General features: G+C 60.0%; 44 protein-coding genes. 23 read left to right on the forward strand and 21 right to left on the reverse strand.

What is annotated here, in order from left to right; genetic code table 11:
• Positions 1 to 214 precede the first annotated feature (214 nt).
• Entirely contained in the window at positions 215 to 424 is a 210-nt protein-coding gene (locus FBY04_RS29210) for a PA3496 family putative envelope integrity protein (protein WP_017341588.1), read from the forward strand.
• On the opposite strand, the gene FBY04_RS29215 is transcribed toward FBY04_RS29210, so the two are convergent.
• Entirely contained in the window at positions 366 to 1,328 is a 963-nt protein-coding gene (locus tag FBY04_RS29215) for a LysR family transcriptional regulator (protein ID WP_084317686.1), read from the reverse strand. The two genes, FBY04_RS29210 and FBY04_RS29215, sit on opposite strands and share 59 nt — an antisense overlap.
• 190 nt (positions 1,329 to 1,518) lie before the next feature.
• Between FBY04_RS29215 and FBY04_RS29220 the strand changes: the two genes are divergently transcribed.
• Together FBY04_RS29220 and oadA are read left to right on the forward strand one after the other, a co-directional pair.
• The gene (locus tag FBY04_RS29220; protein WP_084317687.1) at positions 1,519 to 2,934 is read left to right on the forward strand and encodes an acetyl-CoA carboxylase biotin carboxylase subunit; all 1,416 of its coding nucleotides are present in this window, start codon (positions 1,519 to 1,521) and stop codon (positions 2,932 to 2,934) included.
• Between the two features lie 11 nt (positions 2,935 to 2,945).
• Positions 2,946 to 4,754 (forward strand): sodium-extruding oxaloacetate decarboxylase subunit alpha, encoded by a 1,809-nt coding sequence (gene oadA, locus FBY04_RS29225; protein ID WP_084317688.1) that lies wholly within the window; start codon positions 2,946 to 2,948, stop codon positions 4,752 to 4,754.
• Positions 4,755 to 4,869: 115 nt separating this feature from the next.
• Here oadA and FBY04_RS29230 read toward each other — a convergent pair whose 3' ends face one another.
• From FBY04_RS29230 to FBY04_RS29240, 3 genes are all read right to left on the reverse strand, one after another.
• Positions 4,870 to 7,044 carry an autotransporter domain-containing protein gene (locus FBY04_RS29230; RefSeq protein ID WP_145318807.1) on the reverse strand — a complete coding sequence of 725 codons (2,175 nt, stop codon included), beginning with the start codon at positions 7,042 to 7,044 and terminating at the stop codon, positions 4,870 to 4,872.
• A 369-nt stretch (positions 7,045 to 7,413) separates the two neighbouring features.
• Positions 7,414 to 8,250: an amino acid ABC transporter permease gene (locus FBY04_RS29235; RefSeq protein WP_145318810.1), complete on the reverse strand. Its 837-nt coding sequence runs from the start codon at positions 8,248 to 8,250 to the stop codon at positions 7,414 to 7,416.
• Positions 8,247 to 9,068 carry an ABC transporter substrate-binding protein gene (locus tag FBY04_RS29240; RefSeq protein WP_145318814.1) on the reverse strand — a complete coding sequence of 274 codons (822 nt, stop codon included), beginning with the start codon at positions 9,066 to 9,068 and terminating at the stop codon, positions 8,247 to 8,249. Before FBY04_RS29240 ends, FBY04_RS29235 begins: the two co-directional genes overlap by 4 nt.
• Before the next feature lie 113 nt (positions 9,069 to 9,181).
• Between FBY04_RS29240 and FBY04_RS29245 the strand changes: the two genes are divergently transcribed.
• Positions 9,182 to 10,081, forward strand: coding sequence for a homocysteine S-methyltransferase family protein (locus tag FBY04_RS29245; protein WP_084317692.1), 900 nt, complete (start codon positions 9,182 to 9,184; stop codon positions 10,079 to 10,081).
• Between the two features lie 119 nt (positions 10,082 to 10,200).
• On the opposite strand, the gene FBY04_RS29250 is transcribed toward FBY04_RS29245, so the two are convergent.
• The 3 genes from FBY04_RS29250 to FBY04_RS29260 are packed head-to-tail and all read right to left on the reverse strand — an operon-like array spanning position 10,201 to position 11,970.
• Positions 10,201 to 10,872 carry a GNAT family N-acetyltransferase gene (locus FBY04_RS29250; protein ID WP_084317693.1) on the reverse strand — a complete coding sequence of 224 codons (672 nt, stop codon included), beginning with the start codon at positions 10,870 to 10,872 and terminating at the stop codon, positions 10,201 to 10,203.
• Between the two features lie 17 nt (positions 10,873 to 10,889).
• Positions 10,890 to 11,336, reverse strand: coding sequence for a GNAT family N-acetyltransferase (locus tag FBY04_RS29255; RefSeq protein WP_084317694.1), 447 nt, complete (start codon positions 11,334 to 11,336; stop codon positions 10,890 to 10,892).
• Between the two features lie 10 nt (positions 11,337 to 11,346).
• Positions 11,347 to 11,970 (reverse strand): FMN-binding negative transcriptional regulator, encoded by a 624-nt coding sequence (locus FBY04_RS29260; RefSeq protein ID WP_145318817.1) that lies wholly within the window; start codon positions 11,968 to 11,970, stop codon positions 11,347 to 11,349.
• A gap of 90 nt (positions 11,971 to 12,060) precedes the next feature.
• Here FBY04_RS29260 and FBY04_RS29265 point away from each other — a divergent pair, with 90 nt between their 5' ends.
• Complete coding sequence (locus tag FBY04_RS29265) at positions 12,061 to 13,608, forward strand: PLP-dependent aminotransferase family protein (RefSeq protein WP_145318820.1); 1,548 nt, start codon at positions 12,061 to 12,063, stop codon at positions 13,606 to 13,608.
• Positions 13,609 to 13,639: 31 nt separating this feature from the next.
• Here the strand turns inward: FBY04_RS29265 and FBY04_RS29270 are convergent, their stop codons facing one another.
• From FBY04_RS29270 to aspA, 7 genes are all read right to left on the reverse strand, one after another.
• Positions 13,640 to 18,220 (reverse strand): DUF6543 domain-containing protein, encoded by a 4,581-nt coding sequence (locus tag FBY04_RS29270; RefSeq protein ID WP_145318823.1) that lies wholly within the window; start codon positions 18,218 to 18,220, stop codon positions 13,640 to 13,642.
• Between the two features lie 147 nt (positions 18,221 to 18,367).
• Positions 18,368 to 19,468, reverse strand: a complete 1,101-nt coding sequence (locus FBY04_RS29275; protein ID WP_084317698.1) for a polyamine ABC transporter substrate-binding protein — start codon at positions 19,466 to 19,468, stop codon at positions 18,368 to 18,370.
• Between the two features lie 13 nt (positions 19,469 to 19,481).
• Positions 19,482 to 20,513, reverse strand: a complete 1,032-nt coding sequence (locus FBY04_RS29280; RefSeq protein ID WP_084317699.1) for a histone deacetylase family protein — start codon at positions 20,511 to 20,513, stop codon at positions 19,482 to 19,484.
• 243 nt (positions 20,514 to 20,756) lie between these two features.
• On the reverse strand, positions 20,757 to 21,749 hold the full coding sequence (locus tag FBY04_RS29290) for an AraC family transcriptional regulator (protein WP_145318829.1): 993 nt from the start codon (positions 21,747 to 21,749) through the stop codon (positions 20,757 to 20,759).
• 145 nt (positions 21,750 to 21,894) lie between these two features.
• Positions 21,895 to 22,899, reverse strand: a complete 1,005-nt coding sequence (locus FBY04_RS29295) for an asparaginase (RefSeq protein WP_145318832.1) — start codon at positions 22,897 to 22,899, stop codon at positions 21,895 to 21,897.
• A gap of 138 nt (positions 22,900 to 23,037) precedes the next feature.
• Positions 23,038 to 24,486, reverse strand: a complete 1,449-nt coding sequence (locus FBY04_RS29300) for a sodium:alanine symporter family protein (protein WP_084317702.1) — start codon at positions 24,484 to 24,486, stop codon at positions 23,038 to 23,040.
• 530 nt (positions 24,487 to 25,016) lie between these two features.
• Positions 25,017 to 26,441 carry an aspartate ammonia-lyase gene (gene aspA / locus FBY04_RS29310; RefSeq protein ID WP_017341569.1) on the reverse strand — a complete coding sequence of 475 codons (1,425 nt, stop codon included), beginning with the start codon at positions 26,439 to 26,441 and terminating at the stop codon, positions 25,017 to 25,019.
• A gap of 180 nt (positions 26,442 to 26,621) precedes the next feature.
• Between aspA and FBY04_RS29315 the strand changes: the two genes are divergently transcribed.
• From FBY04_RS29315 to FBY04_RS29335, 5 genes are all read left to right on the forward strand, one after another.
• Entirely contained in the window at positions 26,622 to 27,539 is a 918-nt protein-coding gene (locus tag FBY04_RS29315; RefSeq protein WP_084317704.1) for a LysR substrate-binding domain-containing protein, read from the forward strand.
• A gap of 296 nt (positions 27,540 to 27,835) precedes the next feature.
• Positions 27,836 to 28,327 (forward strand): 5-(carboxyamino)imidazole ribonucleotide mutase, encoded by a 492-nt coding sequence (gene purE / locus FBY04_RS29320; protein ID WP_084317705.1) that lies wholly within the window; start codon positions 27,836 to 27,838, stop codon positions 28,325 to 28,327.
• An 11-nt stretch (positions 28,328 to 28,338) separates the two neighbouring features.
• Positions 28,339 to 29,421 carry a 5-(carboxyamino)imidazole ribonucleotide synthase gene (locus tag FBY04_RS29325; RefSeq protein ID WP_084317706.1) on the forward strand — a complete coding sequence of 361 codons (1,083 nt, stop codon included), beginning with the start codon at positions 28,339 to 28,341 and terminating at the stop codon, positions 29,419 to 29,421.
• Positions 29,422 to 29,691: 270 nt separating this feature from the next.
• On the forward strand, positions 29,692 to 29,937 hold the full coding sequence (locus FBY04_RS29330) for a GlsB/YeaQ/YmgE family stress response membrane protein (protein WP_084317707.1): 246 nt from the start codon (positions 29,692 to 29,694) through the stop codon (positions 29,935 to 29,937).
• 88 nt (positions 29,938 to 30,025) lie between these two features.
• Positions 30,026 to 30,562, forward strand: a complete 537-nt coding sequence (locus FBY04_RS29335; protein ID WP_084317811.1) for a DUF3299 domain-containing protein — start codon at positions 30,026 to 30,028, stop codon at positions 30,560 to 30,562.
• A 76-nt stretch (positions 30,563 to 30,638) separates the two neighbouring features.
• Here the strand turns inward: FBY04_RS29335 and FBY04_RS29340 are convergent, their stop codons facing one another.
• Positions 30,639 to 31,538 carry a D-hexose-6-phosphate mutarotase gene (locus FBY04_RS29340; protein WP_145318864.1) on the reverse strand — a complete coding sequence of 300 codons (900 nt, stop codon included), beginning with the start codon at positions 31,536 to 31,538 and terminating at the stop codon, positions 30,639 to 30,641.
• 56 nt (positions 31,539 to 31,594) lie between these two features.
• Positions 31,595 to 31,999, reverse strand: a complete 405-nt coding sequence (locus tag FBY04_RS29345) for an acyl-CoA thioesterase (RefSeq protein ID WP_007896491.1) — start codon at positions 31,997 to 31,999, stop codon at positions 31,595 to 31,597.
• Between the two features lie 361 nt (positions 32,000 to 32,360).
• Here FBY04_RS29345 and FBY04_RS29350 point away from each other — a divergent pair, with 361 nt between their 5' ends.
• From FBY04_RS29350 to FBY04_RS29385, 8 genes are all read left to right on the forward strand, one after another.
• Positions 32,361 to 33,659 carry an MFS transporter gene (locus FBY04_RS29350; RefSeq protein WP_084317709.1) on the forward strand — a complete coding sequence of 433 codons (1,299 nt, stop codon included), beginning with the start codon at positions 32,361 to 32,363 and terminating at the stop codon, positions 33,657 to 33,659.
• Between the two features lie 239 nt (positions 33,660 to 33,898).
• Positions 33,899 to 34,900 carry a phosphate ABC transporter substrate-binding protein PstS gene (locus tag FBY04_RS29355; RefSeq protein WP_084317710.1) on the forward strand — a complete coding sequence of 334 codons (1,002 nt, stop codon included), beginning with the start codon at positions 33,899 to 33,901 and terminating at the stop codon, positions 34,898 to 34,900.
• A gap of 464 nt (positions 34,901 to 35,364) precedes the next feature.
• On the forward strand, positions 35,365 to 37,398 hold the full coding sequence (locus tag FBY04_RS29360) for an ABC transporter permease subunit (RefSeq protein WP_174602644.1): 2,034 nt from the start codon (positions 35,365 to 35,367) through the stop codon (positions 37,396 to 37,398).
• 15 nt (positions 37,399 to 37,413) lie between these two features.
• Positions 37,414 to 39,084 carry a phosphate ABC transporter permease PstA gene (pstA, locus tag FBY04_RS29365; protein WP_145318867.1) on the forward strand — a complete coding sequence of 557 codons (1,671 nt, stop codon included), beginning with the start codon at positions 37,414 to 37,416 and terminating at the stop codon, positions 39,082 to 39,084.
• Positions 39,085 to 39,266: 182 nt separating this feature from the next.
• Complete coding sequence (gene pstB, locus FBY04_RS29370; protein ID WP_084317713.1) at positions 39,267 to 40,100, forward strand: phosphate ABC transporter ATP-binding protein PstB; 834 nt, start codon at positions 39,267 to 39,269, stop codon at positions 40,098 to 40,100.
• Between the two features lie 71 nt (positions 40,101 to 40,171).
• Positions 40,172 to 40,933, forward strand: coding sequence for a phosphate signaling complex protein PhoU (phoU, locus tag FBY04_RS29375; RefSeq protein ID WP_084317714.1), 762 nt, complete (start codon positions 40,172 to 40,174; stop codon positions 40,931 to 40,933).
• A 168-nt stretch (positions 40,934 to 41,101) separates the two neighbouring features.
• Positions 41,102 to 42,064: a response regulator gene (locus FBY04_RS29380; protein ID WP_084317715.1), complete on the forward strand. Its 963-nt coding sequence runs from the start codon at positions 41,102 to 41,104 to the stop codon at positions 42,062 to 42,064.
• 206 nt (positions 42,065 to 42,270) lie between these two features.
• The gene (locus FBY04_RS29385; protein WP_145318871.1) at positions 42,271 to 43,167 is read left to right on the forward strand and encodes a peptidoglycan DD-metalloendopeptidase family protein; all 897 of its coding nucleotides are present in this window, start codon (positions 42,271 to 42,273) and stop codon (positions 43,165 to 43,167) included.
• A gap of 123 nt (positions 43,168 to 43,290) precedes the next feature.
• On the opposite strand, the gene FBY04_RS29390 is transcribed toward FBY04_RS29385, so the two are convergent.
• The 3 genes from FBY04_RS29390 to phoB all read right to left on the reverse strand — a co-directional run bounded on the left by FBY04_RS29390 (position 43,291) and on the right by phoB (position 46,813).
• Positions 43,291 to 44,631 (reverse strand): hemolysin family protein, encoded by a 1,341-nt coding sequence (locus FBY04_RS29390; protein WP_084317717.1) that lies wholly within the window; start codon positions 44,629 to 44,631, stop codon positions 43,291 to 43,293.
• A gap of 124 nt (positions 44,632 to 44,755) precedes the next feature.
• On the reverse strand, positions 44,756 to 46,042 hold the full coding sequence (gene phoR / locus FBY04_RS29395; protein WP_235864489.1) for a phosphate regulon sensor histidine kinase PhoR: 1,287 nt from the start codon (positions 46,040 to 46,042) through the stop codon (positions 44,756 to 44,758).
• Positions 46,043 to 46,123: 81 nt separating this feature from the next.
• Entirely contained in the window at positions 46,124 to 46,813 is a 690-nt protein-coding gene (phoB, locus tag FBY04_RS29400; protein WP_007896474.1) for a phosphate regulon transcriptional regulator PhoB, read from the reverse strand.
• A 153-nt stretch (positions 46,814 to 46,966) separates the two neighbouring features.
• Here phoB and FBY04_RS29405 point away from each other — a divergent pair, with 153 nt between their 5' ends.
• Entirely contained in the window at positions 46,967 to 47,353 is a 387-nt protein-coding gene (locus FBY04_RS29405; RefSeq protein WP_084317719.1) for a hypothetical protein, read from the forward strand.
• Positions 47,354 to 47,512: 159 nt separating this feature from the next.
• Here FBY04_RS29405 and ubiA read toward each other — a convergent pair whose 3' ends face one another.
• Together ubiA and FBY04_RS29415 are read right to left on the reverse strand one after the other, a co-directional pair.
• Entirely contained in the window at positions 47,513 to 48,403 is an 891-nt protein-coding gene (ubiA, locus tag FBY04_RS29410; RefSeq protein WP_145318874.1) for a 4-hydroxybenzoate octaprenyltransferase, read from the reverse strand.
• Positions 48,403 to 48,954: a chorismate lyase gene (locus tag FBY04_RS29415; protein ID WP_084317721.1), complete on the reverse strand. Its 552-nt coding sequence runs from the start codon at positions 48,952 to 48,954 to the stop codon at positions 48,403 to 48,405. The genes ubiA and FBY04_RS29415 overlap by 1 nt, the downstream gene beginning before the upstream one ends.
• 201 nt (positions 48,955 to 49,155) lie before the next feature.
• On the opposite strand from FBY04_RS29415, the gene FBY04_RS29420 reads away from it, so the two are divergent.
• The 4 genes from FBY04_RS29420 (at position 49,156) to FBY04_RS29435 (ending at position 51,562) form a co-directional block, all read left to right on the forward strand.
• Positions 49,156 to 49,323 carry a rubredoxin gene (locus FBY04_RS29420; RefSeq protein ID WP_007954349.1) on the forward strand — a complete coding sequence of 56 codons (168 nt, stop codon included), beginning with the start codon at positions 49,156 to 49,158 and terminating at the stop codon, positions 49,321 to 49,323.
• 21 nt (positions 49,324 to 49,344) lie between these two features.
• A complete protein-coding gene (locus FBY04_RS29425) occupies positions 49,345 to 50,493 on the forward strand; it encodes an NAD(P)/FAD-dependent oxidoreductase (protein ID WP_145318876.1) in 1,149 nt (382 codons plus the stop codon).
• Between the two features lie 193 nt (positions 50,494 to 50,686).
• Positions 50,687 to 50,965 carry an HU family DNA-binding protein gene (locus tag FBY04_RS29430; protein ID WP_145318879.1) on the forward strand — a complete coding sequence of 93 codons (279 nt, stop codon included), beginning with the start codon at positions 50,687 to 50,689 and terminating at the stop codon, positions 50,963 to 50,965.
• A gap of 207 nt (positions 50,966 to 51,172) precedes the next feature.
• Entirely contained in the window at positions 51,173 to 51,562 is a 390-nt protein-coding gene (locus tag FBY04_RS29435; protein WP_145318882.1) for a hypothetical protein, read from the forward strand.
• The last annotated feature ends 90 nt before the right edge of the window (positions 51,563 to 51,652 follow it).

A 51,652-nucleotide genomic window follows, 5' to 3' on the forward strand; every position in this document is an offset into this window, starting at 1 on the left:
TGCTTCAAGCACCGCGGACTCACAGCTTGCCATCCACCCCTCTCACCCCAGAGCTTATTCCTAGATCTAGACACAAGCGGGCTTGCTCGCGAAGGCGTCCTCAAAAGCGCCACATCTACTCTGCAATATTCACATCGCTGTAACGCGCAAGCCGCCAAACCGTCATCCCCCGCGCCCATCCTGTAACTCCCGTAATCGCCTTGGGAGACTCGAAATGGCCCAGCCCTACGAAGAACGCAACAGCGCCGTCAAAACCCGTCGTCAGCAAGAAGACCAGCGCCGCATGGAATTTCGCCGCGCCATCGAAGATCGCTGCGAGCGCCGCCAGTTGCTGGCAGAGATCGGCGACTTTCCTGATCTGGAACTCAACTACTGGCAGGCTGCGCCCGCAACTTCCCGTCGAAACGCTCAACCAGGGCGCTGATCTGCACCCGTTCGCTGCGGATAAACGCAAGGAATGCGTGGGCCACCGGCGACAGCCGTTTGGCCTTGGCCTGCACCAGGCACCAACTGCGAAACAGCGGCAACTCTTCGACCGGTAATTCGATCAATCCACCGGTCGCCAACTCCAGGTTCAGGGCGTGGCGTGTCAACAGCGCGACGCCCAGACCCGCCAACACACATTCACGTTGGGCTTCGGCCGATGCCACCTCCTGGGTCTGGTTGAAGTGCACGCGTTTTTCCTTGAAATACTCTTCGCACGCCAGTCGCGTTCCCGAGCCGGGCTCGCGCAGCAGCAGCGTGTAGGGTTCGAGGTCCTGCAGGCGCAGCGGCCCCATGTGGCACAGCGGATGATCCGGTGGCGCCACGGCGACGATCGGGTTGTTGAGGAACGGCAGAAACTCCAGCCCCATGTCCTGCGGCACCATGGACATGATCACCAGGTCATCGCGGTTGTCGGAAAGACGCCGGATCACTTGCCCACGGTTGACCACGGTCAGTTGCAGGTTCACTTCCGGATGCTGGCGTTTGAACGCGGCAAACAGGTGCGGCACGAAATACTTGGCGCTGGATTCCACCGCCAGTTTCAACTGGCCCTGCAATGATCCCTGCATGTCCGACAACTGCATGTCGAGGTTTTCCAGGCGCCCGAAAATGTCCCGGCTGGCACGTTGAAGGGCTTCGGCGGCCTCCGTCATGTAAAGCTTTTTGCCGACGTAATCGAACAGCGGCTGACCGATCAGCTCCTCGAGTTGACGAATCTGCAGGCTCACGGCAGGTTGTGTGAGTGACATTTCGTCCGCTGCGCGGCTGTAGGATCGCAAATCACAGACTTCATTGAAGATCTGCAATTGACGCAATGTCATACGCATCAATGACTTACGCATTTTCTACACGCTCTCGAACCAGGCTGACGGTTCAACTATAAGTCTTTACTTATGCCTAACCCAATAATTAATCATTTTTGTTAATCCCTTGCGGGGGCTAGTGTGGGGCTGCGACTAAATCGAAACATTTAGTCACGCGTCGACCTCCTCTAGCAGGTCGTGGGTACCACCGGCTCAAGGGAAATTCCAAGTGATAACAAAGATCCTGATCGCCAACCGTGGTGAGATTGCCGTACGAATCGTGCGTGCCTGCGCCGAAATGGGCATTCGCTCGGTCGCGATCTATTCCGATGCCGACCGTCATGCCTTGCATGTGAAACGCGCGGATGAAGCCCACAGCATCGGTGCCGAGCCACTGGCCGGTTACCTGAATGCGCGCAAGCTGGTGAATCTGGCGGTAGAGACCGGTTGTGATGCGTTGCATCCCGGCTACGGTTTCCTCTCGGAAAACGCTGAGCTGGCAGATATCTGCGCAGAGCGCGGTATCAAGTTCATCGGTCCATCGGCTGAAGTGATTCGCCGCATGGGCGACAAGACTGAAGCCCGTCGCAGCATGATCAAGGCGGGTGTACCCGTCACCCCGGGGACCGAAGGCAACGTCGCGGGCATCGAGGAAGCTCTGGTCGAAGGCGATCGTATCGGTTATCCGGTGATGCTCAAGGCGACTTCCGGTGGTGGTGGCCGTGGTATCCGTCGCTGCGACAGCCGTGAAGAACTCGAACAGGCATTCCCCCGCGTGATCTCCGAAGCCACCAAGGCGTTCGGTTCCGCGGAAGTGTTCCTGGAAAAATGCATCGTCAATCCGAAACACATCGAAGCGCAGATTCTCGGCGACAGCTTTGGCAACGTGGTGCACCTGTTCGAGCGTGACTGCTCGATCCAGCGCCGCAACCAGAAGCTCATCGAAATCGCCCCGAGCCCGCAGCTGACCCCTGAGCAGCGCGCCTACATCGGCGACCTGTCGGTGCGCGCAGCCAAGGCCGTGGGTTACGAGAACGCCGGTACCGTGGAGTTCCTGCTCGCCGAAGGCGAGGTGTACTTCATGGAAATGAACACCCGGGTGCAGGTGGAACACACCATCACCGAAGAAATCACCGGCATCGATATCGTGCGCGAGCAGATCCGCATCGCGTCCGGCCTGCCGCTTTCGGTGAAACAGGAAGACATCCAGCACCGCGGTTTTGCGCTGCAGTTCCGGATCAACGCCGAAGACCCGAAGAACAACTTCCTGCCGAGCTTCGGCAAGATCACCCGTTACTACGCGCCCGGCGGCCCCGGCGTGCGCACCGACACAGCGATCTACACCGGCTACACCATTCCGCCTTTCTACGACTCCATGTGCCTGAAGCTGGTGGTGTGGGCGTTGACCTGGGAAGAGGCGATGGACCGTGGCTTGCGCGCCCTCGACGACATGCGTCTGCAGGGGGTCAAGACCACCGCCGCGTACTACCAGGAAATCCTGCGCAACCCGGAATTCCGTAGCGGCCAGTTCAATACCAGCTTCGTTGAAAGCCACCCTGAACTGACCAACTACTCGATCAAGCGCAAACCCGAAGAGCTGGCCCTGGCCATCGCCGCCGCCATCGCCGCCCACGCAGGCCTGTGAGGAATATTCCAATGACCAAGAAAATCCACGTTACCGACACAATCCTGCGCGACGCCCACCAATCGCTGCTCGCCACCCGCATGCGCACCGAAGACATGCTGCCGATCTGCGACAAGCTCGACAAAGTCGGCTACTGGTCGCTGGAGTGCTGGGGCGGCGCGACCTTCGACGCTTGCGTACGTTTCCTGAAAGAAGACCCGTGGGAGCGTCTGCGTCAGCTGCGCGCTGCGCTGCCTAACACGCGCCTGCAAATGCTCTTGCGTGGCCAGAACCTGCTGGGCTACCGCCATTACAGCGACGACGTGGTCAAGGCTTTCGTCGCCAAGGCGGCGGTCAACGGCATCGACGTGTTCCGTATCTTCGATGCGATGAACGACGTGCGTAACCTGCGCGTCGCCATCGAAGCCGTAAAAGCGGCCGGTAAACACGCCCAGGGCACCATCGCGTACACCACCAGCCCGGTGCACACCATCGACGCGTTCGTTGCGCAAGCCAAGCAAATGGAAGCCATGGGTTGCGACTCGGTGGCAATCAAGGACATGGCTGGCCTGCTGACGCCATACGCCACCGGCGAATTGGTCAAGGCGTTGAAATCCGAGCAGTCGCTGCCGGTCTTCATCCACTCCCACGACACCGCTGGCCTGGCCACGATGTGCCAACTCAAGGCCATCGAAAACGGTGCCGATCACATCGACACTGCGATCTCCAGTTTCGCCTCGGGCACCAGTCACCCAGGCACCGAGTCGATGGTTGCCGCCCTGAAAGGCAGCGAGTACGACACCGGCCTGAACCTGGAACTGCTGCAAGAGATCGGCCTGTACTTCTACGCCGTGCGCAAGAAATACCACCAGTTCGAAAGCGAATTCACCGCCGTCGACACCCGCGTGCAAGTCAACCAGGTACCGGGCGGGATGATCTCCAACCTGGCCAACCAGTTGAAAGAGCAGGGCGCCCTGAACCGCATGGCGGAAGTGCTGGCCGAAATCCCGCGGGTTCGTGAAGACCTCGGCTTCCCTCCGCTGGTGACCCCGACCTCGCAAATCGTCGGTACCCAGGCGTTTTTCAACGTGCTGGCCGGCGAGCGCTACAAGACCATCACCAACGAAGTGAAGCTTTACCTGCAAGGCGGCTACGGCAAAGCGCCGGGCACCGTGAACGAAAAACTGCGTCGCCAGGCGATCGGCAGCGAAGACGTGATCGACGTCCGTCCTGCCGACTTGCTCAAGCCGGAAATGACCAAGCTGCGTGCCGAAATCGGCGCCGTGGCCAAGTCTGAAGAAGACGTGCTGACCTACGCCATGTTCCCGGACATCGGCCGCAAATTCCTCGAAGAACGCGCTGCCGGCACGCTGACTCCAGAAGTGCTGCTGCCAATTCCTGAGCCAGGTGGCGTGGCTTCGGCCGGTGGCGAAGGCGTGCCGACCGAGTTCGTTATCGACGTCCACGGTGAAACCTACCGCGTCGACATCACCGGTGTCGGCGTCAAGGCTGAAGGCAAGCGTCACTTCTACCTGTCCATCGACGGCATGCCGGAAGAAGTAGTGTTCGAACCGCTCAACGAATTCGTCAGCGGCGGCAGCAGCAAGCGCAAGCAAGCCACTGCACCGGGCCACGTCAGCACCACCATGCCGGGCAATATCGTCGACGTGCTGGTCAAGGAAGGCGACACCGTCAAAGCCGGCCAGGCCGTGCTGATCACCGAAGCGATGAAGATGGAAACCGAAGTCCAGGCGGCCATCGCCGGCAAGGTCACCGCCATCCACGTAGCCAAGGGTGACCGAGTGAATCCGGGCGAAATCCTGATCGAGATCGAAGGCTGAGTTAACAGCCTCGATATAACGCTTTAAACCTCGGGGGGGCATGTGCTCCCCTTTTTTTTCGCCCGGAGTTCGTGGCGCCACTCACCAATACTGTGGGAGCGGTGTCATTTGCTGATTAGAACGTCATTCGCCACTGACCTGTGACACCGTGACTGCGGCTGTCGCTGCCCATTTCACCCGTGAGGCCCAAACCGAGGGTATTGCGTGTGGAAAGCTTGAGGTCCACGCCCGCATCGACCATCAACGAGTTCCGATCCAATGGCGCACTGTAGACGCTGTAGTCATTCCCTCCGGTGACAAGACGTTGCCTGGTTTCGGTGTAGATCTTGCCGTATGAGTGTTTCCAGCCAGCGCTCACGCGCGGTGACAGTTGCACACCGTTATCCAGCGTATTGAGCTTCGCCAGACGGAGGCCGAATGTGCTGCTGAAGTTTTCCTCGGACTGCCCGTGGACGTTCAGCGCTGCATCGCCACCTTTTTCCGTGAAACTGTCGCGCTGATAACGTTGGTATCCAACGCTCGCAAACGGCTCGATGCTGAAGTTGGCGCGGCCCAGGTTGTAACCGACTTCCGCGAAGGCTTGTTGGGTAGACGCATCGTAGCGGCCTTTGGGGCGATCCTTGAAACCGGAGAATTCGACCCGGCGAGCGCTGTTTCCGTCGTGGCTATTGTGAGTCGCACCCATGCGCAAGGACATCGGTCCGTCCTGAAGCAGGGCGTAAGCCCCCACGTGCCAACTGTCCAAATCACCCACGAGCTCCGTGCTTTTCTGACGGGTACGGGATTGGCCTGCCATCACCCCCAGTCGCCAGTGTTCATCAACTTGCCTATCGGCTCCCAATACCAAACCTTGGCTGGAGTGCTGCAAGGGATGATATTCGCGATCGAGTTTCCCGCTGTGTCCCAGCGCCTGAAGCCAGACCCTGCCACTCCCTTCGCTTCCGGCCGCCAGACGAGGCGTACGGTTCTGATTGTAAGAGACACCGGTGTTGTTTAGCTGGCGCATGGCCGAGAGAAGGGTGGCGGTGACAGGGCCGTCGCTGTTCAGCGTCGCCTTGGCGAGATTGGCGTTGCTGTCGCCGGCCAGAATTTCGAGGGCATAGGGGGCGGTCGCTCTATCGGAGGCGAGAAGGGCGGTAACGGCGGCGTTCGTTGAGGTGGACGTTTGTTGAGCTGCGGCGGCAGTGCTTGTGGCAGCAGATGGTTGCGCAGTTGTGGCGGAGTCTTCAGTTGTCTTTTCGACGATGCTGCTGGGCATGCTCTCAGAGGATGTTTGAGTTTTGGCAATGTTTTGCGGCTCGATGATGCTTTGGCCGAACGCCTGCCCGCTTTCGGAAGTAGCGAAACTCGCGATGGGCACATCGTTACGGGCGTAGGTCAGACCGACCGTCTTTTTGTTGTATTGCAGAGAGGGTTCCATATAGGCCAGGTCGTGGAGGACTTTGCCGAATTCGCCTTCTACCTTTTTAGCCTCAATGATGGTGTGCTGGCTGCTTTGCGGATACTCGCCCGGCATTGCGACGATTTTCAGTGTGGCGCCGCCCAGGCTGGCAGTGCCTCCGACCTTTATCGTTCCTGCGCTGCCATCAGGGTTGACCTCGTACGCCAATACGGCTTTCTCGGATAGGCTCAAGTCACCTCTGACCTTGGGCGCGCCGTGCAATCTGTTGATATCGACAAGACCATGCACGCCTAGGCTGCCGACGGTGCCAGACCCCGCGAAAGTACCACCCTCTACGACGTCGACGTGACCCTTTATTTCGCCGTTATTGAAGAGCTGCCCGACTGTAACCGCGTCCCCCAGGATTTTCCCATTATTGGTCAGGATTCCGTCATTCAGGACCACCACGCCTTCTATGAAGTCGCCTTTACTGGACAGTGTCCATGAGCCCTCTGAAAGGTAAAGCCCGTGGAAGTTGCGTGTGTCGCCCAGCGTGCCACCGTCTGAGGCATCAAGATGGATGACGTTGGTTCCGCCGCCACCTTCAGCGCGTCCTTTGAAGCTGCCCCCGTTCTTGACGATGATGAGGTCGTGGTCGTCTCCTCCTTTTACAACGCTTTGTGGCGAGTCGATCACTGTGGTCTGGGTGTCGCTCGCCCCGATAAAAGCTGAAAGTCTGGCAAGCGGATCGGTCTTCAGCCCTACATCTGACTGTTCGGTGACCTCGACGAGGGCTGAGGGGGCGGTAGCCGTTGTCGGATCTTGGGCGTGGGAAAATCCAGTGCAACCCAGTGCAAGTGCAATCGCCAGGGCGAGATTGTGGGGACGGTACGTGTGTTGAATGGGCATCGAATTTGGCCTCTGTTGACAGGAGGCCAAACTCTAAAAGGCGGCTGATTTTGCGGATGTCAGCCGGTTCCGGCGCGTAGCGCGGGTAGTGTCGGATCGTTTTGTGGAAAAAAGGCTGGCTACAGGGAAATTAAGGTTTCTGCTGATGCCGCGGCGCTGGTTTTCCCTACATCCTCTCCGTACGAGAGTACATTTCACACAATCAAAAACTCATTTACCTCTGCCTATCTACCCCTGATTGCTGATGCCGCTGCCGCCGTCTAGTTGTTGTAGGAGCCGGCTTGCTGGCGATGGCGATCTCGCGGACGCCATCACTGGCAAGCCGGGCTCCTACAAGGGTTGCGTGTGTTTGAAAGCTGCAATCCTTCCCTAGCTTCGACTCAAATACGCCTTCCCATAATGCCGCTCCATCCTCGCCTGAATCAGCTCCAACCCGATCGACATCACCCAGTAAATCACCGCCGCCGTCGTCAGCATTTCGATATAGCGATAGCTCGATCGCCCATACGACTGCGCCAGGAACATCACTTCCCACACCCCCATCACCGAGATCAGTGACGAGTCTTTGAGCATCGAGATGAATTGATTGGTGGTTGGCGGGATGATGGTGCGCATGGCTTGCGGCAGGGTGACGCGCCAGAAGATCACGGTTTCGCGCATGCCCAGTGCCAGCGAGGCTTCGCGTTGGCCGTGGGGGACGCCGAGGATGCCGGCGCGGAAGATTTCGCTCAGGTAGGCGCCGTAGTTCAGCGACAGGGCGATGATGCCGGCGGCGATGGCGCCGGGCACGATGCCGAGTTGCGGCAGGCCAAGGTAGATCAGCAGGATCTGGATCAGCAGCGGTGTGCCGCGAAAGAACGAGGCGTAGAAACTCGCAATCCCGAAGGCCACGGCGCTTTTCGACAGCCGCGCGAGAGCGGTGATGAAGCCCAGCAGCGACGACGCGACGATGGAGCACAGGCACAAAAACAGCGTCAGTGCCGCGCCTTGCAAAAAGCCGTTTGGCGCCAGGTGCAGGCCGATCAGGTTGGGCAGTTTGTCGAGGATGATCGAGAACTTCAGGTCGAAGCTCAGGAAGAAACTGGTGAACAAACCGAGCATCGCTGCCCAGGTCAGGTACAGCCGCGTGCGAAAACCGAAGATCCGTTGCAGCCGGGACTCAGTCACCGGTTGTGGCGGCTGAGGAGGGGTTGGGAAAGAGGTCATTGGCTGATATCGGCACCGATCCATTTTTGCGAGAGCCTGGTCAGGGTGCCGTCCTGTTTCAATTGCGCGAAGACGTCACGCACCTTGGCGTCCCATTGGGCATCGCCTTTTTCAATGGCCACCGAGTTCGGTTCCGAATAAAGCGGTGCGCCGGCGAGCTTGAAGCGTTTGTCTTCGGTCAGGCGCGGCTGCGCGGTGACGAGGTTGGTGAGGACCGCATCCAGTCGCACGCCCGCGCCCAGTCCCAGGTCCTGAAACGCTACGTTGTCGGTGTCGTACGGGGCGATCTGCACGTTTTCGAACGGGTACTGCAACTGCGTGTCTTCGGCGCCTTCGATCACCAGGTTTTTGTTCAAGTAGCTTTCGTAGCTGGAAGCACTGGTAAGGCCGACTTTCTTGCCGCTCAGGTCTTTGGCGCCGTGGATGCTGTCGTCCTTGACGTTGACCACGATCACCGCTGGCGAGGCGTAGTACTCGACCGGGAAGTCGAAGACCTCGGCGCGGGCCTTGCTCGGGGTCATCGAGCAAATGCAAATGTCGTAGCGCCCGCTCCAGTGGCCGGCCGCGATCACGTCCCAGGACGGGGTTTCGAGGCGCAGTTTGACGCCGAGTTTGTCCGCCACGGCTTTGGCCACATCAACATCGAAACCGTCGAGCTGGTTCTGGTCATTGAGGAACGAGAAGGGTGGATAGCTTTCCATCAACACGCCGACCAGTTCTTTCTTTTGCTCGATGCGGTCCAGCGTGGCGCCAGCAAAAGCCTGGGTGGAGGCAGCCAGAATTGTCAGGCCCAAGGCCAATAGCGGTTGAAATTTCACAGTTCGGTCCCTGATAAAAAAATGGTTGTTATTAACCGGATGGTGCGTATTAAATAGTTATAAGAACGACTCCGGTAGTGAGTTATTTTCATAAGCTTATGAGTGAAAAGCATATGGGCGCAGCAAGCACAGTGATTCTGGATGGCGGCATGGGTCGTGAGTTACAGCGCCGGGGCGCGCCGTTCAGACAGCCCGAATGGTCGGCGCTGGCCTTGAGTGAAGCGCCTCAGGCTGTGGAAGCGGTGCACGCGGCTTATATCCAGAGCGGCGCGAACGTGATCACCAGCAACAGTTACGCGGTGGTGCCTTTTCACATTGGCGAGGAGCGCTTTGCTGCCGAAGGCCAGGCCCTCGCGGCGTTGGCCGGGGAGTTGGCCCGGCGCGCAGTTGAGGCTGCGGGCAAACCGGTTCGTGTGGCGGGGTCACTGCCGCCGTTGTTCGGCTCCTATCGTCCGGATTTGTTCGACGCGACCCGGGTGACCGAACTGCTTTCGCCGCTGGTCGAGGGGCTGGCGCCGTATGTCGACCTGTGGCTGGCGGAAACCCAAAGTTCGATCGTTGAGGCGCGAGCGATTCACGCCGGTCTGCCGAAGGACGGCAAGCCGTTCTGGCTGTCGTTTACCCTCAAGGATGAGGACACGGACGAAGTGCCGCGTTTACGCTCCGGTGAACCGGTGGCTGAAGCCGCTGCGGTAGCGGCCGAGCTGGGCGTCGAGACGTTGCTGTTCAACTGCAGTCAGCCGGAAGTGATCGGGGCTGCGATTGATGCGGCGCGGGAAACGTTCGAGCGTTTGCGGGTGAAGATTCACATCGGCGCCTACGCCAATGCCTTCCCGCCGCAACCGAAAGAGGCGACGGCCAATGACGGTCTGGACCCGTTGCGCGAAGATCTGGACCCGCCGGGATACTTGCATTGGGCGGCGGACTGGAAAGAGCGCGGTGCCAGCCATTTGGGTGGTTGCTGCGGGATCGGGCCGGAGCATATTGCGGTACTGGCCCAGAAGTTGGCGTGATGCCCATCGCTAGCAAGCCAGCTCCTACAGGATTTCGGTGGATCACGATGTTGTGATCAACGCATAACCCTTGTAGGAGCTGGCTTGCTAGCGATGGCGTCCGAAAGGGCGCTGCTAAATTACCCGCGGCACTCCGCCAACGTTTTCACCTGCCCCGATCCCGCCTGATTCTCATCGCTTAACCAGCGCTCAAACCCCGCACCAATCGCCGGCCATTCCGAATCCAGAATCGAATACCAGGCCGTATCCCGGTTCTGACCCTTGACCACCATGTGCTGGCGGAACACCCCTTCAAAACTGAACCCCAGCCGCTCCGCCGCGTACTTGGAGCGTGCATTGCCGTTATTGCACTTCCACTCCAGGCGTCGATAACCCAGTGCAAAGGATTCCTTGGCCAGCAGATAAACCGCTTCAGTACTTTTCGGCGAACGCTGCATCGGCGCGCCGAAGGTCACATGGCCGATCTCGATGCGGCCCTGAGACGGCACGATAGACATCAGACTGAGGATGCCTTGCACGTCGCCGCTGGCCCGGTCGATCACGCTGAAGAAATACGGGTCGCTGTTGGCCGCGTGGTTGTTCAGCCAGTCGTTGAATGCGCTGCGCTCCGGGAATGGACCGTAAGGCAAGTAATCCCAAAGTTTCGGGTCGGAGCCGGGGCCTTGCAGGGCTTTCCACAAGCCGTCGGCGTGACGCGCCGGGTCGAGTTTTTCCAGACGGATGAAACGACCTTCGATGGTTTCAACGGACGGTGCCGGGACACCTTTCCAGTCCGCGAGTGAAGTCGACATGCTGTTCTCCTTGAACCTTAAATGGCTTTGCGAAACTGGATGAAACCAGGACGTTCGGCGATGCGCTCGTAGAGCTGGATCGCGGTGGCGTTGGTTTCGTGGGTCAACCAATGGACCTTGCAGCAACCGTCCGCTTTGGCGGTGGCGTAGACGAATTCGATCAGCTTGCGGCCAACACCAGTGCCGCGGGTTTCGGGTGTCACCAGCAAGTCTTGCAGGTAGCAGGAGTTTTCGATGCTCCAGTTCGAGCGATGGTAGATGAAGTTCACCATACCCACCGCTTTGCCATTGACCCTCGCCAAGGCCGAATGGGTCAGTTCGGTCGGGTCAAGCATGCGTTGCCAGGTACTGTCAGTCACGGCCTCGGGCAGTTCGGTGTTGTAGAAACGCAGGTAGGCTTGCCACAACGGCAGCCATTCAGCGTGATCGCCGGCGGTGACCTGGCGGATGTCGATCTGACTCATGTGGGGTTCCTTAACGCATCAAGTGGGCGAGGGTCTGATCATGCGCATCGGAGCTGGCGGCGAGCCCCTCGCGCACACCGGCGATATCTGCAGCGCTGCGGTTCTGGCTGAGTTTGCGTTTGCCTTCCAGGCGCTGGATCGGCAGGGCAAACCCGACGATGGCCTTGAGCATTCCGTCGATGTAATCGGCGGGTGCGTCGGCAACTGTCCACGGTTGGGCGCGACCGGCCTCGTGGCGATCGGTCAGTGCGCTGACCAGGTTGAGCAGGCGCTCGGCGTCTGTGAACACTTCAGCCGTGCCGTAAGCGTGCACAGCGACGTAGTTCCAGGTCGGCACGACTTTGCCGTGCTCGGCTTTGCTCGGATAAAAACCGGGGCTGACATAAGCGTCGGCGCCAGCAAAGATCACCAGCGCTTCGGCACCACTGTGCAGTTCTTTCCACTGTGGATTGGCTCGGGCGAAGTGACCGTAGAGGGTGCCGTTCGGACCTTGGTCAGGGCGGAACAGCAGCGGCAGATGGCTGGCTTGCAGGCCTTGCTCGCCGTGGGTAACGACCATCGCGAGGCGGGTGCCGAGTATCTGTTGCTGCAGTTCGTCCAGATCGTTGATGGCAAAGCCGCTGGGGGTGTACATGGAAAAACTCCTTGGCGAATGCCTGCATCCTAGGCAGGCTATTGGTCTGTTGTAAGAGCCATTAATGACGAATTTCATAGGTCCATTGTCATGACGGATGCGCCGATTTCCTTGTCGTTCAACCCTGCGGGTATCGAACTTGATCGCCGTCAAGGCCTGAGTCGTCAGCTTTACCAGGCCTTGCGCTTGCGTGTGCTCGACGGTCGATTGGCCAGTGGCACGCGATTGCCGGCCAGCCGCGATCTGGCGGCAGCACTGGCGATTTCCCGCAACAGCGTGGTGCGGGCTTACGATCAGCTCTATGCCGAAGGGTTTATCGAAGGGCGTGTCGGTGACGGAACCTATGTCGCGCAATTACCGCAAACGGCGCTCCCGGCAAAAAAACTATCCACAAAAGTATCCACAGGGTTTTCAACAGGGTTACCCACAGCCTTATCCACAAATTGGCTGGATTTACCTGTGGTTCCATCCAGTAAAGTTATCCACAGTGGGGCGCTGGGGCGCGTTGAACACAACCATTTGGCCCTCCCCCCGAGTGGTCCGCCGCGCGCATTTCGGGTAGGCGTTCCGGCATTCGATCTGTTTCCCTTCGAGGTCTGGGCCAAGCTGAATGCGGCTTTCTGGCGAAAACCGGATTTGCAGCAGCTGTGCTACGGCGATCCGGCGGGCGATGCGCGATTGCGCGGAATGATTGCTGCTTATTTGCGCAGCTCCCGGGGCATGCAGTGCACGGCTGAGCAAATAGTGATCACCAGTGGCGCACAGCAGGGGATTAGCCTTTGTGCACAGCTGCTGGTGGAACCGGGCGATGGGGTGGCGGTTGAAAATCCAGGGTATCGGGCGGCGGGTCATGCGTTCGCGGTGGCCGGTGCGAAATTGCATGGCGTGGCGGTGGACAGCGAGGGCATAGATTGCACCGAACTGACCCGGCTCGGCGATTGTCGGCTGGCTTACGTCACGCCTTCGCATCAATACCCGACCGGGGTGGTGATGAGTCTGGCGCGGCGTCTTGAGTTGTTGGCGTGGGCCGAGCGCACCCAAGGCTGGATCGTCGAGGACGACTACGATGGCGAATACCGCTACAGCGGCGCGCCCCTGGCACCGTTGGCGGCGCTCGATCGCCAGGGCCGGGTTTTGTACGTCGGGACCTTTGGCAAAGTCGCCTTCCCGGCACTAAGACTGGGTTATCTGGTACTGCCGCCCGGTTTGGTCCAGGCCTTCTCGCAACGCCGTGCGGTTGATGTTCGACATTCCGAAGTGAGCACCCAGGCGGTCATGGCCGAGTTCATGGCCGCCGGGCACTTTCAGCGGCATATCCGTCGCATGCGCAGGGCCGCCTTGAGTCGACGCAATACGTTGTTGGCAGGCTGGCCACAAAACATCCCCGGCGTCGGCAGTCCGCCGAGTGTCGCGGCAGGGCTGCACATGACCGTGGCCATCGACTCCCAGGCTCGCGAGCTCGAGCTTGTCGAAAAAGCCGCCAGTGTCGATGTCGAGATCAACGCCCTGAGCAGCTACTGGTTGCCGGATTCGCAAACCCCGCCGGACCAGCGCGCCGGGCTGGTCCTGGGATTCGCAGCGGTGCCCGAAGCGGCCATCAGCGCAGCACTCGGGCGTCTGGAAAAGGTCTGGCGCTAACCGGGTGTTCGCTTTTTAACTGGCGTGAGGCTCACGCCTTTGAGGCAGTGGAACTGGCCTTGGGCAAGAACAGCGCTTTGGCCAGTTGGGGGCTGATTTCGCTGCGTTCGATCGCGATCAATTCGTTGTTGGTGCGCGCTGTTCGCCAATCAAACGCTCCGCCCAGTGTTCGTTGTGCGACGGTTTTCAGATGGGCAGCGGTATATCCACCGACCGCGGTGTCGGGTTTTGGATAATGAAAGTGGGCGTACCAAAGTACATTCCCGGTGGAAGAGTCACGAATTTCATACTCATCGAAATAGTCCTTTCTGCGTTTTGTCTGTTTTCGGGCGGCGTTCTTGACGATATTCACCAAGCCTCTTTCGTGCAGCCACTCCACGCGAGCCGCAATGGGGAGTTGTCGCTTGATCATGTCGATCCGGGTCTCGCGGCCCTTTTCGTAAAGGCGGGTCGCTTCTTCATTGAGCCTCTTGGCAAGGCTGGCGCCAGAACCCGGCCCGCTGTCGGTGAGGTTTTTATCGATCAGGGCCTTTTCGATGGCGTCGGCGGCGGCTTCCATCTGACGGGCCTGTTGATGAAACACCTCCTCGATTTCCACCGGGATGCGCCCGGCCCGTAGTGCATCTGCCTCGGTGCGGTGGGTCAATGCCCCTGATCGATCCAACAGTGACTGGCCCGCCTGGACGCTGGCTGTCAAATCCGGTCGCGGGGTGGTCGGCACTTTTGCCGTGAGCGGCACATGTTCGAGCCACACACCGGGGGTTTTCTCATGAAAGGTCGCGATGACTTTGTTGGTGAGCGGTGAAGTCACGTCGATCAGGTCGGTGTTATCAACGGCTGTGCGCTCGCGGAGCTTGCCGACCACCGTACCCTTGAAGCGAGTCTTGATCAGGCGTTTGGTCGACGGAGCCGGGCGGGAAGGCCCCGGTGCAGGCTCCAGCAGTCTGCGCTCGTGCAACAAGCCCACCAGTTGACTCATACACTGTTCCTTGAACGCTTCGATCCGCTGACGCATGAGGTCCAGCGGCGTCTGCAGCAGCTGTTGCGGGAATTCTTCGGGCAGATCGAGAATCCGCAGGTCCAGGGTTGCAAACTGCTCCACCAGATCATTGAAACCGTCGATCCGCTCAAGCAGCGGCAGGGTGGTGTGGTCGGCGGCAAGGTCCATCGAGGACTGAATGGTGAGCCCGGCATCTTCGACCATTTGTTGCATGGCCTGGCGAGCCAGCGGGGTGGTGACTGTAACGGTGTCGTTGAGGCATAGCTCCTGGGCAAGGCTGATCTGGAAAAGTTTCAGGTCGTGCAGGCTGAACGTCGGCAGCTGTGCCTGGTACTCACGGGCGGTTTCTGCCCCTTCTTTGCCCAGACGCAGCAGCTCCTCGATGCGCGCGTGGGCGAACTCGATCTTGTCGATAAAACCCTGGGTCATGTCACTGGTGAGTTGATGCGCCTGGCGCGCTGATCGAGCGTCCGACGGGGGCACGTCGTCCAGTAGTTCGAGCGATTCGCGCATACGCTCACCGAACACGCGATTTTGCCGCTCGAACCATTTCTGGGTCAGTGACAGTTGATAATCCAGACAACTGACCATTACCGGGCGGTAGTTGGGGATGGACTCGAGGGTGTTGTAGGTCTTGAGCTGCTCGATATAGGCGCCATATTCCGTCAGCTGTGAGTCCAATACATCGATCAAGGGCTGGCGATGGGTGTCGGCGGTCTTTTCCGCGGCTTCGAGCTCGTTTTGCAAACCCCGTTTGCGGGCATCGAACGTTGTCAGTTGCCGTCTCAGGTTCTCCTTATGCTGTTGGTTTTTACGCTCGATTTCCTTTCGGCCCTTACCCCCGCCACGCAACCTCAGGCGCGTGTCGATGAACCATTCGCCCTTCGCGGAATGAAACAGCAGCGGGCCCGTTGTTGCAGGCGTTTGCCGTGAGTCGATGATCTGCACATCATCATTGTCGTCAAGCATGACTTCAAACCAGCGCTGACCGACCCTGGCATACCATTTCTGGTTGAGGGGGCTCAGGAACCGGTGACGGCCGGGTAGGGTCAACGGCTCTTTCAGTTCAGCAGGTTTCGCAATTGCCAACCCGTTCAGCAGGGTGGCCAAAGGACCCGGCATCAACACGCCTTGGTGGTGCACGGACGTTTCATGGTTGGCAGGTAAATAATCTGCGGCGAGATCGGGCAGTTGCGTCAGGGTGATTTTTGCCGCCGGCAGCGGCTTTATGGCGAGGGGCAAGCTCTTCTCTACAGCGCGTGGCGCGGGTTTGCTGCGCGTGGCCGCGTGATGGGCGAGCACCATGCCCAGTGATAGAAACAGATCGGTCAGTGCGGCCCATGCCTGATCGCTGTCGCCAGCTTCGCTGGCTTCATTGGCTTCGTGCAGGTCGTCCATGATTTGCCAGATCCAGGCCGCCGCTGCGCCCGTGCGGCCGAAAAAGGGCAGTGCAACATTGAACAGCATCCACGCGGCCTGTTTGAGCGTGGCCCAGCGACGTTCCGCATTGGAGACCGATTGCCGGTCGGCCAGGGTGACCAGCGCGTTGGCATTGGCGGTGAACAGTGCCTGCACAGAAGGCTCGACGGCGGGCGTCTCGCTTAAGGTCAGCGTTCCCATCATGCCCAGTGTCGACGTCGGGTCGGTCAGCCATTGCGACAGCGTCCAGACAGAGGGCAACTGACCGGGGAACACATACTGCGAATAGTTGAACTGCACGTCCTCCGGCAGCCAGGCCAGGACTGACTGACGAAGCGCTTTGTTGTGCTTGATCGCATACAAGAGGTTGGCTTCGCCGCAATACTGGATCAGCGGATGATCGAGCAAGGGTCGTAACAGGAGGCAGGGGCCTTTGTCGGCCAGTCGGGGTCCGATCACGAACATGTTGGCGACGACGTCGGCCTCGCTGTCCGTGCGTCCTCCCGGAATGAACGCCAGCGGGCGAATGACGATTTCCAGCCCGTCGACATAACGATCGTCTGGCTTTTCCTGCATGGCCGCGACAACGAAGCGATAACCCTGTTCGTCGATGCCGGCTTCGCCGCGAATCTTGAGTTGCAGCGCCTGTAGCGGCAGTTGTATGCGCAGGTGGCTGGTGTAGAGGTTCTGTCGACGCAGACTTTCCGCGGGACCGGTGAGCAGTTTGCTTTTGATCAGGGCGGGGTAGGTTTCCCCGATGTTAACGCGGGTGACGAGTTCCTCCAGGTAAGCCGGTGTCATCCACACAGGCGCCGCTTCGCCGTTTTTGTATTGCACGGTCTTGTTGCCCGCAGGTGCGGCGATCAGGTTTTGCAGTGCCAGTTCCATCAGCGTGAGGGTCTGGGTCTGGGTCTTGCCCGGTACGATGACCGCGCCGAGAACGACGAGGCTGGTGATGCAGACTTCGATGTCGTCCAGTTTCAGCGCCGTTGCAGCCGATTGGTCCCGAATCTTTTTGTCCTTGATCATCTGATCGATCAGCGCTTGCAAGGTGAAATCGGGCAGAGAGGGAATGCCTTCATCGAAGGATTTACCGGCGTTCTGTTCCCGCAGCAGTGCCAGGTCCATCAGGTGTCGGCTGTAGCGTGTGAGGTCGGAGGGTGGGGCGCTGGTCATCCAGTCGGGCAACAGACGCTGGATCTGGCTGAAACGTGAAGCGGGCTGTTCGTGATAGTCCGTGAAATGTTTTGCCGCGGCGCTGATCTGCGGGGCATGGGTGGGGGCCAACGGTGCAGGCGTGTCACCGAGTGAGCCGATGGCATCGATTTCCAGCGCGATCAGGGCGCAGGCCTGGTGATCGAAGAAATGGCCGGTGGGTTCATACAGGCGCCATTGAAGCGCACGATCGGTCGCGGATGCAGCAATGCGCGCGGACAGCGTTTCACCCAATGCCGCCAGTGAGTCGTAATGCTTGAAGCCTTCTGCAATCGAATGGGTAACGATCAGCGTGCGCTCACCCAGGGTGCCGACCGCTACTGCAATGTCCAGCAGTCTCAAGTGCCGGGCGGGCTGTTTGCCGAGGTCGTCGATATCGATCAGGCAGGCCTTGGTTGCGTATTGGTCGTTTGATAGTCGCTCGGCCCGCTGCGGGTGATCATGGAGGGTGCGGACCATGGCCCGCTGGTCTTCGTCCCAGCCAGCCTTTTCGTCGACGTTCCAAAGGTCGCGCAGTGCCGCAGAGAGTTGATGCCAGCGAGTCTTCGACCCGGCGATGTGCTGGTTCCAGTAATCGAGCTGTCGTTCCTGATAGGCCACGAACAGCTGTCGGGCCAGTTTGTTGAGCAGGCACCCGAGGGCATCGATCTTTACCGGCAGATGAACGGCCGGGTCGACGATGGGGGGCCGGGTCAGAAAATGTTCCCCGTCGATGTAGGTCACTGTCGTGCCCGCTAAACCGAGTCGCACCAACACGTCGGTCAGGGATTCAAACCGGTTGTTGCCCGGCGTGACCTCTTTGCCGGCGATGGTCCAGACGGGCGTTACCACCATGGTCAGGTTCGGGTCGATGTGCAGCTGTGGATACGCGGTACCGAGGGCGGTTCGCAGTGAATTCGAAGCAACTTCCCTGATCGAAGGGCCAGTCACCAGTTGGGTCAATATATCTTCAGAGATTTCGGAGGGCGTGTCGGGCATGGCCGTTTTTCCTGTTGCCGATGTAGCGCTGACGGGGCAGCGCGATGTCCGGGCAAGGTAGAGGGCCGTGAAGGATTGAAGGTGGTAGATAGTTATCGCAGGCAAAAAAAGACCCGCTATTGCGCGGGTCTTTGATCTTGCGTGAGATCAGGTCCCGGACTTGATCTTGGTCCAGGCCCGCGTGCGCGCACGTTCGGCATCACGCGGCAGCGGTTGCAGTGTGTAAAGCGTGCCCATGGCCGCTTCGGTCGGATACAGGTTCGGGTTGTTGCGGATCGCCGGGTCGACCATTTCCGTGGCGTCCTTGTTCGGGTTCGGGTAACCGACGAAGTCGCTGACCGGGGCGATCACCTGCGGTTGCAGCAAGTAGTTGATGAAGGTGTAGGCGTCTTCCGTATTCTTCGCGCCCTTCGGAATGGCGAGCATGTCGAACCAGATTGGCGCGCCTTCCTTGGGCAGGCGCATGTCGACGATCACGCCGTTCTTGGCTTCCTTGGCGCGGTTGGCGGCCTGGGAGAAACTGCCGGAATAACCGACCGCGACGCAGATGTCGCCGTTGGCGATATCGGCCATGTACTTGGAGGAGTGGAAGTACGTGACGTACGGCCGGATTTTCATCAACAGCGCTTCAGCCTTTGCGTAGTCCGCCGGCTTTTTGCTGTTAGGGTCCAGACCCAGGTGTTGCAGGGCCAGCGGCAGGATCTCCGACGGCGAGTCGAGCAGGGCGACGCCGCACTGCTTGAGCTTGCTGATGTTCTCTTCCTTGAAGATCAGGTCCCAGCTGTCCACCGGCGCATTGGCGCCCAGCGCGGCTTTGACCTTGTCCGGGTTGAAGCCGATCAGGATGGTGCCGTACATGTACGGCACGGCGAATTTGTTGCCCGGGTCGTTGGCTTCGATCAGCTTCATCAACTTGGGATCGAGGTGGTTCCAGTTCGGCAGTTTGCTGCGGTCCAGCGGCTGGAAAACACCGGCCTCGATCTGCTTGGCGAGGAACACGTTGGACGGCACCACCACGTCGTAACCGGAGTTGCCGGTCAGCAGTTTGGCTTCCAGCGCTTCGTTGGTGTCGAAGATGTCGTAGACCAGTTTGGTCTGGGTGTTCTGCGCCTTGAAGTCTTCCAGCGCTTTGGGGGTGATGTAGTCGAACCAGTTGTAGACGCGCAACGTTCGCTCTTCGGCGTGAGCGGCCCCGCTGAGCACCGTGGCGCACAGGGCGGGGACGATAAGACGCTTGAGTCTGTTCATTATTGTTGATTCCTCATTGAGCGCTTTCAAAACCTTCAAGAACGTTCACGGCGTTGATGCCGATTTCTTCGACCGCGTAACCGCCTTCCATCACGAACAGCGTCGGCACGCCGAGCTTCGCAATGCGCTCGCCCATCGCCAGGTAATCCGGGCTGTCGAGTTTGAATTGGGAGATGGGATCGTCCTTGAACGTATCGACGCCCAGGGACACGACAACGATGTCGGCGCCGTATTTTTCGATCTCTTTGCAGGCGTTTTCCAGTGCTGCGCTCCAGATGTCCCAACCGCTGCCGGCGGGCAAAGGGTAGTTGAAATTGAAGCCTTCGCCCGCGCCTTCGCCCAGCTCGTCCTCATAACCGAGGAAGAACGGGAATTCGGCTTCCGGATGGCCGTGGATCGAGGTGAACAGCACGTCGCTGCGCTCGTAGAAAATCGATTGCGTGCCGTTGCCGTGGTGGTAATCGACGTCGAGGATCGCCACTTTCCTGTGGCCCTGATCAAGGAACGCTTGAGCGGCGATGGCGGCGTTGTTGAGGTAGCAATAACCGCCCATCAAGTCGCTGGCGGCGTGATGTCCCGGTGGGCGGCACAACGCGAAGGCGCTGCGTGCGCCACGCTGGATTTCTGCCTGGGCGGTGAGCGCCACTTGGGCTGCGCTGTACGCCGCTTGCCAGGTGCCGGCGGTAATCGGCGCGCCACCGTCGAAGCTGTAATAACCGAGCTGGCCGTGCAGGCTGGTGGGCTTGATGGCGCGCAAGGTGCGGGCCGGCCATGTGTAGGGCAGCAAGTCGCCGTCGGTGTTGAATTCGGTCCAGCGGGACCAGGCGCCTTTGAAGAAGTCGAGGTAGTCGCGGCTGTGGATGCGCGCGATCGGGTCGAGGCCGAAGTCCTTCGGCGCTTCGACGGGCCCCAGGTTCTGGTTTTGCACCCGCGCCAGCACGTGGTCAGCACGCGAAGGCATTTCAAAGCAGGGCTTGAGTTGCCCGTCTATCAATTCACAACGGCCGTGGTGCAGGTGGTGATCGTGCGAGTAGATCGTCAGCATTTCTTGTTCTCCGCAGGCTGATTCGGTTGGCTACAGTCTTGCGGCGGATGGCGATTCGGAGAACGGCAGGAAAGGCCAAAAGGGGATTGATATGGCCAAAATAGTTGACCGAAATTCGCCCCTTGTTGGCGCAACGGTGTTCGCTCTTGTAGGAGCCGGCTTGCTGGCGATCCGCTGAACGCGGTGTATCAGGAAAACCGCGTTATCGTTCTTCGCCAGCAAGCCGGCTCCTACAGGCCTGTGTTACGGGCGGAACTGGCTCGGCGCCACCCCACTCCAGCGCACAAACGCATGGCGGAAACTCGCGGTCTCGCTGAAGCCCAGCGCTTCAGCGATCCGGTAAATGGGCATCTGGTCTTCGCAGAGCATGTGTTTGGCCTGCTCGAACCGCAGCTCATCCAGCAATTCCTGATAGCTGCACCCCAGATCCTTGAGGTGTCGGCGCAGGGTTCGCGCCGAGCAATTCATCTGCTCGGCCAACCCTTCGAGCCCTGGCGCCGCATTCAGTTGAGCGCTGAGCAGTTGGCGAATCCGCCCCAGCCACGCCTGGCGCCCGGTGAACTCGATGTTCTGCTTGCGGCAGCGTTCGGCCATGGCCTGATGGGTGATGACATCCGCGAGCGGCAGGGGCTGGTCGAGCCAGCGCCTGTCGAAGGCGAAGGCGTTGTCCCGCGCGTCGAAGTGCAGCGGGCAGTTGAAGTGTTCGGCGTAGGTCGCTTGATAGTCCGGCGCAGCATGTTCGAAACGTGCTGCGATCAACGGCAGCGGGTGACCGAGCAGGTCGTCACAGATGACTTTCAACGACACCAGGCAGAATTCGGCATTGAACACCGCCATCGCCGGGCTCTCCCGGTAGTCGGCGGCGACGAACCAGACGCGTTCGCCGTCCTCCTCCAGGCTCAGCTCGAAAAGTGTTCCCAACAGCGCCGGATACCGCATTGCCAGGCGCAAAGCGTCACCGAAGGTGGCACTGGTGAGCAGTGCATAACCGAGCATCCCGTAGCAGGAAACGTGCATGCGCCGACCCAGTTCCAGGCCGATGTCACGCTTGAGCGCGACCGCGTTGGCGCAGACCTGCATCTCCTGATTGGTGGTGATGCGCGTGTCGGCCCGGTTCAGATCTGCCGCACTGATGCCACTTCCGGCGAGTAGCGCTTCGCTCGACAGACCTTCGGCCTTGAAGGTGTTGAGCACCAGAGAGACGGCGTTGAGGGTGGTGATGTGGGAGTGGAGCATGGGATGTTCCAGCCTTGGGATGGCTGGAAAGCAGCAAGTTACATGCCGAGCACTTGTAGGCGCCGGCTTGCTGGCGAAGAACGATAACGCGGTGTATCTGATGCACCGCGTTGGCCGGATCGCCAGCAAGCCGGCTCCTACAAGGTCAGCTGAGTTCGCCGCAGAGATCGAGTTCTACCAGTCGCCGAACCTCGGCGGTGTCGAGGCCGGCACCCAGCAACGCATGCAACTTGCCGAACGCCGCTTCTCGGGTCATGCCGCCACCGGAAAGTACGCCGACGCCGCGCAGCCGACTGCCAGCCTCATACACATCCAGCTCGACACCGCCTTCATGGCACTGCGTCACCGCAACCACCACCACGCCGTTGTCCCGCGCGCGCGCGAGGCTGGAAAGAAACTCGGGGTTGTCGCTCGGCCCGGTGCCGCTGCCGTAGCACTCCAGCACCAGCCCCTGAATGCCGCTGTCGAGCAGGGCATCAAGGATTTCGGCGCCGATACCAGGAAACAACGGCAACACCGCGACCTTCGCCAACTGCTTTGGCTGGTTGTAGTTCAGTTGCGCAGGTATCGAGGGCGCTTTCACGCCGCCACCCTGACGCTCCAGGCGTTTGAACGGATGCCGACCGAAACTGCGCACCTTCGCGCAACGGGTCGGGTCCAGCAGTTCGCCATGGAAGTACAGATGAACGCCCGGCGCCAGACCTTGGCCGAGGGCGACCAGCGCGCCGCCGAGGTTTTCCCAGGCATCGCTGTCAGTCACACCGGCCGGCAGCATCGAACCGGTAAAGCACACGCGGGCGTGGAGACCGAGCAATTGAAAGCTCATCGCCGCAGCACTGTAAGCCAGCGTGTCGGTGCCGTGCAGGATCAGCACACTGTCGCAGCCCTGTACGTCGACGGCATCGACCACCGCTTCACGCAGTTGCTGCCAGTACGCCGCAGACATGTTGGCGCTGTCGATCAGCGGCGACATCTCGCGAAAGCGCCATTGCGGTACTACCAGCTCTGGCTGGCTGTGCAGATAGTCGCGCATCCGCGCTTCAAAACCGGATGCCGGTGCCAGACCATGTTCGCTGGCTTGCATGCCGATGGTGCCACCGGTGTAGAGCACCATGACGTGCTGGGCGGCAGGGTAGGTCGAGGAATTCATGGCGTTCTCCGAAACAATGACTCCCTATGTGGGAGCGGGCTTGCTCGCGAATGCGGTTGAACATTCAACATTGAAGTCGACTGACACACCGCTTTCGCGAGCAAGCCCGCTCCCACAGGAATTTCGCACTTTAACCGATCAGCGTTGCGCTGCGGGTACGCCTTGAGGCTCGGCTTGAGCCTTGGTGGCGGCCGGCGGGTTGGCTGGCCAGGCGTTCAGGTCCAGATCCAGATCCGGGAATTTGCTCGAATCGAACACCGGGGTCTTGATGCCGGCAGCGCGCTGGTCATCGTAGTCACGCAGGATGCGCATGCCGACCTTGAACAGCAGGAACAGAGCGATCAGGTTCACGAACGCGAGCAGGGTCATGGTGATGTCGGCAAACGCGAACACCGTGCCGAGGTTCTCGATCGCACCCCAGAAGATCAACACCAGTACCAGCGCGCGGTAGCCGATCAGCGCCTTGCGGTTTTCACCGATCAGGAAGCGCAGGTTGCTCTCGCCCAGGTAGTAGTTGTAGAGAATCGAGGTGAACACGAACAACGCCAGTGCCACGGAGATGAACATCCGGCCCCAGTCGCCCACGACAGCGGCGAGCGAGTTCTGGGTCAGGGCAATGCCGTCGCCTTCGAAGCCCGGAGTGTAGAAGCCCGAGAGCAGGATCAGCAGCGCGGTGCAGGTGCAGATCACGAACGTATCGAGGAACACGCTGAACGCCTGAACCACGCCTTGTGCCACTGGGTGTTCGACCGACGCTACGGCCGCCACGTTCGGCGCACTGCCCAGGCCCGCTTCGTTGGCGAACACGCCACGCTTCACGCCCATGACGATGGCACTGCCGATCAGGCCGCCGAAGGCCTGGTCGAGACCGAAAGCGCTTTTGACGATGGTCATCAACATGCCCGGAACGTGGTCGAATTGCAGCACGATCACGTAGATGGTCACGCCGATGTACACCAGGGTTTTCACCGGTACCAGCAGGTCAGCGACCTTGGCGATACGCTTGATCCCACCGATAAACACCAGGCCCAGCAACACTGCCAGGGCCAGGCCGGTCCAGGTGGTGTCGAGGCCGAACGCATTGTTCAGCGAGTGGGTCACGGCGTGGGATTGCAGGCCGTTGAACGCGAACCCGAAGGTCACCAGCAACAGGAACGCCATGATCATGCCCAACCAGCGTTTTTGCAGGCCGTGCTGGATGTAGTAGGACGGGCCGCCACGGTAAGTGCCGTCGGCGTCGGCGCGTTTGTAGAGCTGGCCGAGGGAGCATTCGAAGAAGCTGCTGGACATGCCGACCAGTGCGGTCACCCACATCCAGAACACCGCACCAGGGCCACCGAGGGTCACGGCAATGCCGACACCGGCGATGTTGCCTGCACCGACGCGGCCGGCGAGGCTGAGCATCAGGGCCTGGAACGAGCTGAGTTGCCCGGCGCTGCTTTTGAGGCTGTCGCGGAACACCGCGAACATGTGGAAGAAGTGACGCAATTGAACGAAACGCGAGCGGATCGTGAAGTAGCTACCGAGCCCGACAATGAGCACGATCAGTACTTTCCCTGAGAGGAAGTCGTTAATGACTTCGAGCATGGATTATTCCTCGCTGTTTTTTGTGTAGGCAAATGCTAGGCGGTCGGAAACATCGCGTTACACCGGTTTGCGCGCGGCAAAACAGGCGAGGCGAAGGTTCGTCCCGATTTCATATTGCGGGTTTGTTATTAGTTCGGGTTTCGCATGGGTTTGGGCCTCGTTACCGACGACCGCTCACGCGAAGAGGGGCGGCACTATACCTATGAGAGTGTCGTCCGTCTGCACGGTTGTGGTGCAAGCATCGAAACGAAGCCTTTGAAACGCCCGACGTTACCGGCGTCGGGTTTATGCGGGATCTGCTTTTCTGTGGGAGCGGGCTTGCTCGCGAATGCGGTCTGACATCCACTATTGATGGTGACTGACACATCGCTTTCGCGAGCAAGCCCGCTCCCACATTTCTCAGCCCCCAGACATTCTGATTTACTGCCAAAGAGTTAAAAAAAAGGGCCTGGGGAATAAACCCCAAGCCCTCAAAAGGTGAGAGGTGTCTAGTCCCTCGACCTGGTGAGCGGTGCTACTGATACGTCGGATCAGGCTTTAAGCGGAACCAGACGTGGAGCAATCATGTTTTCCGGGCGCAGGATGTCGGCGAGCATTTCTTCGTCGAGCAAGCCTTCTTCGCGCACCAGTTCCAGCACACCGCGGCCGCTTTCGAGGGCGATACGGGCGATGCGGGTAGCGTTTTCATAGCCGATGTACGGGTTCAGCGCGGTGACCAGGCCGATCGAGTGCTCGACCAGTTCGCGGCAGCGGGCTTCGTTGGCGGTGATGCCAGTGATGCAGTGCTCACGCAGCATGTCCATGGCGCGTTGCAGCAGGCGGATCGAGTCGAAGATCTTGAAGGCGATCAGCGGCTCCATCACGTTCAGTTGCAGCTGGCCGCCTTCGGCCGCGATGGTCAGCGCCAAGTCGTTGCCGATGATCTGGAACGCAACCTGGTTTACCGCTTCCGGGATTACCGGGTTGACCTTGCCAGGCATGATCGAGCTGCCTGGCTGACGCGCTGGCAGGTTGATTTCATTGATGCCGGTGCGTGGACCGCTGGACAGCAGGCGCAGGTCGTTGCAGATCTTCGACAGCTTGACCGCGGTGCGCTTGAGCATGCCGGAGAACAGTACGAAGGCGCCCATGTCGGAGGTGGCTTCGATCAGGTCGGCCGCCGGTACCAGCGGATGACCGCTGATGGTCGCCAGACGTTGAACGGCCAGGTGCTGGTAACGCGGGTCGGCGTTGATGCCGGTGCCAATCGCGGTACCGCCCAGGTTCACTTCGGTCAGCAGTTCTGGTGCCAGTGTCTTCAGGCGTGCCAGGTCTTCGCCCAGGGTGGTGGCAAAGGCGCGGAATTCCTGGCCGAGGGTCATCGGCACGGCGTCTTGCAGCTGGGTACGGCCCATCTTCAGGACGTGGCTGAATTCTTCACCCTTGGCGGCGAACGACTGGATCAGGCTGTCGAGGCTGGCCAGCAAGGCGTCGTGACCCAGCAGCAGACCCAGGCGGATCGCCGTCGGGTAAGCGTCGTTGGTCGACTGCGCCATGTTCACGTCGTTGTTCGGGTGCAGGTATTGGTATTCGCCTTTCTGGTGACCCATGGCCTCCAGCGCGATGTTGGCGATGACTTCGTTGGCATTCATGTTGGTCGACGTGCCAGCGCCGCCTTGAATCATGTCCACCACGAACTCTTCGTGGAAATCGCCGCGGATCAATCGTGCACAGGCTTCGCTGATGGCAGCGTGCTTGGCTTCGCTCAGGTGACCCAGCTCACGGTTGGCGTCAGCGGCGGCCTGCTTGACCATTGCGAGGCCGACAACCAGCTTCGGGTAGTGCGAAATCGGAACGCCGGAGAGACGGAAGTTGTTCACCGCTCGCAGGGTCTGGATGCCGTAATACGCTTGAGCCGGTACTTCGAGTACGCCAAGCAGGTCTTTTTCTGTGCGGAAAGATGCAGCGGAGGACATGATAGAAATCATCTCGATATGGACCCGGTCTGTGCCGGAACGCTGCAAATGCTAGGCTTGTAGAGAATTTTCGGCCAATGCTGTTAAACACTGGCCTATGCACATTCGGCATAATGCCCATGTGACGCCGTGTAGGCGGCGAGCGTGTGACCTAAATTGGTGCGTGTCCGGGAGGACGTGATGAATCTGGAAAGTAAATGGCTTGAGGATTTCAGTGCCCTGGCCGCCACCCGCAGTTTCTCCCAGGCTGCAGAACGCCGCTTCGTGACCCAGCCGGCATTCAGTCGGCGGATCCGCAGCCTCGAAGCCGCGCTGGGGCTGCAACTGGTCAACCGCTCGCGCACGCCGGTCGAGCTGACGGCGGCGGGGCAGTTGTTCCTGGTCACCGCACGGACCGTGGTCGAGCAGCTCGGTGAAGTGCTGCGCCACCTGCATCATCTGGAAGGCGGGCAGGGCGAAGTGATGCAGGTTGCCGCCGCCCACTCCCTGGCATTGGGCTTCTTTCCGCGCTGGATCGCGCAGTTGCGCAATGAAGGTCTGAACATCGCCACGCGGTTGGTGGCCACCAACGTTGGCGACGCAGTGCATGCGTTGCGCGAAGGCGGTTGCGATCTGATGCTGGCGTTCTACGACCCTGACGCCGCCATGCAGATGGACCCGGAGATCTTTCCGTCGCTGCATCTGGGTCACACGGAAATGCTGCCGGTGTGCGCGGCGGATGCCAATGGCAAGCCGCTGTTCGATCTGGAAGGCGAGGCCAGCGTTCCGTTGCTGGCCTACAGCGCCGGAGCGTTTCTCGGGCGTTCGGTGAACGGCTTGCTGCGCCAGCGTGCGCTGCGGTTTACCACGGTGTATGAAACCGCCATGGCCGATAGCCTGAAAAGCATGGCGCTGGAAGGGCTGGGTATCGCCTGGGTGCCGCAACTCAGCGTGCGCGCCGAACTGGCGCGCGGTGAGCTGGTGGTTTGCGGTGGCCCGCAATGGCATGTGCCGCTGGAGATTCGCTTGTATCGCTGCGCACTGGTGCGCAAAGCCAACGTGCGATTGCTGTGGCGAAAACTGGAAGGTGGCGCAGCCCAAACGCCTACCGGACTGTAGGAGCCGGCTTGCTGGCGATCCAGACGACGCGGTCCGTCTGACACACCGCGTTGCGGGGATCGCCAGCAAGCCGGCTCCTACAAGGATCGCGAATTGACCTTCGAGTCAATAAAACCGGGCTTTTGCGCCGTATGACAGATGGTCGTTTCGGGGGCTGTTTATCTGCTTCATTGAGGTATACTGCGCGGCCTTCGGCCGGTTCGTCCGGCCATTTTTCGTACAATCAAGCCACGCATTTTGCGTGGCTTGTTGTTTTTTGACGCGCCTGCGGGCGCCCAGAGAGAAGAGGCACGACGATGAGTGCACTGGTTGGCGTGATCATGGGCTCCAAGTCCGATTGGTCCACCCTTAGCCACACCGCCGATATGCTGGAAAAGCTCGGCATCCCTTACGAGGTGAAAGTGGTCTCTGCCCACCGCACCCCGGACCTGCTGTTCCAGTACGCCGAAGAGGCCGAGGCGCGTGGCATCGAGGTGATCATCGCCGGTGCCGGTGGCGCGGCCCACTTGCCAGGCATGTGTGCGGCCAAGACCCACCTGCCGGTGCTGGGCGTGCCGGTGCAGTCGTCGATGCTCTCGGGCGTCGACTCGCTGCTTTCCATCGTGCAGATGCCTGCGGGCATTCCGGTCGCCACCCTGGCCATCGGCAAGGCTGGCGCCATCAACGCCGCGCTGCTGTCAGCGAGTATCCTTGGCGCCAAGCACCCGAAGTTCCACGCGGTGCTGAAAACCTTCCGTGCTGAGCAGACAGACAGCGTCCTGGAAAATCCAGACCCACGCATCGCCTGAGGTTGTTGACGATGAAGATCGGTGTAATCGGTGGCGGCCAGTTGGGTCGCATGTTGGCGCTGGCGGGCACTCCGCTGGGCATGAACTTCGCTTTCCTGGACCCCGCGCCGGATGCTTGCGCAGCCGCGTTGGGCGAACACTTGCGGGCCGATTACGGCGATCAGGATCACCTGCGCCAATTGGCCGATGAAGTCGATCTGGTGACCTTCGAGTTCGAGAGCGTCCCGGCTGAAACCGTGGCGTTCCTGTCGCAATTCGTGCCGGTCTACCCGAGCGCCGAAGCCCTGCGCATCGCCCGTGACCGCTGGTTCGAGAAGAGCATGTTCAAGGACCTGGGGATTCCGACCCCGGCGTTCGCCGACATCCAGTCGCAAGCCGATCTGGACGCCGCCGTGGCCTCCATCGGTCTGCCAGCCGTGCTGAAAACCCGCACCCTGGGTTACGACGGCAAGGGCCAGAAAGTCCTGCGCACCGCTGAAGACGTGGTTGGCACCTTCGCGGAGCTGGGCAGCGTTGCCTGCTTGCTGGAAGGCTTCGTGCCGTTCACCGGCGAAGTGTCGCTGATCGCCGTGCGCGCCCGCGATGGCGAAACCAGGTTCTACCCGCTGGTTCACAACACCCACGACAGCGGCATCCTCAAACTGTCCGTGGCCAGCACCGACCACCCGCTGCAAGCCTTGGCCGAAGACTACTCCAGCCGCGTGCTCAAGCAGTTGAACTACGTTGGCGTGATGGCGTTCGAGTTCTTTGAAGTCGACGGTGGCCTGAAGGCCAACGAGATTGCACCGCGCGTCCATAACTCCGGGCACTGGACCACCGAAGGCGCCGAATGCAGCCAGTTCGAAAACCACCTGCGGGCCGTTGCCGGTCTGCCGCTGGGGTCGACAGCCAAGGTGGGCGAGAGCGCCATGCTCAACTTCATCGGTAAAGTGCCGGAGACCGAAAAAGTCCTGGCCATCGCCGATTGCCATCTGCATCACTACGGCAAAGCGTTCAAGGCCGGCCGCAAGGTCGGTCACGCCAACCTGCGTTGTGCAGACCGCGAGACGCTGGCGGCACAGATCCTCAAGGTCGAAGCGCTGATCGCGGAATAAATAGTTTCATGTGGCAGCGGCGGAACCATTCAGGGGCCGCCGTTCTCTCATGGCAGGATGCGAAAGTCTGACTAGGCTTTCGCTAGGTGTCCTGTCTCACCAATACTGTTTCTTTTTGACGGCGTCTGTTGTCGTCATGCTGCGTTGCCGTTCCTCGCCGTAGCTGGCTATGACTCGTCGCGGCGCCTTGCCCGACGGCAACAGCCACTCGTCAAAAGAGGAACATTATTGGTGAGACAGGACACAGCCATTCAATCAGAGGGAAATGCCATGGGAATTATTGGAACCATCTTTATCGGCTTGATTGTCGGCCTGCTGGCCCGGTTCCTGAAGCCGGGTGATGACAGCATGGGCTGGATCATGACCATCCTGCTCGGTATCGGCGGTTCGCTGGCGGCCACTTACGGCGGTCAGGCCCTGGGCTTCTATCAGGCAGGTCAAGGCGCAGGCTTCCTGGGTGCGCTGGTTGGCGCCGTGATTTTGCTGGTGATCTACGGCTTGATCAAAAGAAACTGATCCAGGCGACAAAGCCCTCTCTGCGCCGCACGCAGGGAGGGCTAGAATGCTCGGCGTTATACCGTCCTCTCTCATGCCGAGCACCTTCATGCGCCGTCTTCTGTTGACACTTCTTCTACTGGGTTCGGGCCTTGCCCATGCCGGCGAACTGCCGGAAACCGACTGGCTCGAACTGATGCCAAAGTCGGACCAGAAAGCCCTCGAGGCCATGCCCGAAATCGACCACAACTCCCCCGAAGCCAATGGCACCTTTACCGAAAAGGGTGGCATGAAGCAGAGCAAGGGCTTGCCGGCGGTGATGTACTCGACCAAAACCGTGCCGTCGATGAACGATAAGAACATTCGCATCGGCGGTTATCCGGTGCCACTGGAATCCGACGCCAAGGGACGCAGCACGCTGTTCTTCCTCGTGCCGTATCCGGGCGCCTGCATCCACGTGCCGCCACCGCCACCAAACCAGTTGGTGCTGGTGCGCTATCCGAAAGGGTTGAAGCTGGATGATATCTACACGCCGCTGTGGGTAACCGGCACGTTGAAGATCGAGAAGGTCAACAATGATTTGGCCGACGCGGCGTATGCGCTGGATGCGGCGAAAGTGCGGGTGGTGAAAGAGTCGGATCTGTAAAAAACATTGTAGGAGCCGGCTTGCTGGCGATAGCGTCCTCATGATCGCTATCGCCAGCAAGCCGGCTCCTACAGTTTTACAGCGCAGTGCTGCCGATGCTCACGCCCAGGGTATGGCTCGCGCCCGGCGCCAGCGTCACCACATCATCCATCACATTCGCCGTCTCAATGCACAGCATCCGTTGCCAGCCATCGTCTGCCATGTCACTGAACGCTGCCGCGCGATCGATCCACGGGTTCCAGATCACCGCCGAACGCGAACCGCTGCTGGTCAGCTCGATGCGCCGTTCCCAGGCGGGATCGACAATGGTCAGTTTCGCCGGGGTGTTGAGGTAAATGCGATCGGTCTCGCCAGCAAAGCGCAGATCACCAGACTGAGTCACGGTTTTCCAGTTATCCAGCGTCTCGATGTAATTCAAGCCATCCAGCCCTTCAACATGCACCTTGCGCACGTCGCTGACCGCAAAATAGCTGTGCAGCGCCTGGCTGATGGCAACGGTATCGGAGCCCTGGTTGTGGCTGGTCAGGCTGATGTGCAGTTGCTCATCCAGACGAATGCTCAACTTCAAATCCACCTGATGCGGCCAGCCGGGGAAGCCGCCATCGGGGTAGGGGAGAACGAATTCCACCTTCAGGCTTTCACCTTCGGTTTCGATGCCGCCCAGTTCCCAGTCCATCGCCCGTACAAAACCGTGGGCGCTCGGCGGTTCGTTGTTGATGCGCATCGCCTGAACGCTCTGCGGGTTGCGCGCAAGGTTGCCGAACCACGGCCAGCACACCGGGACACCGGCGCGGATACTCTTGCCAGTCTTGAATACCGCCTCGTCGTTGAGCCAGATCAGCGGCGGTTGGCCAGCCAATTGATAACTCAGGATGTGCGCGCCTTGCTGGGCCACCAGTAATTCGGCCTGACCGTGGCGGATGCGCCAGCAGTTCAGTTCATCCAGTTTTACGGCTTCAACGTTGGGCGTGCTCATGGGGCAACTCTCGATCGGTAACAGGACTGCAATGGACCGCAAAACGGTCGCCGTGTTTAACGCGCGCGCGGCGGAACCGAACGGGTGCGACCGCTGCCGTCGATGGCCACGAACACAAACACGGCTTCAGTCACTTTACGCCACTCGCTCGACAACGGATCGTCGCTCCAGACCTCGACCATCATCTGGATCGAGCTGCGGCCGATTTCCAGTGCCTGGGTATAGAAGGAGAGCTGAGCGCCCACCGCCACCGGCACCAGGAATGCCATGCGATCGATCGCCACGGTAGCCACCCGGCCACCAGCGACTTTGCTGGCCATTGCGGTGCCGGCCAAATCCATCTGCGCCACCAGCCAGCCGCCGAAAATATCGCCGAAGCCGTTGGTTTCACGGGGAAGCGCGGTAATTTGCAGGGCGAGGTCGCCTTGCGGAATTGGATCTTCTTGTTCGAGCTCTATCATGCCGGGGGTGCCTCTGACCCGTGACTCTTCATTGGTACTTCAGGTGAATAGCCGTCTCAGAAAAAACGATTCAGCCCCGAACATACTACGTTCGTCACGTTTTTCGTAAGGCGCCTAAAGGGAAACTCTGCGAAATCGACTGGTAGGCCAGCAGCGTCTTCGCACAGCAACCCTTTCAAACTGTTGCAAGATCACGAGTATATCGATCGGTAGACTCCGAGACGACCGTCCGGTTCTCATTTTGACCGTCAAATACGCACCTCTATGTGCTTTTTCGAACAATTTGCTATCGTGCCGGACCTGCCCAAGCCTCCGCCAGCGTTGTTGGGGTTGCAGATCCGACTATAAGAGAAGCCTTGCCATGACCACAGCGCCTTCGAGCACTGCGCAGCCAACACAATCCGCACGTCCGTTGACCCGCAATGACTACAAGACTTTATCGCTGTCCGCCCTGGGCGGCGCGCTGGAGTTCTACGACTTCATCATTTTCGTGTTCTTCGCCACGGTGGTCGGCAAGCTGTTCTTCCCGGCCGACATGCCGGAGTGGCTGCGCCTGATGCAAACCTTCGGCATCTTCGCCGCTGGCTACCTGGCGCGACCGCTGGGCGGCATCGTGATGGCGCACTTCGGCGACCTGTTGGGTCGCAAGAAGATGTTCACCCTGAGTATTTTCATGATGGCGGTGCCGACCCTGATCATGGGTTTGCTGCCGACATACGCGCAAATCGGCATGTGGGCGCCCATCCTGTTGCTGCTGATGCGGGTGATCCAGGGCGCGGCAATTGGCGGTGAAGTGCCGGGCGCATGGGTCTTCGTTTCCGAACACGTGCCGCAGCGGCACATCGGCTACGCCTGCGGCACCCTGACGAGTGGTCTGACGGCGGGCATCCTCCTCGGTTCGCTGGTCGCCACCGCGATCAACAGCATCTACACCCCGGTGGAAGTGGCGGATTACGCCTGGCGGATCCCGTTCCTGCTGGGCGGTGTGTTCGGGCTGTTCTCGGTTTATCTGCGCCGCTGGTTGCACGAGACCCCTGTTTTCGCGGAGCTGCAACTGCGCAAGGCGCTGGCCGAAGAAGTGCCGCTGCGCGCAGTGTTGCGCGACCATCGCGGGGCTATTCTGATTTCCATGCTGCTGACCTGGTTGCTGTCTGCCGCCATCGTGGTGTTGATTTTGATGACCCCGACTGTGTTGCAGACGGTCCATCACTTCTCGCCAACCACCGCCCTGCAGTCCAACAGTGTGGCGATCGTGTTCCTGAGCATTGGTTGCATCGTTGCCGGCGCCCTCGCGGATCGCTTCGGTGCGGGGCGGGTGTTCGTGTTCGGCTGTGCCGCGTTGCTGGCCAGCTCCTGGACCTTCTACCACAGCCTGGCCGAGCATCCTGACTGGTTGTTCCCGATGTACGCATTGACTGGCTTGCTGGTGGGCACCATCGGCGCGGTTCCGTACGTCATGGTCAAGGCATTCCCGCCTGTGGTGCGCTTCAGCGGCCTGTCGTTCTCCTACAACGTGGCTTACGCCATTTTCGGTGGCCTGACGCCGATGATCGTCAGCCTGCTGCTCAAGGAAAGCCCGATGGGTCCGGCGTATTACGTCGCGGTGCTGTGCGGGGTCGGGATTCTGGTGGGTGCTTATCTGTGGAAGAAGGGGCGTTAGTCCGCACGCCTTCGCCAGCAAGCCGGCTCCTGCAGTTGATCACTGTCGTTCACATGATTCGTGCCTGACACGAAATTCCTGTAGGAGCCGGCTTGCTGGCGATGAATGATCACGCTGTATTACTTCGAAACACTGAATGCTGGCCTTTCATCCAATTGTCATATTTCAGCCATAGAGTGTTCACACGGCCTGCTGATACTTGGCCCCGACTAACACACCCTATCTGCTAGGAGTAAGGCATGAAACTGAAGCGTTTGATGGCGGCAATGACTTTTGTCGCTGCTGGCGTTGCGACTGCCAACGCGGTTGCCGCTGTTGACCCTGCTATCCCGAGCTACACCAAGACCACTGGTGTGTCGGGCAACCTGTCCAGCGTCGGCTCCGATACCCTGGCCAACCTCATGACCCTGTGGGCTGAGAACTACAAAAAAGAATACCCGAACGTAAACATCCAGATTCAGGCCGCTGGCTCCGCCACTGCGCCACCTGCGCTGACTGAAGGCACCTCCAACCTGGGCCCGATGAGCCGCAAGATGAAAGACACCGAACTGGCTGCCTTCGAGCAGAAGTACGGTTACAAGCCAACCGCGATCCCGGTTGCCGTGGACGCCCTGGCTGTGTTCGTGCACAAAGACAACCCGATCCAGCACCTGACCATGGAACAAGTCGACGCGATCTTCTCGTCCACTCGTCTGTGCGGCGCTAAAACCGAAGTGAAAACCTGGGGCGACCTGGGCGTGACCGGCGACCTGGCCAACAAGCCGGTTCAGCTGTTCGGTCGTAACTCGGTATCCGGCACTTACGGCTACTTCAAAGAAGAAGCCCTGTGCAAAGGCGACTACAAGCCAAACGTCAACGAACAACCAGGTTCGGCTTCGGTCGTGCAGTCGATCAGCTCCTCGCTGAACGGCATCGGTTACTCGGGCATCGGCTACAAGACCGCTAGCGTGAAGACTGTTGCACTGGCCAAGAAAGGCAGCACTGACTTCATCGAAGACTCCGAAGAAAACGCCCTGAACGGCAAGTATCCGCTGTCGCGCTTCCTCTACGTTTACGTCAACAAAGCCCCGAACAAGCCTCTGGCCCCGCTGGAAGCCGAGTTCGTGAAACTGATCCTGTCCAAACAGGGTCAGGAAGTGGTTGTGAAAGATGGCTACATCCCGCTGCCAGCCAAGGTTGCTGCCAAAGCACTGGCTGACCTGGGTTTGAAGGAAGGCGGCGCTGAAGTCGCAAAAAAGTAAAACCCTAGGCCCGGGGCACGCCCCGGACCTGTAGGAGCCGGCTTGCTGGCGATCCTGACGACTCGGTCTGACAGGACACCACGGTGATGCCATTGCCAGCAAGCCGGCTCCTACACCCCCCAATTTTTGATCCACTGCCAGTTCCCGCTGGCGGCGGATTTGTTGCGTCACTGCATTGTCATCTTTCTGTCATACAGGATCGCTAGGGTGTGCGCATGAATGATCTGGCCAATTCCACCATGACTACAAATCCCCCCAAGCGAATTGATTTCAATACGCCTGAGTTACAACGCAAGCGCCGCATCCGCGCGCTCAAGGATCGCCTGACCCGCTGGTACGTCCTCGTGGGCGGCCTCGCCGTTCTCGGCGCGATCACGCTGATCTTTTTCTTCCTTGCCTACGTCGTCCTGCCCCTGTTCCAGGGTGCCGACCTGACCGCCAAGGAATCCATCACGCCCGCCTGGATGCAGGACGCCGGCAAGCCGCTGATGATCTCCCTGGAAGAGCAGAACCAGGTCGCCATGCGGGTTTCCGACAAAGGGCAGGCGCTGTTCTTTGATATCGACAGTGGCGCTGAACTCAAGCGCGTCGATCTGCCGGTTCCGGCCGGCGCTACCGTGACCTCCATCGGCGAAGACCAACCGGGCCATCCATTGGTGGCGGTGGGCTTCTCCAACGGCCAGGCGTTGGTGTTCCGTCACACCTATAAAGTCAGCTACCCGGATGGCAAGAAAACCATCTCGCCAGCTATCGAATACCCGTACGGTGAAACCCCGATTGCGCTGAACGAGGCGGGCGGTGCCCTGGAGCACGTCAGCCTCAACGCTACGGATTCGACGCTGATGCTGGTCGGTTCCACCGGTTCGCAACTCAATGTGCTCTCGCTCACCAGCGAAGAAAACATGATGACCGGCGAAATCACCAACGAGCAGAAGCGTATCGAGCTGCCGCAGATGACCGAGCCGGTGAAGAACATCTTCGTCGACCCGCGTCAGCAATGGCTGTATGTGATTAACGGTCGTGCGCAAGCCGACGTGTTCAGCCTGCGCGACAAGAGCCTCAACGGTCGCTACAAGTTGCTCGAAAACGGTGAGGCCGAAATCACCGCCAGCACCCAACTGGTGGGCGGTATCTCGTTGATCCTCGGCGACTCCAAAGGTGGTCTGGCCCAGTGGTTCATGGCCCGCGACCCGGATGGTGAGCTGCGCCTGAAGCAGATCCGCACCTTCCAGATGGGCACCACGCCGATCGTTGAAATCACCGCCGAAGAACGTCGCAAAGGCTTCATCGCCCTCGACGCCTCCGGCAAGCTCGGCGTGTTCCACAGCACCGCGCACCGCACCTTGCTGGTGGATCAGGTCGTGGAAGGCCAGGGCCTGTTCGGTCTGTCGCCACGGGCCAACCGCGTGATCGTGGAAGCCGGCGGCAAGATTCAACCACTGCTGCTCGACAACCCGCACCCGGAAGTATCCTGGAGCGCGCTGTGGAGCAAGGTCTGGTACGAGAACTACGACGAGCCTAAATACGTCTGGCAATCGACCGCCGCCAACACCGATTTCGAACCGAAGCTGAGCTTGTCTCCGCTGACCTTCGGCACCCTGAAAGCCGCGTTCTACGCCATGCTGCTGGCCGCTCCACTGGCCGTTGCCGCGGCGATCTACACCGCGTATTTCATGGCCCCGGGCATGCGCCGCAAGGTCAAGCCGGTGATCGAGCTGATGGAAGCGATGCCGACGGTGATCCTCGGTTTCTTCGCCGGCCTGTTCCTCGCACCGTATGTAGAAGGGCATTTGCCGGGCATCTTCAGCCTGTTGATGCTCTTGCCGATTGGCATTCTGGTGGCCGGCTTCGTCTTCAGCCGCCTGCCTGAATCGATCCGCCTGAAAGTGCCGGACGGTTGGGAAAGCGCGATTCTGATTCCGGTGATCCTGTTCGTGGGCTGGCTCTCGCTGTACATGAGCCCGTTCATGGAGAACTGGTTCTTCGGCGGCGACATGCGCATGTGGATCTCCCACGACCTGGGCATCACCTACGACCAGCGCAACGCACTGGTGGTCGGTCTGGCCATGGGCTTCGCGGTCATCCCGAACATCTACTCCATCGCCGAAGACGCCGTGTTCAGCGTGCCTCGCGGCCTGACCCTCGGTTCCCTGGCCCTCGGTGCCACGCCGTGGCAGACCATGACTCGCGTGGTGATCCTCACCGCCAGCCCGGGCATCTTCTCGGCGCTGATGATCGGCATGGGCCGCGCGGTCGGTGAAACCATGATCGTGCTGATGGCCACCGGCAACACCCCGGTCATGGAAATGAACCTGTTCGAAGGTCTGCGAACGCTGGCCGCCAACGTCGCGGTGGAAATGCCCGAATCGGAAGTCGGCGGCAGCCACTACCGCGTGCTGTTCCTCTCGGCGCTGGTGCTGCTGTTGTTCACCTTCGTCATGAACACCCTCGCAGAACTGATTCGTCAGCGTCTGCGCAAGAAATACTCGTCGCTTTAAGAAAGGTAGAAGTCTGTGAAACAGAACTCCCTGAATGGATGGTTCAAGAGCGGCGCCCCGGGCGTCTGGATCAGCGGTGGCGCGGTGTCCATCGCGGTCATCATGACCATTGGCCTGCTGGCGGTGATTGCCGTGCGCGGTCTGGGTCACTTCTGGCCGGCGGACTTGATTCACGCCAGCTACGACGTGCCGGGCCAGGCCAATCACCTGGTCATCGGCGAAGTGGTGCAGAAAGAAGAAGTGCCGCGCGCGCGCCTGAAAAGCGCCGGGCTGCCGGTGCCTGACGAAGGCCCGGAGTTCATGACCCGCGAGCTGATCAAGGTCGGCAACCGTGACTTGAACGGCAACGACTTCACCTGGATTGTCGGTGAGTGGCTGACCAACCAGAAAACCCCGCCTGAGCTGATGGCTATCGAGCGTCGCGAGTGGGGCAATTTCTACGGCTACCTGGTCAACGTCAAACAGGATGGCAAAGTCATCGCTGAAGGCGAAGCCGCGTGGCCTGAGTTGCAGGCACGGGTGGATCGCGTGAACAAGCTCGCCGCCCAGCTCAAGACCCTGGAAAAAGTCGACATCGGCGCGATCAACGCCGGCCTCGAGCGCATCCGTCTGCACGGTCGCAAACTGGAACTGGCCGGCAAGCTCGATGCCATCGCGCAAGCGGACATGGAATCCGAGCGCGCCGAGCTGAACGCACGTTATCAGGACATCGAAGCACGCCTGAACGACCTGCACGCCCAGTTCAATCGCGACAGCCTGACGGCTCGCGACGCCAACGGCAAAGAGGTTGAAATCGGCATCGGCAAAGTGGTTCACGCCTACCAGCCGAACGCCATGGGCACGATGACCAAAATCGGTTTCTACTTCAGCAAGGTCTGGGAATTCCTCAGCGACGACCCGCGTGAAGCGAACACCGAAGGCGGGATTTTCCCGGCCATCTTCGGCACCGTGATGATGACCCTGATCATGGCGATGATCGTGACGCCGTTCGGCGTGCTGGCGGCGGTTTACCTGCGTGAATACGCCAAGCAGAACGCGCTGACGCGGATTATCCGTATCGCCGTGAACAACCTGGCGGGCGTTCCGGCCATCGTTTACGGCGTGTTCGGTCTGGGCTTCTTCGTTTACGTGCTGGGCGGCTCGGTCGACCGGTTGTTCTTCCCGGAAGCGCTGCCGGCACCGACCTTCGGTACGCCGGGTCTGCTCTGGGCGTCGCTGACCCTGGCGCTGCTGGCGGTGCCGGTGGTGATCGTGGCCACCGAAGAAGGCCTGGCGCGGATCCCTCGCACCGTGCGTGAAGGCTCGTTGGCCCTCGGCGCGACCAAGGCGGAAACCTTGTGGAAGATCGTGCTGCCGATGGCCAGCCCGGCGATGATGACCGGCATGATCCTCGCTGTGGCTCGCGCCGCCGGTGAAGTGGCGCCGTTGATGCTGGTGGGTGTGGTGAAACTGGCGCCGTCGCTGCCGCTGGATGGCAACTACCCGTACCTTCACCTCGACCAGAAGATCATGCACCTGGGCTTCCATATTTATGACGTCGGCTTCCAGAGCCCGAACGTCGAAGCCGCCCGACCGCTGGTGTACGCCACGGCGCTGCTGCTGGTACTGGTGATCGCGACATTGAACCTGTCGGCCGTTTATATCCGTAACCATCTGCGCGAGAAATACAAAGCGCTGGACAGCTAATACAAATCCTGTGGGAGCTGGCTTGCCAGCGATGGCATCACCGCGGTGTTACTGAAACACCGCATCGCCTGCATCGCTGGCAAGCCAGCTCCCACAGGGACCGCGATAGATACAGAATTTGAGTAACCCGCTGGCTCCGCCGCGGTTAAACGAACCGAATTTGTCAGCACAGGGAGCCTCCCATGCAGCACGAAGCACATACCCACGGCATCAACATGTCTGCCTTGGGCCGCGACAAACAGAGCCTGAGCCTTGCACAGGAAACCGTGGCCATCGAAGTGCCGGGCCTGAGCCTGTTCTACGGCGACAAACAAGCGCTGTTCGACGTCAGCATGAACATCCCGAAACAGCGCGTGACTGCCTTCATCGGCCCGTCCGGCTGCGGCAAGTCCACGCTGCTGCGCACCTTCAACCGCATGAACGACCTGGTCGACGGTTGCCGCGTAGAAGGCGAAATCAACCTCTACGGCAATAACATCTACCGCAAGGGCGAAGACGTGGCCGAGCTGCGTCGTCGCGTCGGCATGGTGTTCCAGAAGCCGAACCCGTTCCCGAAAACCATCTACGAAAACGTGGTCTACGGCCTGCGCATCCAGGGCATCAACAAAAAGCGCGTCCTCGACGAAGCTGTCGAGTGGGCATTGAAAGGTGCGGCGCTGTGGGACGAAGTCAAAGACCGTCTGCACGAGTCGGCGCTGGGCCTGTCGGGTGGTCAGCAACAACGTCTGGTGATCGCGCGCACCATCGCCGTGGAGCCGGAAGTGCTGCTGCTCGACGAACCGTGCTCGGCACTCGATCCGATCTCGACGCTGAAAGTCGAAGAACTGATCTACGAACTGAAATCGAAATTCACCATCGTCATCGTGACCCACAACATGCAACAGGCCGCGCGGGTTTCCGACTACACGGCGTTCATGTACATGGGCAAACTGGTGGAATTCGGCGACACCGATACCCTGTTCACCAATCCGGCGAAGAAGCAGACCGAAGACTACATTACCGGTCGCTACGGCTAGGAAGCGGTTGTTGCTCACTGAACTGACGCTGCGGCCCACCGCACCTCACCGGACGCTCCAAGGACGCCAACATGATTAGTAAAGAAGGCCTTACTCACCACATTTCCGCGCAGTTCAACGCCGAGCTGGAGGAAGTGCGCAGCCACCTCCTGGCCATGGGCGGGCTGGTGGAAAAGCAGGTCAACGACGCGGTCACCGCGCTGATCGAAGCCGACTCGGGCCTGGCCCAGCAGGTTCGTGAGATCGATGACCAGATCAACCAGATGGAACGCAACATCGACGAAGAATGCCTGCGCATTCTGGCCCGTCGTCAGCCGGCGGCGTCCGACTTGCGTTTGATCATCAGCATTTCCAAGTCGGTAATCGACCTTGAGCGTATCGGCGACGAAGCGACCAAGATTGCCCGCCGCGCCATCCAGTTGTGTGAAGAAGGCGAAGCCCCGCGCGGCTACGTCGAAGTGCGTCATATCGGCGACCAGGTGCGCAACATGGTTCGCGACGCCCTGGACGCATTTGCCCGCTTCGACGCCGACCTGGCGTTGTCGGTGGCGCAGTACGACAAGATCATCGACCGCGAATACAAGACCGCCCTGCGTGAACTTGCGACCTACATGATGGAAGACCCGCGCTCTATCTCGCGGGTTCTGAGCATTATCTGGGTGCTGCGTTCGCTGGAGCGGATCGGCGACCACGCGCGCAATATTTCCGAGCTGGTGATTTACCTGGTGCGTGGTACCGACGTGCGTCATCTGGGCCTCAAGCGCATGAAGGAAGAAGTTGAAGGCACAAGTGGTGAAACCGCTAATGTTCCGGGCAAAGTTGACGATAAGTAAGATTGCCCAAGTAAAGCGCCCGGCCTTTTGGCCGGGCGTTTTTGTTTGCGGGTTTACGAAGTCGAAAGCAGCACCCGCGAACGAAAAGTCCCGGCGTGACTGAAGGTTTTTGGCAATGTGCCATCAGCAAAGCGGTATGCTTGCCGGGATTTTTTAAAGGGGTGATGGATGAGTAAGGTCAGTGTGTTGGTCGTGGACGATGCGTCGTTCATTCGTGACCTGGTGAAGAAGTGCCTGCGCAACTACTTCCCGGGGATCCGGATCGAAGACGCGGTCAACGGCAGGAAGGCTCAGGCCTTGCTGGCACGGGAGGCGTTCGACCTGGTCCTGTGCGACTGGGAAATGCCGGAAATGTCCGGCCTGGAATTGCTGACCTGGTGTCGCGAGCAGGACAACCTCAAGACCATGCCCTTCGTGATGGTGACCAGCCGTGGCGACAAAGAGAACGTCGTCCAGGCGATCCAGGCTGGGGTTTCCGGTTACGTCAGCAAACCGTTCACCAACGAACAACTGCTGACCAAGGTCAAGCAGGCGCTGAACAAGGTCGGCAAGCTCGATACCTTGATGAACAGCGCGCCGACCAAAATGAACTCGGCGTTCGGTAATGATTCCTTGAGCGCATTGACCGGCGGCAAGGCTGCTGTGGTCGCGCCCGCAACAGCGCCGGTCGCGGCCAACCCGTTTGCCAAGCCTGTCGCCGCACCTGCCCCGGCCCCTGCGGCTGCTGCACCGTCCCGCGGTTTGCTCAACAGCCCGCCGGTGAAGGCGCCAGCAGCGTCTGCAGCACCATCCGGCGGTCGCGGCCAGGGCCAATTGCGCCTGCCCAATGGCATTCAGCAATGCGTGATCAAGGCCTTGAGCCTCAAGGAAGCGCTGCTGGTGGTCAAACGCACCGAAGCCCTGCCGCAAGTGCTCGACAGCGCTGTGCTCGATCTGGAGCAAGGTGACAACGCCGAAGTCGCCCGCCTGAACGGTTACCTGCACGCCATCGTCGCTCATGAACAGAAACCCGACAGCGAATGGCTGCAGCTGACGTTCCGCTTTGTCGACCAGGATGCGCAGAAACTGGATTACATCTCCCGTTTGATAGCACGTGGTACGGCGCAGAAGCATTTCGTACCCGGCGCGTGATCTTCGTCGCCTGACAGTCCGTCTTCGCGAGCAAGCCCGCTCCCACAGGTACCGCGTGAATCCTGTGGGAGCGGGCTTGCTCGCGAAGGGGCCCTCAAATTTGCCGCACATCTGCGGAACTGCCCATTTTGAAACATCTGCCGACTACCCGGGTCCATTGCAGCTGCTAGGCTCATCCCCAGGCCTTACTCGACAGAATCCTGCCCATGCTCGCGCGCCTGCTGTTTTGCTGTGGTCTGTTCATGGCGTCCACCTCGGCCATGGCCATGACCATCTACAAGTCCACCGATGCCAATGGCGTGGTCTCCTACAGCGACCGCCCCACGAAGGGCTCCCAGGTGTTCACTTTTCGTGATCGCATGGTCGAGCACCTTGAACGTCAGGTGTACCTCGTCATCACCAAGAAAAAAGGCGTGGACAGCGTGTACGTGCGCAATGACCTGTACGCGCCGGTAGAGATCGAGTTGAGTTTCGCCGGTCTGAAAAACGTCAGCGGTGCGCCGAGCCGGCCGATTCGCCGGGTCATGCCGGCGCGCAGCAGCATTCGTCTGGCGCTGCTCACGCCCACGAAAGCGCAGATGCCGCTGGCGTATACCCCAAAATTCGAATACTCCCTGGGTGATCCCTCAGGGGCTGCCATGGCCTATCGATACCCCTTCCCCTGGCGTGGCGGACCGTTTCGGCTCAGTCAAGGCGCCAACGGTCAATACAGCCACTTCGGTCCGAAGAATCGCTATGCCATGGACATCGCCATGCCTGTAGGCACGCCGATCGTCGCGGCACGAGGCGGGGTGGTGGTGAAAACCGAGAATGCCCAGACCGGGCGCGGCAACGATCCGTCGGGCAATTTCGTGCGAGTGCTGCACGATGACGGGACGATGGGCGTTTATCTGCACCTCAAGCAAGGGTCGGTGAGTGTTCGCGAAGGGCAGCGAGTGTCGGTGGGGAGCCCGCTGGCGCTTTCAGGCAATACCGGCAACAGCAGCGGGCCGCACCTGCATTTCGTGGTACAGCGCAATACAGGGTTGGGGCTGGTGTCGATTCCGTACCAGTTCAATCAACCGGTGGGGGCGTTGCCCAACTTTGCGTTGGGCAAACAATGATGTGTGGTCCGGACTGACGCCTTCCTTGTAGGAGCCGGCTTGCTGGCGATGGCGCCGCCGCGGTGTCATGTGAAACCGCGTTATCGTTTATCGCCAGCAAGCCGGCTCCTACAGGGGGAGGGCTCAATCCAGCATCAACACCTTGGCCAGGATGATCTTCGGCCCTTTCATCTTCTTGATGATGATCCGCAAACCTTCGACTTCCAGCACTTCTTCCTCTTCCGGCACCCGTTTCAGGGTTTCGTAGACCAGCCCGGCGAGGGTTTCGGCTTCGATGTGATCCAGGTCGATGCCCAGCAGGCGTTCGACCTTGAACAGAGGCGTATCGCCGCGCACCAGCAGCTTGCCCGGCTGATACGCGAGAATCCCGCGCTCGGCCTTGCGGTGTTCGTCCTGAATGTCGCCGACCAGCACCTCCAGCACGTCTTCCATGGTCAGGTAACCGATGACGTTGCCATCGGCCTCTTCGACCAGCGCGAAGTGCGAGCCGCCTTTGCGGAACTGTTCCAGCAACTGCGACAGCGGCATGTGGCGCGATACGCGTTCCAGCGGTCGGGTCAGCTCAGCGAGGTTGAACGACTCGGGAATGTGGTCCAGCGCGGCCAGTTCCAGCAGCAGGTCCTTGATGTGCAACAGGCCGACGAACTCCTGACGATCACTGTCGTACACCGGATAACGGCTGAATTTGTGGCGACGGAACATCGCCAGGATTTCCTTGAGCGGCGCATTGAACTCCAGCGTCACCAGGTCTTCGCGGGAGTTGGCCCAGTCGACCACTTCCAGCTCGCCCATTTCCACGGCCGAGGCCAACACGCGCATGCCTTGGTCGCTCGGGTCCTGGCCACGGCTGGAGTGCAGGATCAGTTTCAGTTCTTCACGGCTGTAGTGGTGTTCGTGATGCGGGCCGGGTTCACCCTGGCCGGCGATCCGCAGGATGGTGTTGGCGCTGGCGTTGAGCAGGTAAATCGCCGGGTACATCGCCCAATAGAACAGGTACAGCGGCACGGCGGTCCACAGCGACAACAGCTCGGGTTTGCGGATGGCCCAGGATTTCGGGGCCAGTTCGCCGACCACAATGTGCAGGTACGAGATCACAAAGAATGCGGCGAAGAACGACACGCCTTTGATCACTTCGGCCGACTGTACGCCGACGGCTTCCAGCATCGGCTCGAGGATGTGTGCGAACGCCGGTTCACCGACCCAGCCGAGACCGAGGGAGGCGAGGGTAATACCCAGTTGGCACGCCGACAGGTAGGCATCGAGCTGACTGTGCACGGTGCGCAGGATATGCCCGCGCCAGCCGTTTTTATCAGCGATGGCCTCGACCCGGGTCGAGCGCAGTTTGACCATGGCGAATTCTGCCGCAACGAAGAATCCGTTGAGCAATACCAGGATCAGAGCAAAAAGAATCATGCCGAAATCGGCGAAGAGTGTCGCGAGGGTCAAGCCAGGGGAAGGGTCCATGATGGAGTTTTGCGGGTTCCGTGTATTCGAAAAAGGGGGTCAATGCGGTGCCTGAAAGGCAGGCACAAGTCAGCCAATGTAGCGGCTGACCGGGTGCTTGCCTAGTGGCGAATGCTGGCCGGTATCAGTCGGCCGTGCTGATGGCCCGGGATTTGGTGACCTGGGCGGGCGCGAAATGGCAGGTAAATGTACTGCCGTGGCCCGGTACGCTGTTGATTTCCATCCGTGCGCGGTGGCGCAGCAGCACATGTTTGACGATTGCCAGCCCAAGCCCGGTGCCGCCGGTGTTGGAGTTGCGGCTGGAGTCGACGCGATAGAACCGTTCGGTCAGGCGCGGCAGGTGTTTGCTATCGATGCCGATGCCGGAGTCCTGCACGCTCAGGTGCGCGCCTTGCTCGTCGCCCCACCAGCGAATGCGGATATTGCCTTCGGCCGGGGTGTATTTCACCGCGTTGAACACCAGGTTGGAAAACGCGCTGCGCAGTTCGGCTTCGCTGCCCTTGAGCTGAATCGCCGGGTCGGCTTCCAGGGTGATGTGCTGATTCTTTTGCCCCGACAGTTGCTGGGCGTCGCTCTTGATCGATTGCAGCAAGCCGTCGATGGCCACGGGCTGGTTGTCCGACGGGTAATCGGTGGCTTCCAGTTTGGCCAGCAGCAGCAAGTCGTTGAGCAACGTTTGCATGCGCCCGCCTTGCTGCTGCATTTGTTGCAGGGCACGGCTCCAGCGCGGGTTCACGTCCTCGACATTGTCGAGCAGAGTTTCCAGATACCCGCAGATAACCGTCAACGGCGTGCGCAATTCGTGGGAGACGTTGGCGATGAAGTCCTTACGCATCTGTTCCAGCTGATGGATACGTGTCACGTCGCGCACCAGCATCAAATGCTCGTTGTTGCCGTAGCGGGTGATGTACAGCTGAATGCGCAGACGATCGTTGATCGGCGAAGGGATTTCCAGCGGCTCGGCGTAGCTGTCCTGCTCGAAGTATTCCTTGAAGCGCGGATGGCGCACCAGGTTGGTCACCGGCTGGCCGCTGTCCTGCGGGGTCTTGAGGCCGAGCAGGGTTTCCGCCGCGCGGTTCCACCATTCGAGATTGCCGTCGGTGTCGAGCATGATCACCGCGTCTTTCAATGCGGCGGTGGACTCCTGGACCCGGTCGATCACCGCTTGCAGGCGTCCGCGCACGCGTTGGTCGCGGCGTTGCAGGTGATAGATGCTGTCGAACACTTCGCCCCACAGGCCATAGCCGTCGGGCGGTGCTTCATCGGGTTTGTGCAGGCGCAGCCACTCGTGCAGACGCAGCAATTGCTTGAGGGTCCAGGCCAGGTAAAGACCCAGGCCCGCGGCGAGGCTCCAGCCGTAGTAGCCGGTGATCAGTCCGATCACCAGGCAGGCGGTGACCAGTAGCAGCATGTGGCGAATCAGGGTGCCATGCCAGTTTTGGTTCACTTGAACGCGCGTCCTTGTCAGCTTGTCGGGCGGGAAAGGTCCGTATCAGGCTTTGGTAGAAAAGCGGTAGCCGGTGCCGCGCACGGTTTGTACCAGATTTTCGTAGGCATCGCCGAGGGCTTTGCGCAGGCGACGGATGTGCACGTCGACGGTGCGTTCCTCGACATACACATTGCCGCCCCAGACCTGATCCAGCAACTGGCCACGGGTGTAGGCGCGTTCCTGGTGGGTCATGAAGAATTGCAGCAAGCGGTATTCGGTCGGGCCCATCTCGGCGGGTTTGCCGTCGATGGTCACGCGGTGGCTGATCGGGTCCAGCAGCAGGCCGCCGACTTCGATTGGTGCTTCGCCATCGGTCGGGCCGGCACGGCGCAGCACAGCCTTCAGGCGCGCCACCAGCTCACGGGGGGAAAACGGTTTGGTGATGTAGTCGTCGGCGCCGACTTCCAGGCCCTGGATCTTGTTGTCCTCTTCGCCCTTGGCGGTGAGCATGATGATCGGGATGTCCCCGGTCAGCTCGTCACGCTTCAAGCGGCGGGCCAATTCGATGCCGGAGGTGCCGGGCAGCATCCAGTCGAGCAGGATCAGGTCCGGTTTGCGGTCGACAATGATGGCGTGGGCCTGCTGCGAGTTCTCGGCCTCCAGGCAGTCATAGCCGGCCATTTCCAACGCAACGGCGATCATTTCGCGAATGGGCGCTTCGTCGTCGACGATCAGAATGCTCCTGCCAACCATGCCATTAATCCTCTTGTCATTTAACTGTCTTGCGCCGCATTAGATAACGGAATTATTGCAGTCGTGTGACAGTATTTTAGTCGCCCTGCGATTGTCATGATCCTGAACTATTCTCTAAGTCCGAACCCTGACAACCACAAAAGGAAGGTTTCCATGAAGCACATTGCTCAATCCTGGCAGGCTCTGCTGGTCACTGCTGCGCTGACGCTGCCGACAATGGCCTTCGCCGAAGACCCCGGCATGGTTAAAAATGGCATGTTGGTCGACCACAAGGGCATGACGTTGTACACCTTCGACAACGACACTGGCGGCAAGTCGGCGTGCACCGGCAAATGCGCAGAAAACTGGCCGCCGCTGAAAGCCACCGCGGCCGACAAGGATGAAGGCAAGTGGACCATCATCATGCGTGACGATGGCACGAAGCAGTGGGCGTTCGACGGCAAGCCGTTGTACTACTTCGTTCAAGACAAGAAGCCAGGAGACATGACAGGCGACAAGAAGATGGACAAGTGGCACATCCTCCAAGGGCCCAAGATGTAAGACCTCTCATGTAGGAGCGAGCTTACTCGCGATGAGCGTGAACGATGACGCGGGTTGTCAGCAGAAACGCGTCGGCTTCAAACTCATCGCGAGCAAGCTGGCTCCCAAAAATACGGTCAACTGCAGAGGCGAGGCTTGCCCGCGAAGGCGTCTGCTGCCTCAACGCAATCCGTAATCCAGCACAATCCCCACAAAAATCGCCAACCCCGCCCAGTGATTGTGCAAAAACGCCTTGAAGCACCGCATCCGGTCCTTGTCACGGGTGTACCAGAACTCCCACACAAAACAGCCCGCCGCCGCCAGCAATCCCAGGTGGAACCAGCCACCGAGCTCGAATTTCGACCCGGCCAGCAACAGGCAACCCAGCGCCAACCCTTGCAGCGTCAGGATGATCACCCGGTCTGCGTCGCCGAACAGAATCGCTGTGGATTTAACGCCGATCTTCAAGTCATCGTCGCGGTCGGTCATCGCGTAATACGTGTCGTAACCCACCGTCCACAGCAAATTGGCGATCCACAGCAGCCACGCCGCCGCCGGCAGTTCGCCTGTTTCGGCGGTGAACGCCATCGGCATCCCCCAGGAAAACGCCGCGCCCAGTACCACTTGCGGGTAATAGGTGTAGCGCTTCATGAACGGGTAAGTGAAGGCCAGCGCCAAACCGCCGAACGATAACCACACCGTTGCCGCATTGGTGCACAACACCAGCAGGAAACTCACGCTCATCAGCAGTGCAAAGAACACCAGCGCTTCTTTGGAGCTGATCTTGCCGCTCGGCAGCGGGCGCTGTTCGGTACGTTTCACATGGCCATCGACCTTGCGGTCCGCCCAGTCGTTGATCACGCACCCGCCGGCGCGGGTCAGCACCACGCCGAGCACGAAGATCACCACGTTGGCCAGCGACGGCGAACCTTTGCCGGCAATCCACAACGCCCATAGCGTCGGCCACAGCAGCAGGTAAATGCCGATCGGTTTGTCCATGCGCGTCAGCTGAATGAAATCCCAGGCCCGAGGGTTCAAGCGGTTCAGAGATTTGAGCAGGCTCTGGTACATCAGCAGTTCTCCGGATGGGCGCGGGCGGCGAGCCACAAGGTCGGCAGGAAAATCTCGGCCACCAGCACGCTCAAGGCGCCACGGTCGAAGCGCGAGCGACGGCCCCACAACTCGGCTGCCCGGCACTCCAGTGGCAGCCATTGCTGAGGATAGTGACAAACCTCGATGGCGCGGCGCTGAAACGCCTGATCACAGAACAGTAATTCGCCCAGCGAGCGGCTGCCCAGTTCGTCCATGTGCAACCCGTCGCCCTGCAACGCGCTACGCGCCGCCACGCTGCGGGCAAACACCCAGGCTTCGCCGTGGCCGCGCAAATACACCTCGCGCACCCAGCCTTCGCTGCCTTCGGCCAGATCCAGCGCAGCACACTCGTCCGCGCGCAGCGTCTGCCAGCCTTCGAACAATGGCGTGACGCTGAAACCGTCATTCGACAAACGGCTCAGGCGTCGGGTCAGCGAGCCTTCGTCGAACAGCCAGTCGAGGGTAGAAGCGTCGGGGAGGGGCGCGAGTCGGCTTTGGGGGAGCCAGAATGGAGGTTTTGAGTGCGGCACAGTGAGTCATTATTGGCAGCAAATGAGGCGGCGAGCTTACCATGTCACTCGGCGATTTTGATTGAACCGGCGCGCCATTGCGCCGAACAGGCTTGCATCTGCCGGGCCCGATCAGTACAAAACGCCCTGAGCCGGACGGCAACGCTGCAACCATCGACCGTTCGCGCCGGCAATAAGCCTGAACCCTGAGGAAGTACCTGAATGAAAAAGTGGCAATGTGTGGTCTGCGGCCTGATCTATAACGAAGCCGACGGCTGGCCGGATGACGGCATTGCGCCGGGCACCCTGTGGCAAGACGTGCCGGAAGACTGGCTGTGCCCGGACTGCGGCGTTGGCAAGATGGATTTCGAAATGATCGAAATCAACTAAGACATTCAAGAGGAGTAAGGAATGAACGCACCTGTCGTGATCGTCGGCACCGGGCTCGCTGGCTACAACCTGGCCCGGGAGTTTCGCAAACTCGATAGCGAAACCCCGCTGCTGCTGATTACCGCCGATGACGGGCGCTCCTACTCCAAGCCAATGCTCTCCACGGGCTTCGGCAAGAACAAAGACGCCGACGGCCTGAGTATGGCCGAACCCGGCGCCATGGCCGAACAGTTGAAGGCCGAAGTGCGCACCCACACGCGCATCAGCGGCATCGATCCTGGCCACAAACGCCTGTGGATCGGCGAGGAGTCGGTGATCTACCGTGACCTGATCCTGGCCTGGGGCGCCGAAACCGTGCGCGTGCCCATCGACGGTGACGCGGCGGATGCCGTGTTTCCGATCAACGACCTCGAAGATTACGCGCGCTTTCGTGCGGCCGCGGCTGGCAAACGTCGGGTGCTGTTGCTCGGTGCCGGCCTGATCGGCTGTGAATTCGCCAACGACCTGATCCTTGGCGGTTACGAGGTGCAACTGGTTGCACCGTGCGAACAGGTCATGCCGACCTTGCTGCACCCGACGGCAGCCGCTGCGGTCCAGGCCGGGCTGGAAAGCCTCGGCGCACGTTTTCACCTCGGGCCGGTGCTCAACCGCTTGCAGCGTGTTGAAGATGGATTGGAAGCGCATCTGTCAGACGGTCAGGTCATCCCGTGCGACGTGGTGGTGTCGGCCATCGGCCTGCGACCGCGCATCGACCTCGCGGCCGCGGCCGGCGTGCAGGTCAATCGTGGCGTGGTGGTCGACCGTCATCTGAAAACCTCTCACGCCAATATCTATGCACTGGGCGACTGCGCCGAAGTCGACGGGCTGAATCTTCTGTACGTGATGCCCCTCATGAGCTGTGCGAGAGCGCTGGCACAAACCCTCGCCGGAAACCCGACAGCGGTGAACTATGGCGCCATGCCAATCACCGTCAAAACGCCGGTTTGCCCTTTGGTGGTTTCGCCGCCGCCACGGGGGCTGGAGGGTGTCTGGACCGTCGAAGGGCAGGGCGCGGACATCAAGGTTTTATGCCGCGATGCCGCCGGAAAGCTGCTCGGTTATGCCCTGACAGGCGCGGCGGTGATGGAAAAACTTGCACTGAACAAAGAGCTTCCACCGCTGCTGGCGTAAATACCGGTCGTTCTGTCGGAATCACCCCGCTTTTGCCCCTACAAACGTCGCGCCGAGACTGGCGCGGCTCTTCCGTGCGTGCCATTCTCACTCCCGTCTGCCGCAGAGTAGAGCACCTGCGGCGCTTTGGGCGCTGTTCCAACGAGAACAGCACGGACATAACAACAAAAAACCGTCAAAGGGGCTTCACTAAATGCGTAAACCAGAACTCGCCGCCGCCATCGCGGAAAAAGCAGATCTCACCAAAGAACAGGCCAACCGCGTTCTCAACGCCGTTCTCGAAGAAATCACCGGCGCCCTGCACCGCAAGGACAGCGTGACGCTGGTCGGCTTCGGCACCTTCCTGCAACGCCACCGCGGTGCCCGCACCGGCAAAAACCCGCAAACCGGTGAGCCAGTAAAAATCAAGGCCAGCAACACCGTTGCATTCAAGCCAGGCAAATCGTTGAAAGATGTAGTTAATGATAGATAAGTTGTTTCATTATCTGTGGATAACTACTAAAAAGCCCCTGTAGCAGGGGCTTTTTTATGCTTGCTCATCAGGGATGAAAATATATTGTGTTTCATTCGAGATTCCATTAGCTACATGTCGTGGCAAGAAAAATATTCGTTTCATTTCTGGAGAAAATTTCGTCCGCTGCTACCGTCAAATGCTCATACATAAAAATGGATGTTTCATTTGCCGACGTCCGCCTACGCATTGACGACCGTCCAATTTGAAAAACTGGGCCGAATCAAACTTAAACTGGTCACGGTCAATCAGCAGATCGACCTCTTCGCTGGTGCTTACGCAATGCAGCGCTTTGAGAATGGCCTGAAGGCAAACTCCATCAAGGCTGACCAAAGCACCATCCTGAGTCTTTACCGGTTCTGTGAACGCAGTGATATCAACCTGATCCAAAGGGTTGCCGATCAAGACCCCTTCAAAATCGGCGAGATCGAAGCACTCTCTTCCTACTGTGGTTACACACAAGATACGGGTGATCCAGTCGATCCCGGGTGGTATGCCGCACGTATGCGAGGGGCCAAGGCGTTCATCAATTATCTTTGGCTATTTTACCAAGAGTGAATCGCCCCGGGTTTTCTAGACACTCTCCAGGCTCGCTGCGTAACGCTTTTCAAACTCTACCGGTGACAGCTGATTGTTGAAACTGTGACG

The organism is Pseudomonas sp. SJZ080, assembly GCF_007828295.1.
GTDB lineage: Bacteria > Pseudomonadota > Gammaproteobacteria > Pseudomonadales > Pseudomonadaceae > Aquipseudomonas > Aquipseudomonas migulae_A.

Coding starts and splice junctions, on each gene's coding strand:
- aspA (WP_017341569.1), bottom strand. CDS start 26,441: ATGTCCTCCGCTGCATCTTTCCGCACAGAAAAAGACCTGCTTGGCGTA.
- phoB (WP_007896474.1), bottom strand. CDS start 46,813: ATGGTTGGCAGGAGCATTCTGATCGTCGACGACGAAGCGCCCATTCGC.
- FBY04_RS29430 (WP_145318879.1), top strand. CDS start 50,687: ATGCGTAAACCAGAACTCGCCGCCGCCATCGCGGAAAAAGCAGATCTC.
- purE (WP_084317705.1), top strand. CDS start 27,836: ATGAGTGCACTGGTTGGCGTGATCATGGGCTCCAAGTCCGATTGGTCC.
- FBY04_RS29290 (WP_145318829.1), bottom strand. CDS start 21,749: ATGCTCCACTCCCACATCACCACCCTCAACGCCGTCTCTCTGGTGCTC.
- phoU (WP_084317714.1), top strand. CDS start 40,172: ATGATTAGTAAAGAAGGCCTTACTCACCACATTTCCGCGCAGTTCAAC.
- FBY04_RS29315 (WP_084317704.1), top strand. CDS start 26,622: ATGAATCTGGAAAGTAAATGGCTTGAGGATTTCAGTGCCCTGGCCGCC.
- FBY04_RS29335 (WP_084317811.1), top strand. CDS start 30,026: ATGCGCCGTCTTCTGTTGACACTTCTTCTACTGGGTTCGGGCCTTGCC.
- FBY04_RS29255 (WP_084317694.1), bottom strand. CDS start 11,336: ATGAGTCAGATCGACATCCGCCAGGTCACCGCCGGCGATCACGCTGAA.
- FBY04_RS29235 (WP_145318810.1), bottom strand. CDS start 8,250: ATGACCTCTTTCCCAACCCCTCCTCAGCCGCCACAACCGGTGACTGAG.
- FBY04_RS29330 (WP_084317707.1), top strand. CDS start 29,692: ATGGGAATTATTGGAACCATCTTTATCGGCTTGATTGTCGGCCTGCTG.
- FBY04_RS29425 (WP_145318876.1), top strand. CDS start 49,345: ATGAACGCACCTGTCGTGATCGTCGGCACCGGGCTCGCTGGCTACAAC.
- FBY04_RS29380 (WP_084317715.1), top strand. CDS start 41,102: ATGAGTAAGGTCAGTGTGTTGGTCGTGGACGATGCGTCGTTCATTCGT.
- FBY04_RS29345 (WP_007896491.1), bottom strand. CDS start 31,999: ATGATAGAGCTCGAACAAGAAGATCCAATTCCGCAAGGCGACCTCGCC.
- FBY04_RS29295 (WP_145318832.1), bottom strand. CDS start 22,899: ATGAATTCCTCGACCTACCCTGCCGCCCAGCACGTCATGGTGCTCTAC.
- FBY04_RS29300 (WP_084317702.1), bottom strand. CDS start 24,486: ATGCTCGAAGTCATTAACGACTTCCTCTCAGGGAAAGTACTGATCGTG.
- FBY04_RS29355 (WP_084317710.1), top strand. CDS start 33,899: ATGAAACTGAAGCGTTTGATGGCGGCAATGACTTTTGTCGCTGCTGGC.
- FBY04_RS29260 (WP_145318817.1), bottom strand. CDS start 11,970: ATGTACACCCCCAGCGGCTTTGCCATCAACGATCTGGACGAACTGCAG.
- FBY04_RS29275 (WP_084317698.1), bottom strand. CDS start 19,468: ATGAACAGACTCAAGCGTCTTATCGTCCCCGCCCTGTGCGCCACGGTG.
- FBY04_RS29405 (WP_084317719.1), top strand. CDS start 46,967: ATGAAGCACATTGCTCAATCCTGGCAGGCTCTGCTGGTCACTGCTGCG.
- ubiA (WP_145318874.1), bottom strand. CDS start 48,403: ATGTACCAGAGCCTGCTCAAATCTCTGAACCGCTTGAACCCTCGGGCC.
- FBY04_RS29340 (WP_145318864.1), bottom strand. CDS start 31,538: ATGAGCACGCCCAACGTTGAAGCCGTAAAACTGGATGAACTGAACTGC.
- FBY04_RS29350 (WP_084317709.1), top strand. CDS start 32,361: ATGACCACAGCGCCTTCGAGCACTGCGCAGCCAACACAATCCGCACGT.
- FBY04_RS29230 (WP_145318807.1), bottom strand. CDS start 7,044: ATGCCCATTCAACACACGTACCGTCCCCACAATCTCGCCCTGGCGATT.
- FBY04_RS29420 (WP_007954349.1), top strand. CDS start 49,156: ATGAAAAAGTGGCAATGTGTGGTCTGCGGCCTGATCTATAACGAAGCC.
- FBY04_RS29325 (WP_084317706.1), top strand. CDS start 28,339: ATGAAGATCGGTGTAATCGGTGGCGGCCAGTTGGGTCGCATGTTGGCG.
- FBY04_RS29210 (WP_017341588.1), top strand. CDS start 215: ATGGCCCAGCCCTACGAAGAACGCAACAGCGCCGTCAAAACCCGTCGT.
- FBY04_RS29390 (WP_084317717.1), bottom strand. CDS start 44,631: ATGGACCCTTCCCCTGGCTTGACCCTCGCGACACTCTTCGCCGATTTC.
- FBY04_RS29250 (WP_084317693.1), bottom strand. CDS start 10,872: ATGTCGACTTCACTCGCGGACTGGAAAGGTGTCCCGGCACCGTCCGTT.
- FBY04_RS29215 (WP_084317686.1), bottom strand. CDS start 1,328: ATGCGTAAGTCATTGATGCGTATGACATTGCGTCAATTGCAGATCTTC.
- FBY04_RS29280 (WP_084317699.1), bottom strand. CDS start 20,513: ATGCTGACGATCTACTCGCACGATCACCACCTGCACCACGGCCGTTGT.
- FBY04_RS29385 (WP_145318871.1), top strand. CDS start 42,271: ATGCTCGCGCGCCTGCTGTTTTGCTGTGGTCTGTTCATGGCGTCCACC.
- pstB (WP_084317713.1), top strand. CDS start 39,267: ATGCAGCACGAAGCACATACCCACGGCATCAACATGTCTGCCTTGGGC.
- FBY04_RS29245 (WP_084317692.1), top strand. CDS start 9,182: ATGGGCGCAGCAAGCACAGTGATTCTGGATGGCGGCATGGGTCGTGAG.
- FBY04_RS29265 (WP_145318820.1), top strand. CDS start 12,061: ATGACGGATGCGCCGATTTCCTTGTCGTTCAACCCTGCGGGTATCGAA.
- phoR (WP_235864489.1), bottom strand. CDS start 46,042: ATGCTGCTACTGGTCACCGCCTGCCTGGTGATCGGACTGATCACCGGC.
- oadA (WP_084317688.1), top strand. CDS start 2,946: ATGACCAAGAAAATCCACGTTACCGACACAATCCTGCGCGACGCCCAC.
- FBY04_RS29360 (WP_174602644.1), top strand. CDS start 35,365: ATGCAGGACGCCGGCAAGCCGCTGATGATCTCCCTGGAAGAGCAGAAC.
- FBY04_RS29270 (WP_145318823.1), bottom strand. CDS start 18,220: ATGCCCGACACGCCCTCCGAAATCTCTGAAGATATATTGACCCAACTG.